Raw genomic sequence first — 52,627 nt, forward strand, 5'->3', positions numbered from 1 at the left:
AACCGTGTCGGGAGCAGCCTTCGAACTCTGTACAGGCTTACATCCAAATTGGATTATCGTACGTCCTCGAAGTAACCGATGCTAATGACCGCAAGAGATGTCAAATCATGACTAAAGTGTTTATCTCTTAAATTGATACGTCTTGTTATCTTGCGTCATTACCGTGACACGCCCGCATGGATGTCGGTAGGTAGAGAGATGATAGAGGTTGAAATGAATTCTTCCTGCAATTCAATTACCTGCCTTTCCTTTGGTACATGATTATAATAGCACCCACTGTAAGCGCTTGCAAGAAATAACCCTCGTTAATTGCTGGTCATCACTGACCCGTACTCTGCCTGGACATCTTGTAAGTTATGCGTACGCAACCAGTCGTTCACATTAATTGAAAACGGATGATCACTATCACCATTTCCACCGGTATACGAACCCGTCATCACTCCTACACCACCATCACCAGACAACGTATACGTCGCCCCAATACCATTCACGCCAATGCCAACAACCACCCGGCCCTTACCTGAGCCAACGCCGTCGACCACACCAGTTGTAATATTGTGGACATCCGATGGCGTATAACCGGCTTCGGTTGTAATGACTTGGGCCAAAATTGATGCCCGATCATTCTGGGTTAGGTCTGTCGCCACAACTCCTGGTGTCCCAGTCAGCTCACTCGATGACGACTCAGACGTTGCCGTGGCTGACGATGTCGCAGAACTTGCTGATGACGTGGTTGTCGAGCTAGCTGTTACCGAACTGGTTTGTGACGAAACACTACTTGTAATAGACGATGACGATGTCGCCGCCTTGTCAGTACGAGCATTATCAATCACTGCGGCAACACCAACACCCAATAACAACGCTAATAATAATAACGCTACAACTAACAGTACCTTTACTGGACTTTTCTTGTATGGCGTATTTGAACGACGCAGCCTATTTGTTTCCTTATCCCGATTAGACATTGTTTTCACCTCATTTTTTGGTTAGTAATTTCCCACCGCGTATCTTAATCCTATTTTACTAACAATAGCCGTCTTGAGGTTGGCCCAACTCTGAATTATCCAGTCCAAAATTATGTACATTAATTAACGATCAACTTAATAATCATTGTCTGAACTTTATCTTCATTCGTTATGAGTTCCAAAACTGCATCAACGTTACCTTCAGGTGCAAAATCATCCGTAAAATCACCATGGAATGTCACATCGGCTACCACATGATTATCTACTAAATCATTAATCTTGTTCACACTTGTTTGCACACTAAAGTCAATGAAATATTGCTTAAAGTAGCTTTTGATATCCGATTTACCAGTTCTCATTTGTCCTGAGGCAACGTCCGAAACCGTGGCATCTAACGCAAACAAATCGGTATACTTTTCGTCAAAAGCATTTAAATCACTAACAATTTGAGTTAACAATGTACGTGCTGTCATAATCATACCTTTCTTCTGTATTTGAAATAATGAACAACAAACAAAAAGACAGCATCGCGAACTTAATCGTAATGCTGTCTTTTAACAGTCTAATCAACTGTCTTCAAATCTTAGTTAAGTAACAAATTACTTAGCAATGATTTGCTTGTACTCTTCACGAGTAACAACTGATACTTGGCGACGGTCACGGCCCAAACGACCGAACTTTACGACACCATCAGTCAAAGCGTACAACGTGTCATCGTTTCCACGACCAACGTTTACACCTGGGTAGATGTGCGTACCGCGTTGACGGTAAATGATTGATCCAGCCTTGATGTCTTGACCATCAGCGCGCTTCGTTCCTAGACGACGACCTGCTGAGTCACGACCGTTGGCAGAAGATCCGCCTCCCTTGTGGTGGGCAAGCATCGTCAAGTTGTTCAAATTCAATTGCATGATTTAAATCCTCTTCTTTCCGATGTCTTAGGCAATAGAGTCAATGACAACCTTAGTGTATGGTTGACGGTGACCTTGCTTCTTGTGTGAGTGCTTCTTTGGCTTGTACTTGAAAGTAACAACCTTCTTTTCCTTACCTTGCTTCTCAACAGTACCTGATACAGTAACACCATCAACGTATGGTGCACCGATCTTGCCGTCAGCGAAGACAACCTTGTCAAAGACAACCTTGTCACCCTCTGCGGCGTCCATCTTCTCGACGTAGATTACGTCACCGGCAGAAACCTTGTATTGCTTTCCACCGTTCTCAATGATTGCATATGCTGCCATGAGTCTGTAGACCTCCATATATATTATTTCTAAAAAAACTTAGACTCACCGAGTCCGCGTGTTCCGAGGAACAACTTAATACAGACCACGAGTGGTTGCAGTTTGTGGGATCCACAAACACAACGTAAGTTATTATAAACCAATGGGAAAACAAAAACAATAAAATCCCCCACAATTGGTGAGGGATTTTAACGAAAACATAAGTGCAGCTGGTGGACATTGTTTTAAAAATACACGTGCATCATTCCAGAAAAATAATATAAAAATTGGCTAGTATTATATTTTATATTCCCGGTGATTTTCTACCGTTTTTCTAACAAGTGCTACAAACGGTGCTACAAAGTGCTACGGTTTCTTATTTTTGTCATTTCATATATAATTAGGTTTAAATTAACAAAGATAAGAGGAACCTAACATGACAGAAACCACCCACTGGATTGAACGACTGAACAGTTTCTTGAAATCAGAAACAGAAGATGAACGCATTTTATATGTAGGAAAGTTTAACGAACTTGTGGCTAACGGATTTAATTCGAAGCAAGCTTACATTAATTTGCACCGAGAAATTGTTGAACCCTTGCTAGAAGAGAATGAACTAGTTTGGGAAGATTACACCGAGGCAACTGCTAAGGCAATGTTCCGGCCAACCCTATTTGATGTTAAGACTTGGATCGAACTAGCAACTAAAATTGGTCCTTCTGCTGCAACTGGAAATTGGCATGCGGTTGAGCATGATTGGTCATGGGACTTACATGATGTAGAAGAATTCGTCTAAATACTATCAAAAACACGCTCTGACAGCTTCGTACGATTCTTCATTGGGCCATTCATACTAGTCAGATAAAGTTTGGACCGTAAAAAAGCGCTCGTACTAATACGAACGCTTAAGTATGGTTATAATTAAGCTTTAGCTTAATAAATGAAAAAAGAAAAATTTATAAGTCGCGCTATCGGCTTCTTAAAAATCTTTTACGGCTGGTTAAACCGCATTCATTAGTTTAATATATACAACCCATAATTACTAGCATATTTGTGTCAAACAAAAAAGCCCGCCTAGATCAAGTGCAATTGCACCTGTCCAGACGGGCTTTTTATATTTGTGACCGACAATATTGTCGGTCACAAAACTGGTTAAATTCGACCAGTTTACTTATTCAATTGTTCAACCAATTTATTCAGGCTCTTTGGCGTTGCGCTCTTAACATAGTAGGTTCCATCAGTTCCGAAATCCCATGTGTAACCCTTCCAAGTTCCTTTTCCTTGAACAAGCTTACCGTCACCGTCAGACCAGTAGTACATCCCCCATGAGTTCGTCCAGTTTGACTTGATTAGCTTACCGTTAGCAAATGACCAGTAAGAACCCATGTGCTTCTTGATGCCGTTGGCCTTGTGCTTGAACGACTTGTCTGTGTACCAAACACCCTTCTTTGACCACACTGTAGCACCGTCACCAGGGTTCTTCTTGATTACCGCTTGATCCGCAGTAAAGAAGTTGTCGTACAACTGATTTACATCAAACACACCAAGTGACATGCGGAATGTAGCCTTTGAATCAAACTGCCAACCGTGCTCTGTAGCATACCAGTTTTGAGTTGACGTTGGCGTGAATGGGTATGAAGCAATCCATGACTTTTCACCATATGGCGTCACCTCAAGATGAGACCCCATTGTGTAAGCAGTAGTACGGAACCCACCCTTAATCTGAACCTCATTTTCAAACGCCGTTACAACCGCTTGCATATTTGCACCCATCGCCATTTGGGCCGGTTCCTCGACATCGGCAACCAAAACCGCTCCGACTGGCAAGCCGTCAGCTTGTGCCATAGCGACAGCATAATCAGCCTCTGCGATAGCACCCTCAATAGTTGTTGCATGCAGGTAGTGATACCCGTTAATGTACAGTCCGGCTGCTTGAGCAGCTTGAATATTACCAGCAGCCGTCCAGTCGTGGTAGGTTGTTCCCTCAGAGATTTTTGTCACAACGGCCTTGACACCATATGCGTCTCGCATATCAATAAATTCTGGCGTTGTCATTTGTCCGTTGTGATTTGATACGTCAACCATATCGTAACGAGGCGAATCTGCATGCACAGTAACTCCCGTAACGGCAAAATCTCCAAAGAAAACGGCTACCATTACGGCAGCCGTTTTAAATAGCTTATTAAATTGTTTCATCTTCATTTCCTCCAGTATTGAACGGGTGAGAGTCCACCGTGCGATATAACTTTTCAAAAATCTCATCTCGTGCCCAGTCATAGCACTTATCTGGCAAAATATGCCCACTTAACCACCAGTTGGCAACCATAGATAGCAACCCGTCGTATGCAATCGCAACAAACGAGGCAATAGCTAACCACGAGAACAAAAAGCGCGTTGAGTCCACCGGTATATTTGCGAAAGGCATAAACATATTGAAATACGTAATAAACAACCCAAACAAATAACCTGCTAATTCAAACGTGAATGGTAACAGTGATCCAAACAGTTTCTTAGCAAGCCTCCTTACCAGCGTCCAACCACTTAGCACTTTTTTGCCCCGATGCCGCCGCCAACCAATTCCCATATGCCAATCAAGATAAGCAAAAATCACCAGTACGAACGACAAGTTAAACCCGTTCACATACGGTGACACTTGCTTACTAAAGGCCCCTAGTGTAACTAAAAGCCCTGAAATAATTGGCAGATACTTCTTTACTTTTTCTAACATTTTCACATTTCTACTCACTAACTATTATTTGCGATCATATTTGCCGGTAGCGCTGCATTTGAAATATACGTGATACTTCCGTCCATCCATGCACCCTTCGCAATCTTAGGGCCACGATAACTAATCTTTGTAGTTCCGTCATCCCAAATAGACAAGACTCCAGCCTGTCCCAAAGAAATAGCTGGCCCCTTATATCCTGTCGTTTCACCACCTGCCCAATATGGTTGAGCATAAATCTTTGCATTGGTAGATGAACCAAATGAGAATAGCGTTTCTTCTGAAGTAATGTCCTCACTTACATTTCCAGATACATTCACAAATGCAAGCGGCCCAATCTTGATAAATCGGAACGTCAAACCTTTTCCAGAATATTCATACGCTTGAATATCCGGTCGTAATGACACCACACTGTTCCCGTTTAATGCAGTAAGAATTTGGTTAATCTTAGTTGTTCCGGGCATAGTACCCGTGAAGTTCTTGTCACCGCCGACAGTCTCATTGCCACTTTTATGAACTGAGTCTGCGTCGTAAGATTTACCGTTGATCAGAATATCGCCACCTGACGAAAATTCAATCACATTGTGTCCTGAATACGTCCCATTTTGATAATTGTTTGCATGCGTGATAATGAAAACCGAACCGTCACCAACTAATGCAGCACTCTCAGTGGTAGAGTCCAAGAAACTTAAATCTCCCTTAGCTTTACCATTCGTATAAATATCCTTTTGAATAGCACCAGCACCTTCACCGCCACCAAAGAGCGCAAGTTGATTCGTTCCAAAATATCCAATATTTTCACCCATTGTCCCGGTACTTCCGAGACGGATAAGCTGCTGGTTTCCGTCAGGTGATCCCGTGGTACCAAACCAAAGGCCGGGCGCATCCTGGCTTATCACTGGACCCGCTGTAAACGTTTTTGTACCCTCAATAGTTTCGGCCCCCGATTTATGAACTACCCCCGGTAAAGTTAGCGGCAAGCTCACGTTTCCAGACCCGTCAATCGAAACATTTCCAGTTCCTTCACCAGAAAGTGACAAATTAAACGTCTTTTTCAACTTGTCGGCAGTTGAAGCGTTACCCACTAACCCTCCAGACGCAACAATCGGTTCACTAAACGAGTTCTTTCCCGTCCAATTATTGGAACCAGTATTCAGGTTGATTTCAGACCATGCCAGCCAATCACCACCGCTCATTCCTGAGAAAAAGTAACGACCATTGCTATCTACCATAGAACGCATACCGTATTGACCGCTCGGTTGTACGAACACGTCTAAAGTGAACCAGTTAGATGACCCACTAGGCTTGTTCAACACGGTTGATCCTGCCGTTGCCCCGGTAAAATATCGGCCAGATGTCTTAATCAGCGACAAATCATCACTGGCTTGTAATTCTTGACCAGAAACATAATCAGCAGTATTAGAGTGTCCGCTGATACTACCAAGAATAATCTGAGAGAACGACTTCACTCCGTCAATTAACTCATTACCAGACTTGTGTACAGCTTTTGAGTCGTACAACCCGTTTTGTTGATCTACGTAATCTTTTGTTTTCTTTATGTCACTCATTTGAGCGATAGCATTATCATCGATAGTCAACTCGAACCCTACATCACTGTTGTTTACAGCGATGTTGATGTCATAAACGATGGACCCTTGTGCGTTACCACCAGCTGGAATAAAGTCCGGAACGGATGCCGTAACAACCGCCAACAGAACTTCATTGTTTGAACTATCGTTAATGTAAACCCCGATTGCCCGGATGTAGGTATCTGTGGTAATTCGAGAACTATCAAATACACCAGTCACCGTAAAAACGTTTGCTGATTTTTTAATCGCAGACGGCAAAACAACCAATGCTTCATTAGTTAGTTTGTTTAGCCCTGATACGTCTTTATTTGTATAATCAGTACTTGAAATCGATATTTTTGATACCTTATTCAAAGTCTTGTGCTGAAATAAATCTGCCGCAGCGGATAGACCGGCATTTGTAAATTTCGCAGCATTTAATTTAGCCATTCTACATATCCTCCACATTCATAGTTGCAACTGGCGACTTAAACCAACTTGCACTTTCAATAACCATTCCGAGGCCAATTTCACTTTCACTAGCAGAACGAAATGATATTTCTTCAAGCCGGACACCAGCCGGCAAAACTGCTTCTATCCAATCGATAACTAACTGACGTTGATTTTCATCGGGTGTTAGCGCAGTAGGCATATTCAACACCTTTACGCTCATTGGTTCTTGACCATTCCGAACGTCAAAGGCACTCGCATCAAGCCCACTTGTATTTGATAGCACATGTATTAAATCGTTCACCGTGCCGACGCGCAGCCCCATTTCAATATGCGACTTAATTAAAAAGCGATAAAACTCATCGTCAATTGTCGTACGGGTTACACCGTACTCATTTCCAACCACTTCTAGAGCTTTACCGCTTGCTTCATCAATACTGTGCCAACTTAAAATTCTTAATGTACTTTTCTGGATAGTATCAAGCTCATATCCAAATAAATCTAAAATTTTATACCAATTACTTTCTGGGTTTCTGGGGTATGAGATTGGCAACAATGCCACTAATTCGTCTGTAATTGCCGTCATACCGTTACCTCAACTTCTTCAGGTACGATGTACTCAAATTCTGCTGGATCCAAACTATTACCCTGAATTTCAGCATTGTTCTCCAAAACAGTTAACACAACATTTTTAATGCCCGTAACTTCAAACGCTGCTCCAATTAAACGAGACGTGTACAACGTCTCGCCAATTCTCAGCGTCGACATGTAATCAGTAATTGCGGTCTTAACGTCTTGAACACCTGTGATAGAAAAATCATCCGTTGTCTCTAGCTTCACAACAACCTTCACCTTGCGTTCGGTTGGCCGGTCAAACTTAATTGTTTGTGTTCGTGTTCCACCAAGCACTGGAACTTCCACGGACACTTTTCCATTGGTTGATACACCGGCAACAATCGCATTAAAAATAGCATTGGCAATTTCGCTATCCTCACCACCTTGAACATAAAAGTGAACTGATTTAGGTAGATTACCAAAACTGTCTACTTCAATCGTATTGTTTACAATCACCTGTGCCATTTGTACAGCCGGAACATTCTGAACCGCAGTCAAAATGCTGTTAACCGTACCATTCGCAGATTTTTTGTAGTTATCTAATAGTCGTTTCCTCAAAGTGGCATCAGACTCTGCCTCCGTGCCTCCGGTTGCCGCTTCTGTATTAGTTACCGATAAAACACCGTCAACAGCCTCAATCATCGTCGTAATCGTGCCAGAGGGAACATTAGCAGCCGATACCTTTTCAACTGAAACCGCACTGATCGTTGCAACTCCAGGTATATCATCTTCACTTACCGTGGCAGTATCAGTCGCCACAAGTGTCTTTTCTTGAACAGCCATAAATTGGATGCCGTCTTTAGTAGCAAATCTTGTTAACTCTGGAACCACCGCCCCAGCCTTTCCAGTAACTTGCAACGTTGTATAGGCATTTCTGGCTGGGTTACGGATAAGACCGATGTTCGCAGCTAAACGATCAAGAGACACGCCAACCGCCTGAGAAACATAACCAGAAAACCAAACAGATTCCTGCAATTCTTCCTCTTTCGCAAGGCCGTATGCCATGACCCGTAATAATGAGCCAATTTTGCTGTCAGGCCCAGTCGCTATATTCGGTGAAATGGTGTTTTGCGCCTGTTGAATTAAATCTTGAAGTATCGTGTCATAAGTTCTACGTGTGAACCCATCATTATCAAGCATTTAAACTCACCTCCGTCGTATTTACCTCATCACTGTTCACAACCGTTAAATCAAAAGAAACAGAAAGCTCACGGGTCTCTCTATTTTGAGAAAAGCCAAAATTATCAACGCTATCAATTTGGTTATTCCACGTCTTTAACGAGTCAGAAATATCTTTCTGGATATAACTCGTGTTAAGAGTCCTTGTAATCAAGTTGCTTCGCGTCATACCGAACTCAGGAACCAGAGTAAACTCACCAGTCCTTGTAGTTAATATGATTGCTGCTGATTGCTTCAGTTGCTCCGTGCCCGAAACCGTCATTAGATCATTGATTAGAACCAAATCACCATTTTCATCCATTTGAAAATCAATCATTGTGCTAACCTCCCAATAATCACGGCATCGTTAATGCTATGTCTCTTCTTAGACTTAACTTTAAATATCTGACCCTTTCCAGGGTAATCACCAAGAGAAACGTCAAGATATAACAAAAGGACAACGTCCCCAACTTGTAAGTTAGAAACGTCGTCCAATTTAAATGCATTAAAAATTGTTGCCGGCTTTTTATCCCCTGTCTGCCCCAGAATTTGAACGTCAGCCGTTTTGTTGCTATTGCTTCTAATTACCCGTCCAAGCGCTGAAACGTTTACAGAGGCTGCCGCATTTAATGTCATAGCCCCTAACAAGTTAGACCAGTCATTTGTTGGTGAACCATTCTTAGTCGCCATTAAATCACCTCTCCTGTTGTTCTAAAGTTTTCTCCGTCAAAGCTATGTTCACCATTTCTAAAGTGATAGATTGCACCTCCACCATATTTCGAGTTAAGTTTTATAGCTTGACCGACATTGATCCGATGATTTAATAACACCTCAACGCTGTATCCTCGCGTCTTATCATCCGGTGACCAATCTAGCGGTTGAGGATACCCAATCAAACCGTGTTCAGAGTCATATATCAAAGCATTTGAACCTGAGTTTTTAACGTCATTAATAACTAAACGACCACGCTTATAGAACAGCTTGCTGCCACCAGCCTCAGCTAACTCACTCAGAGAGTCAATTGGCGACCCGTCGGCACTATAACCGTCCTTGTATACCTTTTCTTTTTTAAGAACTTTCTCGCTTAAAGGTATGCCCGCTTTCTCTGAAATACGAGATATTGCATCGCTTGCTGTAATACCGGCACCCAAAGATAGCTCAATATCTTTCGCGCTCTCGTAATCTTGCCCCTCCAAAAATGAAAAGCTTGATTTAATATCCCCGTCAGAGTCGCTAGTCCGTGGATAAACATAGTTAATTTTGCCTTCAGAAATAACACCAATATCATTCCCATATCCAGCCTCTAAAACAACGTGCGTCCCAACTCTAATGAAATTAACGCTATTATCGCTCAAATTAAACATGTCAATTTGAACAACAGACGGCGTTGAGTCGTCACTAAAAGGTGAATTGAACTGGATCATTATTGAATTTTGCCTATCTGTTGGGTCATATTTCCAAGTTGATTTTCTATTGCCATTAGTAATGGAAACTCGCACTTTTCCTAGCCATTGATCTACATCCGACTTTATCACCTGACTTACTGGCGGTTTCGGCTTCACTTTATCGGCCACAGTAGGCTGATGAGCTGCTATGAAGTCAGCTATCTTATCACCAAGCTTCACATAGGTTTCAGCAGTCGGGTGCAGCACATGATCTCCCAGATAATCATATCGATTATTTGGTGTTACAACTGGAGAGCCACGCCAATCAATAACTTTTGCTCCAAATCGATTGTATACGTCGGCTTCAACGTTCATTAAATCGTTTTGAGAGTAGCCATTATATAAATCGTTCAAATTCATCGTTTTCATAAAACTTTGAATAGGCAAAATTCCAAATATCGTAATATTGGCATTTTTCGATTTAATGTAATTCAGCCCAGATTCCATTGCTTGTCTTACTTGATCTAGTGAAGCGTTGTAGTAATTAAAATCATTTGCTCCAAAAAATATCGTTACAGCATCGTAGGTTGAAAAGTCGACAGACTTTGCTTGTTGAACAAAATTATGTTCCCCATTTAGCCCGCTCATCGTTGAACCACCGACAGCAATATTTCTGACACTTCCACCTAATCGTTTTTGAACCTGTTCAGTCCATGACGGAACGCTTGAAACACCGCTCCACCCCTGAGTGATACTATCTCCCAGGGCAATTATTTTATTGAAAGCCATAATCAACCTCCATCTGGCCCTACATCATCGATAAACAGTTGAACCGTATCGCCAAATGTTTCAAAGGTAATATCTTCATTTGGATCAGCTTCATTCATCGGGACAACCGTTACAGACGGTATTCTACTATCCGTAAAGTCTGACCAAAGTGGCTGATTTGCGACAAGTCGTTCTCCAAGAACAATAGGTTCTCCCGCAGCCGTCTTTAGGTCAACCGTGAAAATATCTTCCGAAATCAAGTAATCAATTCCCAGAATGTAGGTTAAATTTCCAAATGGAAACTCGAACATTTCAGGTAATCCATTCTTGTTTACGGGTATATAAGACCGTTTTGTCATACTACTGTACCCTCGCTCTAACTCCGATAGGTATAAATCTATCAGGCCAACCGTTCCAGCCTCTAAGCGTATCTAATGGCGTACCATACTGCATCATCCAACCCCAATAGGTATCACCAGGCCGTACTATCACAAACACTCCAGGTGGTGTTGGTGGCGGAGGTGGGCTCACTGGCTTCTTTACAGCAATTGCAACCTGTGAAGGCCGTTTTGTAATTTGCACACGAGTCCATGTAAACGTTGCTTGCATAGCATTTGCATTACTATCAAATTTAAAATCTAAATTCGATATTACAATGCTGTTCATGTAACGCCGGCCGTACCACTTTAACAGTGTGCCCTTCATCTGCCATTCATACATTTTTTCCATATAATTTTGGCCGTCAGGGTTTGAACCACCGTCACCAAACAGATACCCGGTAATTGAACCCGTGTCCGAACTTAAACTAACGTGATCAGACACCGCCGAACCATCTTCAACTGGGTTTTGCGCAACATTTGTTTCTTTTGTCATACCTTCTTCAGTGGCAAAAAACCAAATAGCTGCTCCCCCGTTTTGAGGCTCCATTTTGGATCCAACCTTTTGCTGATTATAATTACTCAAAATTTCACCTCCTGATTAAGCTAATTCAAGGCCCAATGCACTTCCGAGTTGATGTGCGAGGGCTGACATGTGGGTATTAAGTAGCTGCATTACAATCTTTTCAACTTCACCGCTATTCACTCCGCCATTGAAGGTGAAACTCATATTCGGGTTAATTGAAATGACCGTGCTTTGTTTTGGACTTGCTTCCGTCTTTGGTACGGCGTTTCCAGCAGTATTTGTTAGCGTTTTAAACGCTTCCTTTGCTCCAGACGTTCCCTTTGCGTATGCATGACCAAACTTTTTACGAGTTGTCGCAGCATCTAAAACATGCGTCCCTACCGGCAATGGCACTGTGATATTACGCTTGTTAGGGAACAAACCTACAAGACCGTTAGGCAACATAAACGCCTCACGGAACGTTGACCCCTTTGCGTCATTAACAAGGGCAAGACCGCCAGTGTGTCCGCCGTGTGGTGTACCACCTGCATAACGAGGCACAACTGAGCTAAACGCCTGCTTAGCTCCAGGTGTTCCGTTAGCCAACTTATCGGCACCCTTACCCTTTAAATCAACCGTCAAAGTAATTGTTTTCGACTTCAATTTGTCGATAGCACTTTGAAGCGAACTGATTTTAGAGGCAACACTAGATGCCGTTGATCCAACCTTTTCAAGCGCGGATGAAATCGCACTAGATTTTGATGTAGCAGTTGAAGCCATTTTAGAGAACACGCTTGTCATTGTTGCGGCAGCTTTGGTCAAACCTGACTTAATAGCTGACTCCCACTTTGAGGCGCTAGACTTAATCGTGCTCTCAACTCGACTCATACCGCTTTTAGCTTGTGAATTTAATTGATTAAACCCTGCTGCAGCTGACTTAAATCTAAACGCATCCTTCGCTGAGTTTTGAATTTTATGAGCGCCAGATTTTACAGCACTCGCCACTCGGTTCATTCCGCTTTTTGCCGTACTTACAAGTTGATTAAAACCTGACTTTGAACTCTTGAATTTAAAGATGTTTCGGCCAGCGTTTTGAACTTTCTTCGCACCTGACTTAACTGTGCGGGCAACTCGTGCCATGCCACTTTTAGCAGTTGAATTCAATTTGTTAAAACCTGACTTCGACGACTTAAACTTGAAAGCGTCTTTACCTGATCGTTGAACCTTCTTTGAACCAGACTTCACCGTTTTTGTTACCTTGTTCATTCCGCTTTTTGCGGTACGGTTAAGTTTGTTAAAGCCTGACTTTGAACTCTTGAATTTAAACGCATCATTACCGGCTTTCTGAGTTTTCTTGCTACCAGACTTAACAGTCTTTGTAACCTTACTCATTCCAGATTTTGCGTCACGGTTAATCTTGTTGAACCCCGACTTAGATGACTTAAATTTAAAGGCATTCTTAAAAGCATTTTGAACTTTCTTTGCGCCTGATTTAGTGGCACTTGAAGCTTTACTCATACCCGATTTAACGGCATTAGAAACACCCTTAAATACGTTTGAACCAACTTTTCCAGCCTTTGACAAACCAGATTTCATCGATTTACCGATGTGTGAAGCTCCAGAGGAAACGGCTTTACCAGCTTTTGATAGGCCCGATTTTGCACCGTCATAAACTCCACCAAACCATTTACCAGCACCCTTTGCGGCACCAGTAACAGCTTTACCCATGCTAGAAACAGTCTTGCCGATATTTCCAGCGTTTTTACCGATAAATGACCCAGCTTTCCCGCCTAGCCACGAACCAGCTGCACCACCAGCAATAGTACCCAATGGTCCCAAAAATGAACCCAACGCGGCACCGGCAACACCACCAACACCTGATCCAATAGCTGAACCAACTGCTTTATTGCGGGCCTTACCTGGCTTTTGCTGCATAGCAGAGTAAACGTCCATCGCTGTCATTCCAAGACTTAGAACTCCTCCAGCCCGGCCAACAGCACCACGAACAAATCTTCCTGCGCCACTCTCCGCAACGGCAGAAAGTGCGCCGCGGCCCGCTGAGAACAAACCTTTTGCTCCACGACCAACAGCACCAATACCCCTGGCAAGACCTGAACCACCAAGCGAGGCCAAACGACCAACTCCACCTAGTCCTCTCATTAGTCCGCTTCCAGCACCAGCGATACCACGCATTAAGCCACCACCGCCACCTCTTGCAACACGTCCTATGCCACCAAACAATCGACTCATACGAGTTCCTTGCTTTGCATATCGTGCACTTCGGCTCCAGTTTCGTTCTTCTGCGGCAACACGACCTGCGTATTCAGTATTGCCATATCGTTCAGCGATTCCGTTCGCTTGTCGTAAAACACGTTGATATTTAGATGAATGCGTTCCGTAACGTGCGCCAGTTCGTTCTAACTTAGTAGCAGCCTTATCCTCAAAGCGTTCCATTCTTGAACGAGCTTTATTTGCTTGTTTGGATCCATATCCATATTTTTCAACAGCTCGCTCATATTTACTTGCTGCTTTGTTATATTTCCTATTTTTGCGGGTTAGTCGGTCTTTGCCCTTTCCGTTTTTACCTTCATCACCATAATCGTCGTTATAGTCGTCTCCAGCGCCGTTTTTACCACCCTTGTTCTTTCCCCCAAGTGCTGCGGTTAATCGGTTAAGGGCGCCAGTATTTGCGCTCAGAGCACCATTATTTCCTTTGGCTCCAGAGAATAGGCTCTTAATACCTGGAATTTTATCTAATTTGGTTAGACGCCCAACAAAATTTAAAATACCTTGTAATGGTTTCCCAATTAAAGGCAATTTTGTAAAGCCCTTGATAGATAGACCAATAGCCGTCATTGCTCCCGCAAATTTTGCTGCGTCTTTGACCCAATCAGATACCTTGTTGCCTGTACCTTTTGGAAGCATATCAAGGGCACTTTTGGCAATGTCTTTAAACTTATCAATGCCATTCTTTACGTTGTTAATAACAGACTTTAGCCCTCCGATGAAGCCCTCTCCAAACGCCTTAACAAAAGGCGACACAGCTTTAATACCTTGTCCCAAAGCATTAGCAACTCCTGTCAATTTGCTTGCGAACTTATCCGCGTTGCTCATCAAGTCTTTACTAGTGAATGTCTTTGAGATTTTCCCTAGTATGTCAGAAAAGCCTCCGCCCTTAGCAATTTGCTCTCCTGATTTTTTCATTACCTCAGAAAGCCAATTTAATGTACCTTCTCTAGCAGAACGCATAGCCCCTGGTAATGTTGAGTTAAACCGTTCTGAAGCTTTACCAACACCACGAGAGTTACCATACGCATCCAAACCTCGATATGCGGTTGCAGCATCAACAGCTGACCAGTCGTAACCCGTTCCAGTTTTATTAAGTCCAAGATCATGTCCGGTCTCTTTTTTGTATTCTTTACGGATAGCACGCGTTATTTTACCGTCAAGCAAATTAAATGATCGTGCACTTTGACCGGTCATTTTACCCAAATCACCGATATTTCCGACTGCCATTTTCATCATTTCCATTTCACGGTCACTTAATGCGTTCGCGTCCTGAATATTGAAAATACCTTTTAGCAATCGTTGCGTACCAGATACATTACCTGAATATCGAGAACCCGCATCGGATGAATAGATTTGCTTAGCAAAACCATTCGCCATTTCGTAACTATTACCAGCTTGTAAAGCAGTAACCATTGTTGCGTCATTCGCTGCCTCAGAGGCTCTTGTTAGAGCTTTGCCAGATGTACCGTGAGCGTCGGATATTGAAGTTGCCCACATCGCTTGTCCAGACTCACGTTCCTTTAAACGTTCATAACCGCCACCAATTAGTTCTTTACCACCGTCAACAACGGACTGAACCGCCCCAGCGGCAAGCAGTCCAACAGAAAATGCGGCAGCAGTCTCTTTCAATGTTTCTTTAAGTTTGCTTGCTTTCTTTTCTGTTTGTTCAAGTTGCGTGTTGAATTTTGATACGCCACCACCAGAACCTCCAGAAAAAGCTCCTGCCGTGGCTGATTTCAAACTTGATAACTTCGACTTCAACCTATCAAGCATCGAAACTTCACGGTTAATGCTTTCAGTTGCTCGATTAACACCAGTAGCGACACCTTCTCCAATCGTTTTTCCGGCTGCTCCCGTTTCCTTCAAGCTGCTTCGTAACCTTGTTGAGGCGCCATTCACTTTTGACATCGCAGCATCGGCACGACTCATGCCTGCTTCGATACCTGATCCTGTCGTTCGTCCAACGTTTGAAAGCTCTTTTAGTTTTGCTGCGGATGAACCAGCAGTTTCGCTCAGCTTACGTAAACCGGCTGCCCCTTTTTCAAGTCCAGCGGGGTTAATTCGCATTTGCTTCTCTACTTGTTCCGCTTTATGTATAAGCTGGCTGGTGGCCTCGTCAGCTTGTTTTAATGCAGAATTATTCACATTCCACGTAAGTCCAATTGTTAAATCACGTACGTCACCAGCCATAACTTTATTCCTCCGGTTCTAATTCAGGGTGCTGCATTTTATACAGTTCATTCGCCTTGTAGTTCAAATACTCAATTTCGTCTAACGTCATTAGATTTATTTCTTCCTTTGTTGCCAAACCCATGAGTACCGGGAACTCCAACTTGAAGTCCTGCTCGAACCTATGTTCAAAATCTCTCTCGTTACTCTTATGAGTTAAAAGGCTTGCTAAGAAATTCATCGGCGTTGCTAAACACCGCCTCAAATTCATCTCCATGATCGTCAAAGTAATCGATACCTTGCTTAGCCACTACATCTGGATATACAACAGTGCTCTTGATCAATGCGTTAACATACTCGGCATTAAATGCTGGCGGAACGTTATCCCCCAATTGAAATGCAAGTGTCACCGTCTTCATCGCCTGCTTAATTCCAGGGTGTCGCAAAATAAACTTCTTCCCGTTCGCTTCAAATTCACGGTATTGCCCGTTCAATGATCCTGTCTCACCACGTTCAGCAGCTAGGCGGTGGTATTGGTCGTACAACGGATCAGTGACCTCCGTTTGTGGGACAACTGGCACTTGTGGAGCCGTTTGAGCTCCTGGAAGTTCACCAATAGTTGCTGGTTGCGTCGTTGCGTCTTGTACTGGTTCAGTCATGATATTTCTCCTTTTGTTCGATGCTTAGATGAATTGAATTTTTACAAGTTCTTGTTTGTAATATCCAAAACAGGTGCCAAAATTTGCCAAGTTCGGTCGTTTCCACTGTTACCAAAAGTAATATCTGGAACCTTTTGAACTTGTGCCGTCGCTGCTGAAATAACTTCCTTGTTGTGGTAGATAGAAATTGAGAAAGGCTTTCCAGATGCTACCAATTCAGTCAACTTTGCGTTCCAAATTGACGTTTCAGATAATGAAATCGTAACAGTACCTGAACGGTCATTGTTTCGCACCAACGACCCAACACCCTTTGGATCCACTACTAATGATTGACGGTCATTTCGCCATTGAACTTGCACCATTGAATTATCGGCAAAGGCACCAACCTCTTCCTTTCCAACGAAAACGTGCACGTCATTTGGGTCATAGTAGGCCGTATATTGTTGCTTCTTAGTCATTTCTTACCTCCCTTATAGTTGGATAGTTCCACGGATGTTAATCGTGTTAACAGCACCAGATGGACGATACTCATATGACAAACCGTTGTAAGCGCGGTTTTGAATATCCCCGGCAGCTAACTCGTTACGACCCAAAGCGGTTACTGAGTAATCAGGGGCTTGTGTCTCATCGTTAATGTCAATGATCCCGTTCGTGTATGCAGTTTGCATAACGTTGTCGACAACCGATTGCATTAATGCGATACCGGCTGCGTCATAAGTAACCTTGTCCGTGTTAGTCAACAAATCTTGCAATTCTGACCGTACTTCTGAGGCTACCCAGTCCATTCCCATAATCACATCGATATAATCACCCGCTGCCGTTCGTCCAGAGGTAGTTTGTGCCACGTTATTTGCCTTCAAGACGTACAACATGGCATTTCCACGGTCAAACTTCGATACTTGAACGCCTGTCCAGTTGTCTGGCGTCAAACCGGGTACAACTAAATCATGAAAGTTCAATGATCCGACTGTTCGGCCACCATAAGTACCAATCAAGTTAGCCGCAAACGCTTCAGCATCGGTCGCTGTATCTGTCTCAGATTGCTTAACAATCAAAATCGTTCGCGTATTTTCAGCATATTGTTCATTGCTAAACGTGCTTCCGTCGTCAGACTTAGCGTAATTAAGCTCAACAAACATCATTCGATATTGCTCTGCTTCAATAAGATTAGACAACAACAAAATGTCTTGCCCCGCCGTTTCAGCATCGCCACCAAACAAAGCAAAATACCAAGGCTTTCCTGAATAAAGCTCGTAGGCTGCTGCCATATCCTTATACGTAATTACTGAGAAAACCCCAGGGTGTCCTTGTTGTCCGAAAAATGCAGCCGCATTCTTATAAACAAGCGTTGTCTTAGCAAAATCGGCCAAAACATCATCAATAGTCTTGTATTCCTTATATGAGTTGTCCGTACCGGGAACCCAAACCGCAGGAACACCAAAACCAAGCGTTTGTGTTGGTTGATTTACCGTCATCGTAACGGTTACGTCACTAACTGCCATTACTATTCCTCACTTTCCTTTTGTCCGGCATTTGTATTTGCCACATCTACCTTTTCAACACCGTCATAATCAAAATCAGGTATCCCAACTGGCAAAATTGCGACTTGAACATCAATACCGGCAACATACACATATTCTTCTCGCGCAATCTCACGAGGGCGCTCATAAACATTAAGAACGCGTTCTACGAAAACACCTTGATCTGCTAAAGCATCTTGAACTTTTTGTTGTTCCAAAGCCGTCTTAACAAACAAGGCGTAGTCCAACGTTTCATTCTCGTGATAACCGTTAATACCAAACGAAACCTCAACAGAAAACCCCGCATCCGAACCAGCTTGTAAGCCGTGTTCAATGCGAGGATTCGTTAGTTTATAGGTGATAAATGGATAGTCAGGTTGATTTTTAAAATCGTCCTGTCTAGCCAGTTTCATTTGTAAATTCTTATCAAAAAATTCAGCAAATGCCTTTGGTATAACCGCATAGCTACTTCCAATATTCGTCATTATCATCAATATCCTTTCTTTGTAGACTATCCGCAGCTTGCAGACCGTACACATAGAAATTTGAGAATGTTGTGGCATCGTAATCGTCCACACTGGTAATTCGCCACCTTGTTTCGTTGAACATTAAAAATTCACCCAGCGGAACCGTAGTAGTCGTATACCAAACCGCACGATCAATGCCGTCCCAACCTCCAGCATCTTGAATGAACTGTGATAAAGCTGGCGACGCCAGACTTGCCTTATTCTTTGGCAAAATTGGGTCATAACTCTGTTCACCAGTCTTAATAACGGTCACTGGTACCGTCATTTGGAACTCATTCAAGATTTCTTTGGCGTCAATAAAGAATGCCATTAATCAACCCTCCAAGTAACCGCAGCACGCATTGCCCCAGTATCAATAAGTGGGTTAGATGAACCTTTTTTCTTAATCGTGGACGGTGCATTTGCTGGAGACCGTAAATCAGTAATTTTCCGCTTAATATCACGAGTCATTCTAGCCCCCAGCTGTGAATAGGCTTGATAAGCCGTTAAACTGCCAGTTGCTACTTTCATCGTTAAACGTTTAGCAAAATTTGACCAATCTCCAACCTTTTCAGAGTACGTTGAACGAACAAACGAACGCTCTGGCACGTGACCATTTCGCGTTCCAAATTCATTGATATTGGCAATCTCAACCAGCGTAATTTTTCCATTACCACCGCCTGAACCACCAAAAATACCAACTCTCACTCGCAAATGATTTAACTGTTCAAGCTCCCACATAATCTGAGGTATCTTGTTGTTATCGCTTACCGTAACCATTAATTGACCACCACCAGTCCAATTCCATAGTTTCGCCCAAACTTCTTAACAAACAACAACCACTCATCGTAATAAGGGTCATTCCCGGAACTGCTACCAAATGATACTGATCCTGGTGTTGTTTGCTTCGACAAATCACCTGCTTTTACGCTCACGCCTTCGCCAAGTGACATGCTAGTAACTCCGCCATACAAATACCCCCACATTAAGTGGGCCGTATACAATTTGGCACCAAATTCTTGCTTATCATTCGGCAAACCAGCTTCTTTCACCACTTGCCACGCATTTTCCGATAATTCGGTAGCCGCATCGTCCGGTATCTCACCAAAACCTTTGCTTAAAAGCTTAGCCTTAGTTGCAACTGAACTTGCGTCAAACTCATAGGCCATATTTAACCCTCGCTATCGTCTCCACCCTTTAATTCAGCGATTCGCTCATCGATAGCAGCGATTGCTCCTGAACGGTTCTTGCCCCCGGCCTCATCAGCACGCATTTGTTCCAATACATCGATGCCGGTTGTTTCAGCAACTAGACCCTTTAGCTTATCAACAGTCATATCCGTTAGGCCCTCATCAAGTTCCTCGAACTCCAATTGGTTCATAACAACTTGTAAAGCTGGGTTTCCAGCAGCCTTTGCCTTAACCAGATCAACTTGTTCCTTAGTTAGGTTATTTACTCCAGGAACAATAATTGTGTCACCAAAAACTCGTGAATAGTCACCAGTATTGTTTACTAACATAGCCGTTACCTCGTTTCAAAAATTAAATATTGTCAATTCGCAAAAACTGCGTTGGTTGCTTAATCAACAAACCACCAGTACGTTCTTCAAGACCAAGCTTCGTGTACATCGCATAGGTCTCTTGAGGCAGCATCGTAATATCAAGGGCCAACAAAACCTTTGATACATCCTTTGACGCGTTGAAAATCAACATTGAGTCTGTTCCACCGTCTCCGGCGCCCTTCAAAGCATCCGTTGAAACGATTGAACCAAACCAACCGTAATCGTTAATAATTTGCATTAGTGTACGCGCATCGTACTCTCCGTATCGCGTACCAACCAAATACTCGTATTGAACCGCTGGCAACACCAAAGTCAAACTTGCTCCGGTAAAACCAACTTGTGTCACAAGCTTTGTGCGGGCGTCTCGCAGTTGATCCAAGATTTCATCTGGTGTAGACGTCTTCAACGTCTTATTAAATGCTGTGGTCAAGATACCTGGCGTATTAGTAGCACCAGTAATACCATAATCGTCATTTCCCCGGAAAATTAGCTTATCTTCAAATTCAGAGATAGCTCGACGGGCTGCCCCAATCTTGTCTGTCTCAACACTACGACCTGCCATAGATGCAGCACGCAACTCTTGACGTGTGTATTCAGCTCCAGCACCAATTGAGTGCAACGTTCGGTAGTCACGCTTGAAATCAGTATCAACCATTGGCAAATTTGTATCACCGTTGGCGATAATCTTAGCAGCACCCATACGAGTCATGTATGTGTAACCATACGTCTCGGCGCCAGGGTTAATACCCGTTTCAACGGGGAACAAGCGACGCCCAATCAATTCACCTTCTGGCACAGTTAGGACTTCTTGCTCTAGCTCCAACAATTCTCGGCGTTCAAAAGCACCAGTATTCAAATTCATGTCAGTTCCTCCAATTACAAGTTAATGTGCAATACGGCAGTCTTGCCGGCGGTTCCCGCAGTACGGAACACGCCAACTGTTGTAGTCGCTTCCGTTCCGGCAGCCTTAAACTTACCGTCAGCGTCAACTACGGCAGCTTGTCCCTTTTCAACATCGGCAGAAACAGCAACCACGATGGATCCAGTAGTTAATACTGAGACAGCCTCGTCCTTTTGGAACGTTCCACCGGCTTGTTCAGTTCCAAAGCCACCAAAATCATTCATCTTGCCTTCAAAAGCACGCGCGATACCAATCACCTTATCGGCCGTGCCAGCCGTCTTAACAGCTTCACCGTCCGTTGTGTAGGCCAGTGGCGCCCCGTATTGAATTTCTTCAGCTGCGGGTTCCGTAAATACTTGTTGAATAGACGTATCTGCAATGTGACCAAGTCCTAGGTTTGGTTCACGATACAAAGTTCCTTGTGGTACAGGCATAGTAATTTCCTCCTACTTCTTCAAATTAGTACGTGCTTCTCGCAACTTCTTGAGATTATCTTCCAAGTCATCGTTATCAGAAACATTACCAGCGTGAGCAATATCAATGTTGCCATTCTTCTTTGGCTTAGTAGCCATTGCGACTCCATAAGCACCCTCTACATAATCGTCAGAGGCGCTGTCAGCAACATCAACACCATTAACGGCCTTGATAACTTGAACCTTAATGTCACGGTCTGTACCCGCAAAATCGGCCTTGTCACCCAAGATAGTCTTAGCGGTTGCTTCCAATTCAACACGCGCCTTTACCTTTTCCGTCAAAGTAGCTTCAAAATCGGCAGCATCTGCAACCAACTTTTCAGTCTTAGCCTTCAAAGCGTCTCGCTCACCCGTCAATGTTTCAATTTGCTTGTTCAAGCCCGTAATAGTATCAAGTGCTTCATCGTTAGTCAGTTCACTAGACTTCTTTAACCCAGCAACAATGGTGTCAATTTCGGCCTGCGCCCCGTCATTAGTCAAATCAATCTCTTGACCATTTACCTTAATCTTCATCTCTGAATTTCCTCCAATCTTTTTGCCAGGCTTAGTTTGGAACGAGTCCAACATGTAACTAACTGGCGTATCTGCGCTATCAACATTCAGTGCTACCGATGATCCTGCGCGTCCTTTGTCAACAATGGCCACATGGTTAATAACAATGTCGCGCTGTACTCTGTCATACGTTTCACCGTTATATGTTCCCTGTTCAGGCGAAATGTCCGTGGCAAACCCGATGCTCAGCTCTCGTTTGCCGTTTTGAATATCCCTGATAGTGTCGCTATCGGTAATCGTCATAGAAACAGCCAATTTATTATCGACAATGGCAGCATCATTCATCGTCATTCCGACTCCGTACTGCTTAATATTTTCAGACGTTACCGCTTCACTAGGATGATCATTGGTAATAGGTTTACCGTTAGCAGAATTAATCGTGGCTCCACTGAACAAATCATCCGGCAGCTTCGCTTGTTGGCTATAACCGTCACTAGTCATATACGGGAAAACACCAGGCCGTGCAATCGGCACAGCCTTAACGAACAAAAAGCCTTCATCCGTCAATGCCGTGTCTTTAATCGGCGCCCTGATCGTGTCAATTACCTTCATCGCAGCCTCCCTAACCAACAGTCAAAACACGTCCAGCCGTCAAAGTAAACCCAAGTGGCTCATTCATAAGTCGCAACTTTCCAACACTTAGTCCGAAACGAGTAGCTACAATTGCGATATTATCGCCTTGCTTAACCGTGTACTCAGTAATCGGCTTCACTGCTGCAGGTTCATCCTTTAGCGGTGGTTCCTCAATAGTCTCGGTATTATCTTCCGGTTCGGTTGAAGCGGTCTCAGCCGTCTTGTCAGCGTCGTCAGTCGCAGCATCTGTTTGGTCGCTAGTATCTGCGGTTGGCACCTTGTTGGCTAAATCTACCAGGTCTTGCTTAGTTGCATTGCTGGCATAAGTAATACCGTGTTCATCTAGGAACTTTTTAAGTTGATCTACGGTTGTATTGTCATAAGTGAACATCTATTCATCCTCTCTTTCGCAAAAATGGGTACAAAAAAGGCGCTTAACGTCATCAGTCAAGCGCCCGTTCGGTATTAAGAAATACCTTCAAGTAATTCAGGTTTATAAACATCGTCCAATGTTTTTCCTTTATCAAACTCGTAAGAATATAAATCATCAAGTGAATTAAACGTCTTTTCAAATACCGGTTCTGCCATGTTGCCCTTAGCATTTGCCCAAAGCCACCATGTTTCAGTATCGTCTTGTGCAGCCTCCATTGAATAGAGCAAGCCTTTGTACCAAAACTGAACAACAGAACCAACTCGTAACCACATCTTGATAGATTCCAACGAATTGCCCGGCTCAGAAAGCAACTCTAATTCTTGCTCACTAAACTTCTCCGTCATTTGGCTTCCTCCATTTCTGTCTAGGCCGCCCACCTACATCCCAGTCCCAATCATGAACGTGAGGCACGACGGGATGAGCTGCCGGTTGAAAGTGGTCAGTATAATCAATATCTTTCAATGCTCGACCTTCGGCATCAAAGTACCGTTTTTGGTATGGCGCTCCATTTTGGGTCATCATAATGACTTCATTAGGTTCTGCACCTCGAGCTTTCAGACTATTATTTTCCTTTGTACGTTGTATCATACCATTCTTTGGTACATCTCGAAAGGCAGGTAACTCTTGAAGCTCTGTTTGCTGTTGGAAAAACTCATCTGGGTCTGCTTCATCTAGTTCATCTTCAAAGAGTGGGTCAGCAACACAACGGCAGTTAATTTCATCCCCTGGATAAATACCACCCCAACCATCATCCCAACTAAATATCTTGCCTTCTAGCGGTCTATGTCGTGGCCGTACTCGTTCATCGAGAGCTGTACTCCACCTGAAATAACTAATGCCTGCTTTTTTTTGCTTGTACTTCGTCATTTCACCAAACACTTTAGCCGTTTGATCTCGCGCGATTAAATTAGCTCGCTTCTTAGATACATCTGTTATATCCATAATTTCAGCAGCTAAAGAACTACCTAGAGTGCCACTCGTTAAGTGCCTCATAACCGCATCCTGTACCTTATTCAGATACTCACTACCGATAGAACTAATATATGACATGTTCTCCGCAGCTTTTGACTGTAAAAACTTTAACTCATCATCTGTAATCTCGATATTTTGAACTCGGCTATGCGCTTTTAATTGCTCATCAACAATGTTATTAGCTATTCGTTCAGAGCCTTTAATCATCTGCTCAACCATTCGTTTTGCTAGGTCTCCGCCGTAAATCAGCGCAGCCTGCTTAACAAACTCGTCTAACTGTTGTTTGAACGTCTCAACATCGCTAGGATCTTGCGGGTTGAATAAATCACCTTGCGCATAAATATCATCAACTTGTAGATAGGGAACCTTGTGATTATCCAGGAACTTTAAAACGCCCTCGTGAATTAAATCAACAAGGGCGTTTAGCTGTTTCTTGTAAGCTTCTTCGACTCGCATCGGAAAATGAGTTGGTGGTGTTTTAACTTTCATACTTAATCACCGTCTGCCTTTTTCCATAGCTTCTTTAACCACCCCACTTCGTTTGGCGAAAAATCGGCGCTGTCACCAATATTCCCCTTGCTACCTCCAGATGTACCTAACGCTCCAAAACGACTCTCACGGACTTCCTCCGGGCTCTCTACACCCTTATCAATATATATAGCGTCCGTTTGAGCTCGACTGTATGCGATTTGCGTCTCAGTCGTCGTATCCAACTGGTAAAGTGGCTTAAATTCAACGCTCCAATCAATCTCGTCTGGGTTAATTTGTCCTCCTGGTTCATTCTTAGCCCAGAGTAACAAGCGGATAAGTCGTTCAAGATGAGGCCGTAGCTCATTCTCTTGTAGCGTCTTAATGCGAGAGTAGTAATTCATTAAATCATACTGCGCTCCCGTTAGTGTTCCGCTTTCTTGTCCCATGATGACCGACTTAGGCATACGTGCTGCGGCAGCAACCCGTTCCCACGAGTAATCAAGCAACTCGTGAATGCCAGAAACCACCTTACTCTCATTGCCTAAATCTTCTTCATTTGTCAAGATTGCCAAAGCGTCCGTCTTAAACTGGTGATTAGCTACTGATCCAATCGCTAATTTATCATCAACGGACATATTCGCAGCGTCTGGCGACTTATAGACCTTGAAAACAAAATCATTCAGCATTTTTTGAATGCTATCAATCGCTACCGATGCGGTACTCAACTCCGGGATCATGCCTTCAAACAATGACCGGCCCCATTGTTCTTGCTCCAGCATTAAGCCGTTAGCAAATAAGAACCGTGACTTATCAATGTCCTGGCTTTTAAGCGATAGACGCATAACCTTGTTGTAATCAGGGCTAGTCACATCGTCGTTATAAATAACACTTGCCATTAACTTCCGACTAAACGGGGTTAAGTATGTGACCTCATTCAGATTCGTTTCATCAACCTCATCAGCTGGGGCAACGTCACCATTCTCATCAAGTCCGATAAATACCGCACCTGATCCATACAGCCGTTGATACTTAAACATCTCTGTTAGTACGTCCTGAACGTTTAAATCACGCAGTCGTTCGTTAAGGTCGTTAGCCAGCTGTTCATCTTCCATTCGGATAGTCCAGCCGTTACGGGTTAAATCTTCCGCCGGTAAGTCAATAATGTTCCGGGCTATCGAGTTGGTTAAGTACAATTCTTCAGCATCGATAGTTGCCATAACTGCCGAAACTCCTCCAGCTTCAAGTGGTACGTCAATACCAGGTCGGGGCATGTACCCAAAACCTAACGCTGCGTTATCCATTACTAACTTTTGACTATTCAACACGTCTTTCAATACTGACATTTAGCTACCTACTTTCGTAATCAGTTAAGCCCAAAGCGGTCTTTCAAGTTTCCTCGGTTTCCAATGTGAGACAAAGCTTGCGACGTACTATCGACCCAATCATCGTGTGGTGCATAAGGGAACCCAAGCAGCTCTGTAACGTAATCGCCGTATTCAGGTTTCCAGCTAGGATGCGGAACAAACACATTCCCGGCCTCAAACAAGGGCGCCACGGCATTCAAGCGTACTTCTTTACCTCCGTTAGGTGTAACCGGCACAATACCGGACAGCTTGTTTTTAAGCGTTGCTATAACGGCTGATCCATTAGCTTTATCTTCGATGTACTTTGCTCGTGCCATAGGATAACGGTCACTCATCGCGTTAATAGCTTTGATAGTTGTTGGAAAGTCCATCCGTTCGTGGTGTGTATCGATTAGATAAAACTCCGCTCCGTTTGTACCCCAAACCGTACCAGCAACATAATCACTTGTTTGAGCGTCTTTAAACGTTGCGTCCCAAGATTGTACTTGCTTATCCCAACGCTTAGGCATTATCTTAACGTCTCTGCTTAATCCTAAGTTTTGTCTTGTTGCCTCGCTATCCACGTAATAATGAATCCAATCACGTCGGATAACCGTACCTGCTTGCGGTGTTGGTCGCTGCTGATACAACGCAGCCCAAGTTCTAGAACCAACACGTAATTTTTGTTTAGTAGCCCATTCAGCATTCCAGCCCAATTGCGGTGCTAACGGTTCTCCTTCACTACGCCCCAACAAATCATCATCGTCTTCCGCTACCGCCGGCAATCTAATTTCTTCCCAAGGGTAGGACTTCTCACGCAGCAGACGGCCAACTAAATCATCCTCATGCCACCTTGTCATGATTACGATAACCGAACTACCAGGGTGTAAACGAGTTGAAAATGTTGACTGCCACTCGGACCAAATTCGTTCACGAATAACTGATGAACTAGCATCTTGTTCATTCTTAACCGGGTCATCAATAATCAACAAATCAGCACCACGTCCGGTGGCTCCACCTGTAATTGATGTACTCATCACACGACCTTTATGTCCTTCTGGGCCCCATTCTTTAACCGACCCTTGCGACCTGGAAACTTTTAATCCAAATATCTTATCAGCCATCTCACTAAACTTACGCCTATTCTTGCGCCCAAAATCCACGGACAGCTCAGCTGAATACGAAACCATCATGACTTCTTTGTCTGGATTCTTACTAATAAAATAACTAGGGAATGTTTCTGAGATGGTTGCCGACTTACCATGTCGTGGTGGCATCTCGAAAATATAGTAATGTTGCTCACCATCGATAATCTTTTGCAGCTTATCCATAATTAAATTGATATGAGGCATTATTTTGTATCCCGGATTTGATAACAAGAAATACTGCTTATAAAAACGACGAGCTAACTCGTACCTTATTTGGTCAGCTAACTCGTCTTTTGTCATTACAGCCATAACTTTCTCCTATACCAATCATTGTTTACATAATGTGCATTATCCAAAGCTGTTGATTTACCGGCGTTTGTTAACGTTTGTGAAATTATGCAGATTCACAAATCGAATTCTAAGTTGTTGTTTCGTTTCACAAGTTGAAAATCAAGAGAAATTCACAATCTATACCACTTATTCAACCAACCTATCTAATAGCGCCTTTAACGCTTCATCACTAAGTGAATTCAATGGGTTTTCTTGTGTTCCTTGTTCTTCTAAATCAATCTGATCTAACAATTTAGTCAATGCGCTTTGCTTATCAAACAGTTCCAATACAACACCATCACGGCCGATTGATACTCGCTTAATTAAACTAGTATCGACTTGCGATTTATCTCGTAACTGTACCCATGACCGATGAGACAGAATAATATTGCCTTCGCTGTCTAACTTAGGCTTTTTATTACCATCCCTGGCTATCTCTTCATAATGTCCGAACTCCAGAAAATCACCGATGTCTGAAAATGCTTGCTTTGCCAGCTGACTCAGTACGTCATTTCTGGTGACTCCAATGTCTAGCAAGCGTGCTTTACGTACTCGTTCAATTTCGCGTTTGACGCTATCATTTGCTATCAATCGAATACTGTTTGCTCGGGCTGAATTATAGTCGGATTTGTATACATTCATGTAAGACTGCGTGGCATTAAAAGTCCGCACATACTCGATAACAAAGGCTTTCTGCTTGTTCGTCAATCCGCTATCGTCTACTTCTTCAATAGCCGCTTCTATGTGTTCAGCGTGTTCCTTTTCAATAGTAACGTTACCTTTCGATTTAGTAACGTTACCTTTGCCAGTTTCATCCCAGTCATCTTGTGATTTCCACTTTCTGACCTGTCCACTGCTTACGCCCAATTCTTCAGCAATGCTTTTTAGCGTCCGGTTACGATCGCGGTCCCACAACTCTTTGGCATGAATGCGGCGTGGGTCTCGTTGCCTTGACACTAATAATCACCACCTTTTATGTATTTGCCACTAGTAATGTACTACCTGTGTTTTGATGGCCGGCTTCTTTCGTACCGACTTGATTGTAGTTTGCTTTGGCTTTGGCTTTGGCTTTGGCTTTGGCTGCTTATCATTCGTAATCTTCCCAATGATTTTCGTCTCAGCCCGCCTGTACATCGGATTTCTCATTCTTTTCTCCCAATACAACAAAACCAGCCATCAGGCAACGCCCAACAACTGGTTTCAATGCTTCATATTGACCAGCGACCACATACAAGTCCTGATCCCGGTAATAACTATCAAAGTTTATCCTTAATAGTTTTGAGTATGTACGCCAGACATAGCAGCTGACATGTCGTTTAAAACGAATACAACGGCAAACCTACGAACCGGAAGATTATCCTTTGTATTTATTTTTGCTATGTGATGCATGTGGTCAGGATTCGCACCTAACATAACCATATGGACCCGACTGGAATTTAACCAGCGCCTCTTGCTTATCAGGCAAGCGCTCTTGCACTGAGCTACAGGCCGGTCTATCACTAGCTAACCTTGTGTCTTACGTTTCTGGTCTCTAGTAATATGCGTCTACCTATTCCGCCACACATACTAATAGTGACATTCGGAATCGAACCGAACGGCGCCCAGCCAGCGCTTTACGAACAACCATTATATTGTTTGTCACTTACCTACTTTTATCGAAAGGAGTATCTCATATGTCAATCATTGACCGCTAAGACTGTCGAATGATAGGCCATGCGTTTCCTAATCATTCGACCCTAACATAATACAACGGGGCATGCGAAGCCTGTGCGACTTCAAAACGAACCAAACGCGAACCTGATGCGAAGCGAATGCGAACCAACTCAACATTCTAAATCATCTGCATAAAATACTCGGAAGTCGTGAACATCAGCGAATGCATCGGCGAAATATCGCAATGCCCGGCCAATGTACTTCTGCCCCGTCCTTGGTGTCATATTCATTAATTCAGAAATATCAATCCATTCCATATCGTCGATATAGCGATACTTGAAGAAATATTTCTCAGGCTCTGGCATTGCGTTAATTGCTTGCCTTACCTGTTCCATGTAAACCTTCGCTTGCATGTGGTTCGTGAGCTTCTCTTCAACTGAATTACCATTCTTTGGTCCGCCAGGCATGTCACTAATCACCGGAGACTTTAGATCAACGTGATTGATGCGTGCCTGGGCTTTAATGTGCTTAAATTCAGATTCAAAGAAGTCGCGAACCGCTGCTTCAGTTGCCTTCTCGTTCAGCTTTCTCAAAAGTGCCATAACCAACCTGCCCCCGTATGCTAAAATGTTATCTGCTATGAAAACATAAGCGCTGGGCTCTATTAAGTTAGTGTCTGGCGTTTTTTCTATGCCTTCGAGAAGTTGGGTACATGGTTTGTCTTAGAACTCTTTAGCTGCCAACCGTGAATGTCAGCAACGTGCATCACCAAATTCTGTGTAGCTGACGCAGCATTTGATAACCGTGAGGCTGACCAATCAGGATGTGCCTTATGAAGTCGCTCAATCTTATCGATAGATACCTTCATAACATCCGTTAGATTTGTCCGGCCGCTCCCTTGGCGCTCAATCACTACCGCCGTATTCACTGTTTTGGCAAACGAGTAATTCAAACCCATATCACACCTCCCAAACTCGCTTAATTCGACTAATTGCATCATCAATCGCTTCGTTGTAGCCACGCCAGTAATCTCGTGATTTGACGTTCTTTTCAACATCCGCCTTCATTTCCATGCTATCCACAACAATCTTGTCGTTCTTCAACTCACCGATTAATCGACGTGCTAGCACTGCATTGTACGTATCATTCTTCGTTGTCACTTGATATTCACCCCTTCACTTCTATGTTTGGCTACTGCCACCGCATTTGATTTCATCATCAGCCAAATCAACCAATCCACATCAATCAGAGGATCACGTTTCAATGGCTTTTTAATGAACCCTGCCGGCGTTAACCAACCAATCCCATGTGGCAATGCGTCCAATATCTCTGTCTTATGATTTTGAGCAAGCGCGTCTGTTGTCACCAAATAATTGAAGTGTCCAACCCATGACTTAATCGCCTTAGACTTAAAATCAGACATGCTAACCTTAATCTCGTATGCCCTTACAATCTTTTCCGTGCTAACACTGATAAAGTCCACACGACCCAAATAACCAATTTTCTTTGCTTGTGCCACTGTTACACTCTTAACCGGCTTGTCAGTTAACGTAACCTCTGTTGCACCAAATTCACCTACGACCGTCGTACTACGGCGGTTCTGAATACGGTCAAACAGCCAGTCTTCAAGAGCGATAGTGTCGGCTTTCTTCGTCATTAATCCACCACCTTGATTAGTTCTGGGTTTTCGTGAATGTTACCTTTAACTTCCAAGTCATCTTCCTCGTAGGCATACATTGGTTCGTTTTTAATCCAGAACGTTCCGTGAACAAACTGAACAACACTTGTGATGGCAGTTGTCACTTCTTCACCCAGGTATCCATATCCCTCATGCCAGAGTTCAACGATATCACCCTCGTAGATTTCTTTTAATTCCTTGTCCTTCATGCCCGTATATTGTTCGACTACATACTTATCTGGAGCCATGCTTTGCAAAGAAAGCACTTTGTTTCCATAGACAAATTTCTGACCGAATTTCCGTCCACTAAACGGTGTGTACCATGCTCTAAACTTAATTTCTCGTGCCACTATTCTTCACCACCTTCCATAAACTCATCAACAATTTCGTCAACTGGCATATCACGCCGCATTGCATTCTTTGAATTTGCAAACTTAATCAAAATCTCACGGACTTTTTCGGTGGTGTAGTATTCGTATTCTCCACTTGGATCCGCATACAGCAATGCTCGTATAGTTTGACCTCGTCGCATTTCTGGTTCACCTAGTGTGCTAAGTAACTCTACTGGTTCAAATCCTGCAATTGCCATTAATCTTCCTCACTTAAATCTTCTAAATCTTCCTTGATGCTCAAAAGTGAACACTTTGCAATATCGGCCGCCTCTTTCATAGACGCCTCATTACGATCCTTATTTTGTTGATAAATCCACAAGACATCACTAATCATGCTCTCGACGATGTCCGTCACTTCACGTAGCTTTGCGTTACTTTCCCTGTCATGATTTGTCTCGCCAAATGGTGATGTGTCATTCACCAGAGTCGCAGTAATATCTTGACTACTTAGTTCTGTGGTAATCTTCATTATTCTTCCAACTCGCTATCCGTCTTCTGACCAACGATGACTAACTCGACCTCACCGTTAAACATTTTTTTGAGAGTGTCCCGGTTAGCTCGTTCCAACAGGAATAAGTCATCAAACATTCGGTTATCAAGTGCGTACGCTAGCAACACAAAATCATTAATTTCTTTACGTGCCACATTAAGTTGATGAACGAACTCCTCGGTGACTGGGTATTGTGGCTTAGGAACATCAACAATCTTCTTCTCCATTACTTATCACCTCGATTTGACCAATAAGGCCGTTCTTCATGTTCTTCCGTAACGCGCGTTGTTACCTTGTGAGAAATGGACACGCTAAGCCCCTCAGTCAGAATGTTAAGAACCACTGACAAGATAACAGGGCTAAATACAAGCCACCATGACCAGCTAATGACGCCAGCCAACTTCAAGATAACCATTACAACTGTTGCAACCCAAAAGATATTCATTACTTTGCCTCCACGATTTCAAACATCTTGCCGTGATACTTTCCGGCCAACCGATCGTAATCAGTATCTGCATCAACGTACTCAACCGTTCCATATGGCGTGTACCAATATACTTCCCACATATCCTTCTCCTAGAACAAACTCAACTGTGTTTCGTTTGTCTGCGTATCTTCAATAATTTCTTTGTTTTGGTGCGGATCACCTTCAATGAAGTCGCTCCTGAATAACCATTGACCAACTTCTTTGTTAACCGTTTCTTTGCCGATAACTGAAATCATGTTGGGGCCGATATTCTTGATAACGTACCCATCACGTTCAATTTCGGTAAACAGTGGCTTGTTGGTCAAAATCATGAACCATCCCCGCACCGTTGTTTCAGATAAATCCATAAACCGTTCCTTCTTCCGTTGATGCTCTTTCATAATTCGCCACAGTTTGGCTCGTATGGCGTTTTCAGTTCGCAACAGATAGAAACTCATGTCACGCTTCCTAAGCCCCTGATTGAGCAAAACAAACAGCCTATCGACGTCATCAACCGTCCATGGTTCACCTCGTTTGTCTTCCATGACTGACGCCTCACTTTGAATCAACATGCTGCCAAGAAATTTCTACCCGTTCATTACCTTTGTCGATACCCGCAAAAACGTCCGACAGGCCCGCCACGAACTTCAAACCATCTCCCGGCATAAATTCCTTATCTTGCACCGAAACCTTCTGAAATGCGTCAAAAACGAACTTGTGCATGAAAGCAATGTTGTCTAAGTCTGTTCGTTTGTCCTTCAAGTACCATTCGAAACTGAATTGAGCTGGATACTCAATCTCAAGCCCATTTGTAATGGCTTCAACGACGATCGGTTGAATTTTGTATTGGATAGCTGCTTTGTGCCGATTAAGAATTGGCCGACCACGAGTTAACCCGCTAATTTCAACGTACTTATTCAGCGTCAACGACGACATCCGAACTGGAGACGACTTCTTATCACGCCATGGAATTTCGAATGCTGACATTGGAATTACTAAACGATTATTCATTCTGAGCTTCACCACTCTTCCACCAGGCGTCTGCAATCGCTACAGATGACACGCTAGCCAGTTCAGAATTACCAAATGAACCGCGAGCCCAATTGAAGGCATTCTCAACTGATGATGTCAGTAATCGTTCAACCGACTCACTTTGAACACGTTCCAACCATGGGTGATAGCCATTCTTCATCAATGCGTACATATACATTGCTGCCTCTGAACGTGTTGCAAACACCTCAACCTGAGTAACCTTCTCAGTTCGGAACCAACGCCGCTTCGCCGTGTTGTACTTAACAATCCACATATCTCTTACCACTCCTCTCGTTCAACCAACGGAACAACCCGCATAATTTCGTACGCGTCACCACTGTAATAAGTTCGCAACAACCGCAAGTTGTCACCAGATGTCACCGGCTTATGAAACCGATTGCCCACGTTCTTATTGAATACGACGTACTTTGGCATCTTCTTGCCCATTTGCTACACCTCTTTTGACGATTATTTTTTCAATTCATTCAAATCTGCATCTAGTGCAATCGCAACCTTAATTAACCGTTCCAATCCGAGTGCCTTGTTATTTCCATTCATAACCGCATACAACGTGCTGGTGGCAATGCCGGTTTCCTTCGCAAGCCAATAAACTGACTTGTTCTGTTGTTTTAGTTGCTGATTTATCCAACTGCTTAGTCTCATTCGACCCCCTCCGACTGTGTTCCATAAACGTGCTATAATCATTTTGTTAGCAATTAGTCCGATTGATTGCTAACGCCTTGTTTTAGACATCTAGTCAGTTAAAACTGACTGACCTCACTTAAGGAGAATTTTTATGAACTTTACCGATTTACAAAACACAAGTTACGCATTATCAATAATTTCCGAAGACATGAACAATCCAACATACCGACCTATTGTTGAATATAACGGGAAATTGTTAGTGGCAAATTTTCTTAAAAATGACTTTGATTTTTTCCCAAAAGAATTGAAATACAATAGTCGATTTAAAGAAGAGACTGTGCGTTTCGCAGATTTTGAAGAAGGAACTGATTATCAAGTAATCGATCTACGGAAAAAATATTTCCAAACATTTTTAGATTCGTTTACCAAACGCTCATCAGTTCCAAATGATGAACATTTAATCAACGCTATCATTTCTCTCGTAAACGACACCGATAAGAGTTTAAAACCACTTAACACTTTCAATATTGCTTATAATGTTAAGTTCCTTGAGTCAGGTCTAACTTTTGACTCATATCGTTTTCCAGATGATGCCGCCTTTAACTTGGTTGCTTTGCAAGAGGATTAAACACTTGTTCTTTGGTGTATTCAAGATTGGTCGAAACTCTTGAATGCGATTTAACGTATCATTCAGCTCAGAATCTTGTTTCTGAGCTTTTTTTGCCAACTCTTGCCACTCATCAAAATTTTCAATGGCCAACGTAATAATAGTTTGATTTTCCACATCTTCTTTACCTCGTTTGCCCACCCATACCCGCGGAACTAATCCGCACTACTCTTGTGTTACTTAGCGCTTAGTACGCTTCTTCTAGCCAAATTTCAGATGCTTTCAACTCAAACGCTTCTTTGAGTTCAAGCAACTTGTTTCCAGCTTCTTTCAATGTGTAGCTACCCCAATAGCGTTGATCATCAAACACTGTGGCAACGACACGAAACTTCTTGTCACCCATTACCAAATCTCCTTCTGCTGCTTGTCACCATACTTATCAGAGGCGTAGTTACGCTTCTTCTCGTTATCAATTACGGCACTCATTGTCAGCAAATGTTTTGCTAGGCGATTTTTCAAAATACCGTCTGTGTACTTGAATGAGTTTTGGTTGCTTTCACGAGTGACCTTAATTGCATCAGCTACAACTTCTGCATCCATACCGTCGTTAGTGACATATTCTTGCAGTTGTTGCCGTTGTAACGGCCCATAAACAAAGTCCAAACCGTTATCAGTAATCGATTGACTGATGACAGACATAGCTGTTACAGCGCTATTACTATAGTTATCGTCTGTCTTGTCGGTCCAACGTTCACTCTTTTGTTCACTATCTTTCTTTGTATTACTGTTACTTTGTATAGTGTTTCTTTGTAGATGCGGATTCACCGTTACCGGTAATTCCGTCACCGGTTTAACCGCTACCGGTAAATCCGTTTGCGGTGAACGCATAGTTACATCAGAAGCAGTGTAGGTAACTTCACCGAACTTCCCCTTTGTTCCACGTTCTTGTTGACGTACTACATACCCTTGATCAATCAATTCATTTAACGCTGCAAACACTGCATCTTTGCCGTCTTTGAAGTGCGAAACTAATTCAGTGCGGTGGATAACCCAATCCTGTGGCAAACTCATTAAGTACGCCAATAACCCTTTGGCCCGCATACTCATGTCTTCTCGCTGTATTGGGTGCCTCTGCATCATCATGAAGTTATCAGCACTACCCTTTTTAATGATTGGCATTGCTTAAGCCTCCCTGTAATCATCAATACCTTGAAAGATGATGATTTTGTCCTTGTCTTTAGGAATGAGCCGGCTAGTAAGGCTTTCGTCATACTTAGCATTCAGCTCAGTCAAATTGTCATTAGTTGTGATGATTGTTGTCTTGCCGATACGAGCATTTACAATGCCATACAAGATTTCCGTCATTTTGTCAGTAGCGCCGCCAGACCCCGATTCTTTTCCAAAGTCGTCCATCACTAAGACGTCAACTTCCTTCATTCCGCGAATGATCATGTTGTAGTCTTGCTTGGCACGCTCATCATTGATTGACATCAACATCAACGACCGCAAATTCACTACATTAACAAACAAACCTGACTTAACTTTCATCAACTCATTCAGCATTGCTACTGACAAAGCTGTCTTACCCGTTCCAGCTCGTCCAACCAACACATAGTTGCCTGATGTTTGTTCAAGTTTCTTCGCAGCAATGACTGCCTTTTTACCAATATCGTGATGCTCTTGCGTTGGCGCTTTCCAATCCTTGAATTCAAAGAACTTCACATCTTCTGAAACGAATAACGACATTGGATAATACCGGCGTGTCTCAGTCTTACGAAAACGTGCAATCTTATCAGCAAGAACACCACTAACTTCTGGGATATCCTCAGCCGTTGAGGCCGCACCTTTACGGAAGTTTTCCAAAAATTGTTGCTTGTCAAACTTCGTATCTGACTTAGATGCAATCAATTCAGCGAACCTGACGGCTGTATCTTCCGTCAGGTCGAATGTTCCACCCATGTTTTACTCCTTTCCGGGCCTCTCACCCCATTTGGCTGATTAAGTCAGCGTCCTTATTCACTACAGCGTCACTACATTTTCTGGATCAACTCGGAAGTTGGTTCGATATAGTCGGCTATAGGTGTTAACGTTTTCCGGTTCAACCTCACCATTAATCAGTTGAACAATTCGTGGTTGATGTGTCCTGACTTCTTCTAGACCCGCATCAAGCGTTTCCTGTGAAATCTGATAAACATCAGCCAGTGGCTCATCTTCCTTGCTGACGGCCACAATGTAGACCTCAAACTCTCGTCCAGTCATTTGGCGCAACATCTCTTGATAAGCGGCCATTTGTAGGTGATAACCACGTCCGATAAAGAAGTTTTCGTATTCGCCATAGTACTCTGACCATTCACCACCGATTAAGCCGTGGTACTCTTTCAACGACTTAACTGTCTTGAAGTCAACGAAATACCCTTCTTCAAAATTGACTGCATCCAGCTTCCCACGCCACTTAACACCATCAATAACACCTTCGATAACTGACTCTTTGTCAGGTGCGCCATCTACAAGCGCCATGATGTTTTCATCAGCTTCGATACGGTCAATCATTGCCTGAGCGAGCTTGTATTCCGTTTTTAGCTGTCCCTTCGAAGCACCACGAGTAGAAATGATTTCAGGGTGTTCTTCCTTGAATTGTTGGTGTGCCTCAGCAGACTCAAAGTATGAATGCAAGTAGTTACCTACTAACAAAGCCGTCTTATTTGGGATAATTTCATATTCACCACGCATTTGAGCCAATGCTTCAGCTTCACCAGCAAACAAGAAATTCTTGAACGTTGAAGCATGCATATGAACGAATGCATCACGTGGATCATAGTAGTCATATTCTTCTGTCATAATTACTCCTCCGGTTGGAACAAGTCAGCCGTGCTGAATTCCGTTTGTGTGGTTTCTTCCGGAACCCAATCAGGTTGTTCATCTGGCATATCTAGCTCTTCATCATCTGTTGTTGGACGATTTGTCATGTTGAATTCATACTCAGCAGCCATGTTCAACAACGTTTGCTTGTTAGCCTTTGGTGGATATGGGATATTACGTTCCTCTAGCCATGCCTTAATTTCTGGAACTGTGTGAGCGTTTGTCACACTACCTTCTGGAGCAACAACTTCGTCTGTCCCTCCTGGCTCTGATGTATCTGCTGGCTCTTGTGGGGCTTCCACTGCCTTTTCTGGCTCTTCTGCATGAGTTTGTTCATGAGCTTTTTCAAAGCTCTTCACGGGGTCTTTTTTCGCCATACGAGCAAATGCACCCTTTGGCTTTTCCTGAACTTCAGGTGTCACATCTCGTGGATCAGGCACAAATTCATTTGCAGTGGTTCCGTTAATTGCATTTACCAATGCGCTTTCATCATCAGTCGTGTTAATAATGTTCTTCGCAGCACGATTGATTACTGTTCGCTTTGCCATTTCTTCCGGGAACTTCTTGTGCACATTCAATTGACGTGATTGACCCCAAGAAGCATCAATTTGTTTCTTAGTCATGACTTCGTATTGCTTTGTACCATCAGTCTTAGTGATTACTGCATACGCACCAACAATTGGGTTATCCAGCTTCATGAAATCCGTGTGGTGTTCTTTGACAATCAGCTCGCCGTCTTCGTTGTAATCGACTTGGAAATCTTCACCTTCGTGGACAATGAACGCGGCAATATTTGCAATTTCAGGCAATCGCTTTAGAACTTGTTGAGTACCGAAGTATGATCGCTGCATTTGCAACTGACGACCATATGCAATGAAGTACACTTGCGTCTTTGCTGGGCTCAATCCTTGAACAACCATGTCGAACAGTGACTTTTTGATTGAATCTGGTGTCACGTTTTCAATTCCCTTGATTGTTGGCAACATTGCCACAGCTTCTTGCAATGCGTTAGCTACGTGGTAGTTTTCAGGAACCTTGAAACCTTGTGTTTCAACCAATCCCTTGAAATCATTTGCAACGGATGAAGCAATCAACTGTTGTGTCTGTGTCGTCGTTACATTGAAGTTTTGTTCTGTCATTTCTTATTCCTCCGTATTTACACGATTCCCGTTCAGTTCGAAATATCGAACCATCTTTGCCTTATCATTTGGGACAAATTCTGAATCAATCATCCAGCCTTCATCTCCTCGTTGAACTTCGTCACCTTCGAAATCTTCGCCCCAAGGTTCAGCGTCATTCAACGGTTCTAACAAATCATTTGGCATAAACGTTCCTCCCATGTGATAAAATTGAAGGGTAATTGAACGTTCGAAATTCATTACCCAAGCCATTAGCGATTGCAGTCGTTAATGGCTTTTTTGATACATAAAACATTTGAGCCACCTTTCTGTCCGTCGCTCAACTCGGATGTCGAAACGAAATCACTTATGAAAACATTTCGTTACAGTAACTCAACATCCTAGTTGAACGACGGACACGGTTATTCAGTTACTTACGAGAAACTCTTACGTCACCCTTAATCAAGGCCCGACCAGCGAAATATACTCGTGGGCCCCATGACTTAAGCCAAACACGTTGAATGAAACGTTCACCCAACTCATACAAGGCCAACATCATGAATGCTCCAATTGCAGCTGCAACCATCCAAATCATGACCAAGATAGATCCGTCATTCATTGTTAATCCTCCATATACTTATTTTTTGCCTGTGCATTTGTGTAAGCCTCAATGTGCTTAACATCTCGTGGTCGCACTGGAAACCATTTATCAATAAAATCAACCAACCATGCGGTAACTGCTGCGATTGCTGCAATTCCGGCTAATGCATATCCAATTGCCATTCCGTTCACCTCACCACCTCGTCAGCATGTTCTTCGATATACAACGCAATCTTGTAACCGTGATACAACAACTGGCTCTTACCTTTTTTAATGGTTAGGCCGGGCTCAGCTTCAATCCTTGTCCGCCAGTATGTGTTGAAATCTGCCATGCTAATCGCACCTAGATAATCTTCTAAGGTTGGTTGATTATCAGGAGTGCTCTTCGTACGGTACATTTGAACAAATTGATGACCATGCATGATGTTGCGCTCAGCCATTTGAACAGCCTGCTCGAATACTTGAGCACCCAATTGCATCAACATGTCATTCGGCAATTGAAGAGTTACTTGTTCTGCCATTGTTCTCACCTCACTTTCTTGGCATTGCCAATACCGATTGCCATGTCGCCTCATCAAGTGTTCCGTGGTCATGCTTGTACAACATCCATTCAAAGAATTTAGGCCCAATCTTTTCTGTGTCTGAACCATTCGCAACTGCTGCTAATCTCACTTGATCTTGAAATGCAAAAGGATCATTAGGTTCAACCGTTACACCGAACATTTCGAGATATGCATATAGCTGTAACAAGAGTTCACGATTTAACTCATTTGACTCTTTAGATAACGCAAGCCCTTTGTTGTACTCATCAACAAGTGAGTTATGTTTGTCTACAAGCGAATGATTTTCAGCGTTTAGTTCATTAATCACACGACCACTAAGCTTGTGCTCAATCACTACCGCCACTATTGCAATCACAATCACTACCGTCGTCGTCATGTTTATGCCTCCAAAAGTGTTTGCTCATTCGCACCGTTGATTGCAAACATCAATACTTCATCAGGTTGCCAGTTTTGAACGATACGCATAGCTTCATCAAACTTCGCAATCGGCAAATCACCATACGATTCAATGTCGTAACGATTCTTAACGACACGTTCGAGTTGCTTATACACTGCACTTCGTACTGTCTTAGCTTGATAAGCAGCCCCGTAATAGCCACCCATCACTTCTGCTACACGCTTGTTGCGAGCTTTAGTAAAACGACGGCGCATTGAGCTAGGCAATCCCATTTGGTTTTTCAGTTCAGCTAAATCACTTTCAGTTGAAGATTGACGCTCCTCAATTTGTGCGATTTGCTTTTCTTGTTGAACCAACTTGTTGGCACTTGCAGCTACAATTTCCATTTCGGTCATTGATTGTGCTTGGTAACCACCAGTCTTTCGAATGCTTGGCAAGACTTCTTCAGTCACCCAATTTTGAAAACGTTCAGCGGTTTCGTTATTTGCCTTGATTGCTAACTTGTAGAATTGTGGTTCTGTGATGTAATCACCTTTCCCCACAAGTGGAGAATTGTCATCTTTCCGCACATGTGCGGAAACGTTATTTAGGTAGTTATTTACGCGCTTCCATTGAACATAAATGACCCCGTTCTTTTCTTGCGTGATTCCCATACCAATTGCTGCACTTTCTGCATCGAACCTAACTTGTCCGTTTTCCTCTTTAATCTTCAACCCGTTGAAGATTTGTACTTCATTTGCCATAATTGGCCTCCTTTGTTTTTTGATATTATTAACATGAGGATTAACCTCAAAATCTGACGAAAGGTTTATAAACATGAAACTTGACATTGATTATCTTCGTGATGTGATGATTGCTATTGAAGAAGCGCCTTTTCCAGTAACTGCGCAATTCTCTTTAGCAGGGCTTATTGAACATTCTCCAAAACTCAAATCTCACTCCATGGAAGAAACTTACTTCGTTGTAATTCAATTGAAGGAGGCGGGATTTGTTCACGCTGATATTGATCCTCAAATTTACGGGACTATGATCGGACAGCTAAAATTCCAAGGAAATGAATTCCTGAACAACATTCGCTATGATGACATTTGGTCAAAAGTAAAATCATCAGTAGCTGAAGTTGGCGGAACTGCTTCTATAGGCGTTCTGTCTTCCCTAGCACAAGCCGCGATGACCAAGTATTTTGGTCTGGGTTAGTTGGCCAAACCAAGAACTCTGTGCCTTCATATAAGGCGTAGAGTTCTTTTTCTTTAAGCGCCGGTGCATCCTTAACAAGGTTGTCGTGATAACTGCCCCAAATAAATGGAACATGATCCAAACGTTCAACAGGAATTCGACGCTGCTCATCATCATAAAAATACAAAATCACGTCTTTCATATTGGTCTCCTAACTCATTTGCTTGCGACGTTCGCGAAGAACTCCACCAACAAATTGCTCCGCCCCATTCAACACGTTGTTGATTGTTGCGCTACCGGCAACACCTTTCTTCACGTTGACCCAAGTTGTCTTAGATACGCCCAGGTGCTCATAAACTTCCTTTTCAGTCATTTGAGCAGCGTATACTTCACCAATCAGTCGTCCAACGCGATCAAGGTATGATTGGTTGATTGTGATTGCCACCATAATTTGTGCTCCTTTCACGTTTTGGTGTACTTTTGTTCTTTTCTTTTGTTTACACCCACTCTACGGAGTGGTAATATATACAAGTAAATAAGCGCACGAAAGACGCAGTAAACACCTATGTTTTTGAGCGCTTCGTTCTTGCTAGAACACGTCTTTTGTACACCGCTTTTTGTAAAGAACTTTTGTACATGATTATATTACCACTCTGAAAAGTGGAAAACAACCCCAAGACATATCTAAAGTGTGATTTAAAACATAGAAAGTAGAGAAACATTGATATGACGCTGTTTGAACGAGTAAAAGAAGTTTCAAAAAAGCACGGATTTAGCAGTTTACAGACATTATCTGAAGCAGCTGGCCTGTCGCCCAACGTAATATACGGCTGGAAAACTAAAAAGCCTTCCGCTGCGTCACTCCAAGCTGTAGCTGATCAATTAAATGTGAGTGTTGACTACTTATTGGGTAATACTGATGAGATGTACCCTAGAGCTAATGACGACACTCCTGAACACATCAACTTAGACGAAGCACTCCGAAAACAAGGTGTTGTCATGGAATTCCAAGGTAAGGAACTTTCCGACAAGGCCAAAAGAAAAATCCTCGACATCTTGAAAATTGTAGATGGTGACGAGGATTAGTGCTTATGGATTTTTTAGAATTAGAAGAACGAATTGACGCACAAATTAATGCTGCTGGTATCGGAATGATTTACGAGGAACTTGAGCCATACGATCCTGACATTGTATTCATTAGAGATGGTAAACAACCCCTGATGGTCATCAATGAATTATCAGATACTGAAATACCAGTCGTTGCTCGTAAAGCTCACGAGCTATCACACGTTCTAGATGGCGACGGGTCAGCAAGAAGCTACACCTTCAGTATCGGGTTTAAAAATAATGCTGAGCGAATCGCTAACCGCGGTATGGTTTGGCGACTGGCCAAAATCATCTTCGAGGACATCCCCTTAGAAAGTCGTAATTATTACGACTTTATGGAGTGGTTTCACCTTCCTAGTAGTTTTGAGTCAATTGTCGAAGAAGCAGTTAGGCACACATAAATTCAACGGTTATTTTTCATATATAGAGAGGATTAGAAAATGACGCTAACAATGCAAGATATAAAGCATGTTGATTCCAAACATCCAGAGTTGAAAAGGAAACTAATTTTAGAAATTGAACAAATGCATCCATCAATAGATTCAGATTTACTAGATGCAACTATTACAGGATTTTTATTATTCGATAATTCCAACGGCGCTGATCAAGTACTAACAAGCTGGATTCTTTATGTTAAGGCACTCCCTGACACTGAGAGTATCCCAACTAAGTCATTAACTGCAAGCCAACTCCGTAACAAGAGTGAAGTTATTATGGACTACAATACGTGGCTATCATCTGGATCAAATTTTACACCTGAAATTATGAAAATGATGAACGAGGAAACTATCAAAATTGCAAAACAATTTGTCCGTACTGATAACTCTACTACTCTTTACGAGCTAATAAAGAATTGGGAAGTAAAAACGTTCAACACGTACACTGCGGATAAAAAAACACGGGTTATTGAGTTTGTTAAACAGTATAAATAAGTAAATTACAAAGAATACGTGCAAACGTGAATCACGTTAAAAGCTAAGGAGTAGGTTTATATGAATAAACTAGTTAAATATGGGGCTTCTGTTTTTGCGTCAACTATTATTGGTTCTTCAATAGTTGAACCAACACTAATGTCAACGGGCAACGACACTAGTGTATACGCAAAAAGTAAAAAGAAAATGACATATAAGGCATATGCAAAATATCTACAAAATTATCTTGCTGATTCAAAGGTTCGATGGTCGCCAAAGCTTGAGGCTATGGCAATTCTTCCTACTAAAGATAACGCTGATTTAATGTCAGAATACGCTGATACTTATATGACTGACGGCGAATTAGATTCTGATGAACTATCAAATTGGAATGATTATACTGCTCTTATTCGTAAGCAAGCCAAAAAGGCAAAAACTATGACCAAAAGCGCAGAACCAATTGAAATTATCATTTTAAATCCTGAAAACAATGAAATGGCATTGTATGACTACGATGCATACAACGATGAAACCAACATCGACGCCTTTAATGGCATCGGGAACGATTACACTGATTAATCCCTTTATGTTTGAGTTCATTCCCGCTTCTGCGGGATACATATCAACGTCCAGACAGGATTGACGTAAAAAGCTTGAGGAGAATTGGTTAAATGGTAAGTGCTGTTAAATTAAGCAATATCGCTGCGAAGAAAGTCAGTCTTGGTTATTCTGACGATACTAGTCGACTTGCATACGTTCAAGTAAGCAACAAGATGGAATACCTCATTGGCGGCTGGAACGCTTTGCTCAACAAAATTTATATCATCAGCTTTGAAGATGACGGTCTTTTATTCATGGGAGTTGGTCTAACAAACCAATTCACTGATAATGACAAGTTTATTCCTATCGACCAACTAGGTGCCATTTCATACAAGAAGTCATTCATGATTAATGTTCGACGGAGAAAAGTTGATTATCAACTCTTTAGACGGTAAAACTACTGAACACATCATGTACACCATGACAGTTGGATTGTCATGGATCAAAGATGACTTGCCAAACGTCCACGCTGCAATTGATAACTACCCCACTTTAAAGGAACGCATGGATGCAAAGAATGTCCAACCTGAAATAAAGGCATCCTCAAATAGCAACTTGGCCGATCTACGTGAACTTAAGTCACTACTTGATGACGGCATCATCACACAAGATGATTTCGATCGTAAGAAGGCTGAATTACTTGGCTAATCTTTGTCCCCGCTCAGTTAGCGGGATACATACGCTGAATATTTAATCAAGAAAAGGAAGTCGCTCCGTTATGGATGATTTTAAATTATCAGATATTACGAATAAAGATTTAGTGTCTGGAGCAACGGCTTCTGCTTTGGAATTAATTCCTGGATTTGCTGCCATCAAAACGTTTCTTAACGCAACAGAGTCAAGTATACGTGAACGAAAATTACAGGAGTTGTTAACCGAACTAGATAAAAGACTCACTGAAGCTGAAGCAACTTTGAATCAAATAAAATCTAAACCAGAGGAAGCAGTCATTGTTTTTTCTACTTTGCTAAGTGACGGTCAATTACCCAAAAACTCAAAAAAGACAGAACATTATGTAACATCACTAAAAAACGTCATATTGTCCGATGAAGATTTCGATTGGGATAAAGCCGACTACTTCACCTTTGTTTTAAACAATGTTCCTGCTCCCGTGCTTGAGATGATGAAACTAAAGAGCGGGCGATTGGATTCGGATGATTGGTATGCCTTAAATGACAAAATAGCTGAATTTTCAAATGCAGCTATTCAAGTTCTTGTTTCATACGGACTGATGGAAACAACTATCGAATCAGAAACCGCTTTGCATAATCAGAAAACTAAAATCAAAGCAGATTATGCAGTGACACAACTTGGTCACGACTTCATTGAATTTGTATTTAACCTGCCAGCTGGTTGGGAAGGTTGGTAGCCTTTAATCAAAATGCATACCACCCGCTCTGCGGGATACATATGACCGTGATGTCTCTAAACTAATAATCATTTAGGAGAGGATAAAATGAGCAATAACTCTGTAAATATGAAGTTTGACCAAGCTAATAAAAACTTCAAAGAAGTTCAATCTTCAGGCGAAAAGAAATACTCTATGCTTCATCATTGGACTTTTAATAAAAGCCGGTACCTATTGGATGAAGTGCGCCGAAAAGTCAAACGAAACAAAAAAACATATAAACGCGGTGCAATCATCTATGTTGACTATGGCGTCAATATTGGCGGTGAATTTAGCGGCCCACACTTTTCAGTGGTTCTTAATAATTTTGACTCAAAGAACAATGAAAAACTGACCGTTATCCCCCTCACATCTAAAGAGCACGCAAACACAATTGAGCTAACAAACACCATCCAGGAAACTAGTATGGAATTTCTGAGCCAAGCACTCTACGACATATTAAAGGTACCAATTGCCGAAAAGGTGGTATTGGATACTTTGTTAAATAAGTTAGATCCAGATCATGAAATTACAAATCCAACCGAGCTTGTAGAATCTATAACAGATATCAAAAGCAATACAGAGCCAGAAACACCTGCGAATGCCAGTAACGGAATTCCATTACCAGACGGCTGGCCAAATCGAATGGTTCAAGAATTATCCGACTTCAAAACTTCTCTGGATTATGTCAAGACATATATAGCCCAAACAGAAGGAGTTTCAAAAAAAGAGGTCACTGGAGAAATGCTTAATTCCTATATTCACGGTGCAAAATTCGATAGTTTGATAAAAAATGCTAAGGATTTATTTGTAGTTTTTGATAAGTACAAGCAGTACAATCTTCGGACTTTCGCCCGACCAATGGATATAACGACTGTTAGCAAACGGAGAATTCGTAAGATCAACAAGTTTGATCCGATTGGAAAAATTAAAGTTTCATCGGAAACATTAAACGCAATCGAAGACGGTATAAAACAACTATATTTCAAAAAAGTTGACAATTAAAAACAAAACCTGTAATATTTAGTTATCGAAAGCGCCTAGCGCGCACCTATGAAAAAGATTTAAGGCCTTCGCGCCTACCTTTTGCGGTAACCCTTTACGGGTTACCGCTTTTTTATGTTTTAAAAAAAGCGCGCACTCCCTGTCGTTAAACGGTAAGTGCGCGCGTAGCAAATCAAAATGTCTGACAATAAACGATACGTATTTATTGTTAACAGTCAGTTATTATATCATCTACGACCCGGGTAAGTCGTTAAACTGCCCTTTACTTTTATAGAAAGGTTAGGTTTATCCTAATGGCAAGTATCTACAAGCGTGGCAATACGTGGACCGCCAACATATTCGTCATTAAAGATGGAAAACGTCGGCGTAAAACAAAGTCTGGGTTCAAAACTAAGGCTCAAGCTAAAGGCTGGGCAAATGAAATGGAGGTCGCAAAGCAAAATAACACGCTCACATTACGTTCAGATATGCTGTTCGCAGATTTTTATGATAACTGGTTCGTTACATTTAAAGCCCCTACCATAGCAAAAGCAACATCAAGGTGGTACTTATACGTAAGTAAATCAATACGAGATTATTTTCCTAAAACAAAAATCGAGGATGTGACTCGTATTAACTTTCAAAGCTTCTTGAATTCATTTGGGAAAACACACGGGGTTAACACCGCCCGTAAAATGAGAACACTAATTAAACAAGTTGCTGTAGCTGCGATTGCTGATGGTTATATTTCTAAAGACTTTACGTATCGCACTAACATCACTGGTCAGGAACCTAAGTCTGCTGACCTAAAGTTCCTCGAAGAAGATGATATGAAGGCTCTGGCCGACTACATTTCATCCAAACCACTATCCATTAGAGCAGTGACGGATATGATGATCATAACTGCTTTGCAATCAGGCGCCCGATATGCGGAAATTGCAGGACTAGAGTGGCCGGATGTCAATTTTGAAAAAGGCTTCATAAGGATTGAAACAACTTGGGATCAATTTTACAAGGAATTCAAGCCCACAAAAACAAAGTCGTCCATTCGAAACATTGATATGCCTTCTTCATACATGGACGAACTATATGATTGGCACCAGCTTCATCCAGATACAACTTTTGTCTTTCAAGGCAAGAATGATATTCCGCCAACTAGCAACGCTGCAAATAAACAGCTACGTCGCGATTTAGACGATATAGGTGCAACTAAAATTATCACGTTTCACGGTTTACGTCACACTCATGCTTCTTGGTTGTTGGCTCATGACGTTGATTTACATTATGTCTCTGAAAGGCTTGGTCATTCAAATACGACAATCACACTCAACACATATAGCCATTTGCTTAAAACACGTCGAAATTCTGAAATTGATAAGTCAATTAATCTACTTTCTAACCTCTAGTGCTACAAAAGTGCTACACAGAAAAACAACAGGCCGCAGAAACGCTGTTAAATCAACGTTTCCACGGCCTATAAACTTATATAAAAATGCAGCTGGTGGGACTCGAACCCACAACCGCTCGGGTAGAAACCGAGTGCACTATCCAGTTGTGCTACAGCTGCATATAAAATAGATGAGGCAACATTTCACTATCGCCTCATCTATTGTACGGTTAAAACGCTGGTGAATCAAGGTCAGAAGCATCCAAAACATGAGAAATTGCTATTGCGAGTTCTTCCTCAGTTAAATGCAATTCAAATAATCCCAATTTCATAAATGACCGCCAAGCGTGGGCGAAATCACTTTGGCGCTTCTGATGATAACTGTTTAACAGCATCGTCTTAATGCCCATAAATTGATGGGCTAACCGCATTTGTGGAAAACGGGCAAACTTCTCAATATCAGCGTCTTCCAACACCATCAAATGCGTCCACTGTTGCTTTAAACTAATCAACAAAAATTGACTCAAGGCCGTAGCATACAAATCAACAATCGTTGCTTCACCCGTCACAACAGCATCGTGGGGTACATCCCCATTCACCGCATCAACCCGGCGCATCAGCGTACCTAGCGTAATATCCAAATTTAAATAATCATTTAATAGGACATCTTTGGGGCTAATTGGATTTTCCCAATCATAAGCCACAACCCGATAAGCGTCACGCGCTTGCCGTAAATATAATGCAATATCCAATGCCATTATGCTTCCGGCTCCCCATCAGTCTCAGTCGTGTTCGGTTGCAACACTTCCACTTGTGGTGCCTCAGACTTAACTGGTGCAGATGCCCCGTAATTCTTCAACGCACGATTGCCTTGCAAACCGAAAACTAATTCATCGCTTTCGACAGCCAAGTAATGACGCTCCTTCAAGTACCAAGCACCAATGAAGTCGTAATCCAACAAAATATCAAGCCATGAAACAGCATCGTGACCATCGATCACTTGGAAGTGCCAACGTTGTGCCCCAATAGCCGTGGCATCATTTGCATAGAAAATACGGACTTCAACACCCTGTTCAAGTACCAGGCCGGCCCCATTTGGAATGTTTTGCAAGAAGTAGTTTGAATCTGCTGACAACACAAACAAACGATCCAACATACCAGCTGGCATTTCAGTCTGAACCAGTGGATACAAGAAATCATCCTTGGTCTCCAAGATGTTGTAATCGACCTTGTAACCAAATTCGCGTTCCATGTAACGACCGAATTCAGTCAACAATGTCGTCACTGTGCGAATGCGTGGTGCGGTCGTCTTCTTACGATAGTTTTCAACCAACAAGTTCGTAATGGCATCGGCGTTAAACAAAATTTGCTTGCGCTCTAATGACCAGTAGAACAAACGTTCATTCGTCCCAAGCTCAACGAAAAAGGCACCACCATTTGGATCGTCGTTCACAACGAACTCAAATGTTGCTGGCACTTCCAATTCAGTTGGTACCAGCGTTAGTTCTTCACGTTCAGCTGGCGTCAAAATATCGTACGCTGGGATCCCAGCGAAACTCATAAACCGATCCATCGCCAACATGTACCAATCTGCCGGACTGTATTGACGTGGCACAAGGACCCAGTCCGTATCAAGATGCGCTGCCGTTAAACGCTCGGCCAGCATGTGCACACGCGCTGGTTCTTGTGATTCAGCTAATTCACGTACTTGCGCCAACAATTGTTGAATTTGACCAATGTCATCTGTCAACAAGTCAGCATATGCGACTACGCGTTCACGAAGGTGTTCTGTCATAATTACTTACCTCCTTGTGCATCAGCCAAATACGTCACATACGTTTCGTATAATGACGCAACTGCTTCTTGGAAGTTTGCGAATGAACCAAACGTATCTGAGATGGCACGTTGTTCGTAAATCAAAATCGTATCTTCCTTTGATAGATTCAAAATTTGGGCATTGTTTGCTGCAATTAACTCTGGCACTTCTTTCGCCTTGTCGTCCGCAGCATCCAATTGGGCCAAACGTTCCTTCAACACTTCACGCTGCTCATTTTGTGAACGATTACCAAAAATACCACCACGGTCCTCGCTCGACGCCAGTTGGGCCATCAATTGGGCACGTTCAGCATCACGTTGATTTTGATCAGCCACAATTTGTTGCAACGCCTCATTAGCTCGTGTGGTATCTTCAATGACCTGCGCGTTATAACGTTGGCCAGCCTCTGATAATTCAACGGCACGTGCCAACTTTTCATATTCTTGATCATTGAAAATAAAGTTTACAGCTAATGGATCAAGAATACCGAAATGACGGCGATCCCACCAATTTCCAAAGAACAATTGGAACACACCCAATTGCGTTTCTTCGTAATAAAAGAATGGGAACTTTTCTGACAAATACTGAATCAATTGCTGTCCCAAATGGTGACTCAATTCATCCTGCATATCATCCACCAAGACTGACAAGGCACGGTTTGAGGCCGCGTTTTGCGTCTGTCGAATCTTCGTGTTGTACTTTTGGCTATCTAATAATTCATATACCCGGCGATCATCATTCGTCGCAACAGCGTTCTGAATATCCCCGATGTAGTCTAATTTTGCTTGTAGTTTTCCATTTAATACGGATTGATTTGACGGCAAGTCCGTCTTCAAGTATGGCGTGTTCTCCATCTCAACCCCTCCTCGTGTGTGGTTGTCCTAAAACTCATGTCATAACACTAACATCTTAATAGTTCTATCATACAACCTAACCTTAAAGAAAAACGCCAACCTTTCCCCGGTCGGCGTTGTTTTTTAGAACATTTAACGAAAATTTTAGTATTGCTCGAGATATGTGTCCAATTCCCATTGCGATACTTCTTGTCGGTAAGCTTGATACTCAAGACGCTTTGCATCCACAAATGTCCGTGACATGTGTGAACCCAAGGCAGCCTTGATCGTTTCATCCTCATCCAAGTCGTTCACAGCTGCTAGCAAAGTATCTGGCAAATCAGTAATGCCTGCACGCTTGCGCTCACCTTCATCCATCAAGTAGATATTACGGTCAACAGCGTGTGTTGGCTCCAATTCACGTTCAATGCCATCCAAGCCGGCTGCCAAAATAGCAGCAAAGGCCAAGTATGGATTAGCGGTTGGATCAACGGAACGCAATTCCAAACGTGTTGAGTTACCACGTGAAGCTGGGACACGAACCATTGGTGAACGGTTTGAGCCTGACCAAGCCACGTAAACTGGTGCTTCAAAGCCCGGCGTCAAACGCTTGAATGAGTTAACTGTTGGATTTGTAATAGCCGTAAAGTTGGCCGCGTGATCCAAAATACCGCCCAAGAAGTTATAAGCCGTCTTAGACAATTGCAACTCACCAGCTTCATCAAAGAAGGCATTACCTTCCTCGGTGAACAAAGACATGTTCGTGTGCATACCATTACCATTAATACCTGAAATTGGCTTAGGCATAAAGGTTGCGTACATACCGTGCTTACGCGCAATCGTCTTCACAATCAACTTAAACGTTTGAATATTGTCAGCCGCATCAAGTGCATCCGCATACTTAAAGTCAACTTCGTGTTGTCCTGGCGCAACTTCGTGGTGGGCCGCTTCAACTTCAAAGCCCATCTTCTCCATCTCCAACACGATTTCACGACGTGTATTTTCTCCAAGATCAAGTGGTGCTAGGTCAAAGTAACCACCCTTGTCATTCAAATTCATCGTTGGGTTACCATGTTCATCCAGCTTGAACAAGAAGAACTCTGGTTCCGTTCCGATATTAAATGACTTAAAGCCATCTTCCGTCATCTGCTGCAAGACACGCTTCAAATTGCTACGTGGATCACCTGCAAATGGCTCGCGGTCTGCCGTGTAAATATCAGCAATCAAGCGAGCAACCTTACCACCGTGCAAGTCAGTCGCCCATGGGAAAATCATGAACGTTGACAAGTCTGGGTATAGGTACATATCTGACTCTTCAATGCGGACAAACCCTTCAATTGAAGAACCGTCAAACATCAAATTATTGTCGAGTACCTTCTCAAGTTGTGAAACTGGTACTTCAACATTCTTGATTGTACCAAACACGTCTGAGAATTGTAGTCGCAAGAATTCTACGTTTTCTTCTGCAATCATGCGACGAATATCATCCTTGGTATATGCTTTGCGAACCATCTATATCTCCTTTTGATAACTTAGCAATTAAAACGAAATGTCAAAACTTACGCTGACCATTAAAACGTCCAATTTTCAGCAGCTCATCCGCCAACATGTGTCGTAGATTTTCTTCATTTGGTTCAGGCTTTTCAGCTGACTTGCGTTGCTTCTTCGCATCAACCTCATGAATTTCAGACACTGAATACCCAGCATCCAAATAATCTGCGATTTCAATTAACCGGTCTACATCATTTAATGAAAAACGACGTTGTTTACCAGCCCCCCGTTGCGGCGTGATTAAACCCTGCTGATCATAATAACGAATTTGTCGATCAGATAAGTCAGTCAGTTCACGTACGACGCTCATCGGCAATACCGCCAAATCGCGACGAAGTTCTCGTCCACCCATACGTTCTGACCCCCTATGCTTAGCATGTTACCACCGATTATATGTGAAATTTTTAATCATGTCAGCTATTCTGACATGAACCGTTTTACCGCTTCTTTAATGTCAGTTATTTCAGACGGTTTCTGAACTAAGTCAAACCAATGAATGTCCGTAAACTGATTATTGAACCACGTCATCTGCCGTTTTGCGTACCGGCGTGATGCCTGTTTCAACGTTTCCGTTGCTTGTTCTAATGATTCGTCACCAGCTAAATAGCCAAACAGTTCCTTGTAACCAATCGCCTTTCGAGCTGTGCTATCTGCTGGTAAAGCCATCGCAATTTCTGCTTCTGGCAAAATTCCTTGCGTCATCATGGCGTCGACACGTTGATTAATGCGTTCATATATC

At 42.6% G+C, this 52,627-nt stretch carries 79 protein-coding genes, 2 tRNA genes and 1 other annotated feature (1 of these 82 cut by a window edge); of the genes, 12 read left to right on the top strand and 69 right to left on the bottom strand.

The window, feature by feature from the left end:
• Nucleotides 1-305: 305 nt before the first annotated feature.
• From ACJ28U_RS04115 to rplU, 4 genes are all read right to left on the bottom strand, one after another.
• Entirely contained in the window at nt 306-965 is a 660-nt protein-coding gene (locus ACJ28U_RS04115) for a hypothetical protein (protein WP_407618469.1), read from the bottom strand.
• A gap of 119 nt (nt 966-1,084) precedes the next feature.
• Nucleotides 1,085-1,438, bottom strand: coding sequence for a hypothetical protein (locus tag ACJ28U_RS04120; protein WP_407618470.1), 354 nt, complete (start codon nt 1,436-1,438; stop codon nt 1,085-1,087).
• Between the two features lie 126 nt (nt 1,439-1,564).
• Nucleotides 1,565-1,876, bottom strand: a complete 312-nt coding sequence (gene rpmA, locus ACJ28U_RS04125; RefSeq protein ID WP_003609238.1) for a 50S ribosomal protein L27 — start codon at nt 1,874-1,876, stop codon at nt 1,565-1,567.
• 27 nt (nt 1,877-1,903) lie between these two features.
• Entirely contained in the window at nt 1,904-2,206 is a 303-nt protein-coding gene (rplU, locus tag ACJ28U_RS04130; RefSeq protein WP_010372385.1) for a 50S ribosomal protein L21, read from the bottom strand.
• Between the two features lie 31 nt (nt 2,207-2,237).
• Nucleotides 2,238-2,313, bottom strand: a sequence feature (ribosomal protein L21 leader region).
• A 308-nt stretch (nt 2,314-2,621) separates the two neighbouring features.
• Between rplU and ACJ28U_RS04135 the strand changes: the two genes are divergently transcribed.
• Entirely contained in the window at nt 2,622-2,981 is a 360-nt protein-coding gene (locus ACJ28U_RS04135; RefSeq protein ID WP_407618471.1) for a hypothetical protein, read from the top strand.
• A 371-nt stretch (nt 2,982-3,352) separates the two neighbouring features.
• Here the strand turns inward: ACJ28U_RS04135 and ACJ28U_RS04140 are convergent, their stop codons facing one another.
• The 45 genes from ACJ28U_RS04140 to ACJ28U_RS04360 form a co-directional block, all read right to left on the bottom strand.
• Nucleotides 3,353-4,381, bottom strand: a complete 1,029-nt coding sequence (locus ACJ28U_RS04140; protein WP_407618472.1) for a GH25 family lysozyme — start codon at nt 4,379-4,381, stop codon at nt 3,353-3,355.
• The gene (locus ACJ28U_RS04145) at nt 4,368-4,913 is read right to left on the bottom strand and encodes a hypothetical protein (RefSeq protein WP_407618473.1); all 546 of its coding nucleotides are present in this window, start codon (nt 4,911-4,913) and stop codon (nt 4,368-4,370) included. The genes ACJ28U_RS04140 and ACJ28U_RS04145 overlap by 14 nt, the downstream gene beginning before the upstream one ends.
• A gap of 17 nt (nt 4,914-4,930) precedes the next feature.
• Nucleotides 4,931-6,928 carry a pyocin knob domain-containing protein gene (locus ACJ28U_RS04150; RefSeq protein WP_407618474.1) on the bottom strand — a complete coding sequence of 666 codons (1,998 nt, stop codon included), beginning with the start codon at nt 6,926-6,928 and terminating at the stop codon, nt 4,931-4,933.
• A gap of 1 nt (nt 6,929) precedes the next feature.
• Complete coding sequence (locus ACJ28U_RS04155; protein ID WP_407618475.1) at nt 6,930-7,514, bottom strand: hypothetical protein; 585 nt, start codon at nt 7,512-7,514, stop codon at nt 6,930-6,932.
• Entirely contained in the window at nt 7,511-8,683 is a 1,173-nt protein-coding gene (locus ACJ28U_RS04160) for a baseplate J/gp47 family protein (RefSeq protein ID WP_407618476.1), read from the bottom strand. Before ACJ28U_RS04160 ends, ACJ28U_RS04155 begins: the two co-directional genes overlap by 4 nt.
• Nucleotides 8,676-9,038 (bottom strand): GPW/gp25 family protein, encoded by a 363-nt coding sequence (locus ACJ28U_RS04165; protein WP_407618477.1) that lies wholly within the window; start codon nt 9,036-9,038, stop codon nt 8,676-8,678. Before ACJ28U_RS04165 ends, ACJ28U_RS04160 begins: the two co-directional genes overlap by 8 nt.
• The gene (locus ACJ28U_RS04170; protein ID WP_407618478.1) at nt 9,035-9,391 is read right to left on the bottom strand and encodes a hypothetical protein; all 357 of its coding nucleotides are present in this window, start codon (nt 9,389-9,391) and stop codon (nt 9,035-9,037) included. Before ACJ28U_RS04170 ends, ACJ28U_RS04165 begins: the two co-directional genes overlap by 4 nt.
• Nucleotides 9,391-10,875 (bottom strand): SGNH/GDSL hydrolase family protein, encoded by a 1,485-nt coding sequence (locus tag ACJ28U_RS04175; RefSeq protein WP_407618479.1) that lies wholly within the window; start codon nt 10,873-10,875, stop codon nt 9,391-9,393. Before ACJ28U_RS04175 ends, ACJ28U_RS04170 begins: the two co-directional genes overlap by 1 nt.
• 2 nt (nt 10,876-10,877) lie before the next feature.
• Nucleotides 10,878-11,213: a phage baseplate plug protein gene (locus tag ACJ28U_RS04180; RefSeq protein ID WP_407618480.1), complete on the bottom strand. Its 336-nt coding sequence runs from the start codon at nt 11,211-11,213 to the stop codon at nt 10,878-10,880.
• 1 nt (nt 11,214) lies between these two features.
• Entirely contained in the window at nt 11,215-11,817 is a 603-nt protein-coding gene (locus ACJ28U_RS04185) for a LysM peptidoglycan-binding domain-containing protein (protein ID WP_407618481.1), read from the bottom strand.
• A gap of 15 nt (nt 11,818-11,832) precedes the next feature.
• A complete protein-coding gene (locus tag ACJ28U_RS04190) occupies nt 11,833-16,215 on the bottom strand; it encodes a hypothetical protein (RefSeq protein WP_407618482.1) in 4,383 nt (1,460 codons plus the stop codon).
• Between the two features lie 188 nt (nt 16,216-16,403).
• Nucleotides 16,404-16,853: a hypothetical protein gene (locus ACJ28U_RS04195; protein ID WP_407618483.1), complete on the bottom strand. Its 450-nt coding sequence runs from the start codon at nt 16,851-16,853 to the stop codon at nt 16,404-16,406.
• A gap of 41 nt (nt 16,854-16,894) precedes the next feature.
• Entirely contained in the window at nt 16,895-17,311 is a 417-nt protein-coding gene (locus tag ACJ28U_RS04200; RefSeq protein WP_407618484.1) for a phage structural protein, read from the bottom strand.
• A 12-nt stretch (nt 17,312-17,323) separates the two neighbouring features.
• Nucleotides 17,324-18,355: a DUF3383 family protein gene (locus ACJ28U_RS04205; protein WP_407618485.1), complete on the bottom strand. Its 1,032-nt coding sequence runs from the start codon at nt 18,353-18,355 to the stop codon at nt 17,324-17,326.
• Nucleotides 18,356-18,357: 2 nt separating this feature from the next.
• Nucleotides 18,358-18,858, bottom strand: coding sequence for an LIC_12616 family protein (locus ACJ28U_RS04210; protein WP_407618486.1), 501 nt, complete (start codon nt 18,856-18,858; stop codon nt 18,358-18,360).
• Nucleotides 18,839-19,210 carry a hypothetical protein gene (locus ACJ28U_RS04215; RefSeq protein ID WP_407618487.1) on the bottom strand — a complete coding sequence of 124 codons (372 nt, stop codon included), beginning with the start codon at nt 19,208-19,210 and terminating at the stop codon, nt 18,839-18,841. The genes ACJ28U_RS04210 and ACJ28U_RS04215 overlap by 20 nt, the downstream gene beginning before the upstream one ends.
• Nucleotides 19,210-19,659, bottom strand: coding sequence for a hypothetical protein (locus ACJ28U_RS04220; protein ID WP_407618488.1), 450 nt, complete (start codon nt 19,657-19,659; stop codon nt 19,210-19,212). Before ACJ28U_RS04220 ends, ACJ28U_RS04215 begins: the two co-directional genes overlap by 1 nt.
• Complete coding sequence (locus tag ACJ28U_RS04225) at nt 19,659-20,048, bottom strand: DUF4054 domain-containing protein (RefSeq protein ID WP_407618489.1); 390 nt, start codon at nt 20,046-20,048, stop codon at nt 19,659-19,661. Before ACJ28U_RS04225 ends, ACJ28U_RS04220 begins: the two co-directional genes overlap by 1 nt.
• Before the next feature lie 2 nt (nt 20,049-20,050).
• Nucleotides 20,051-20,398, bottom strand: coding sequence for a hypothetical protein (locus ACJ28U_RS04230; RefSeq protein WP_407618490.1), 348 nt, complete (start codon nt 20,396-20,398; stop codon nt 20,051-20,053).
• A 22-nt stretch (nt 20,399-20,420) separates the two neighbouring features.
• Nucleotides 20,421-21,302 carry an encapsulin gene (locus ACJ28U_RS04235; protein WP_407618491.1) on the bottom strand — a complete coding sequence of 294 codons (882 nt, stop codon included), beginning with the start codon at nt 21,300-21,302 and terminating at the stop codon, nt 20,421-20,423.
• A 14-nt stretch (nt 21,303-21,316) separates the two neighbouring features.
• Nucleotides 21,317-21,775 (bottom strand): hypothetical protein, encoded by a 459-nt coding sequence (locus tag ACJ28U_RS04240; protein ID WP_407618492.1) that lies wholly within the window; start codon nt 21,773-21,775, stop codon nt 21,317-21,319.
• 12 nt (nt 21,776-21,787) lie between these two features.
• Nucleotides 21,788-22,918 carry a DUF2213 domain-containing protein gene (locus tag ACJ28U_RS04245; RefSeq protein ID WP_407618493.1) on the bottom strand — a complete coding sequence of 377 codons (1,131 nt, stop codon included), beginning with the start codon at nt 22,916-22,918 and terminating at the stop codon, nt 21,788-21,790.
• A 10-nt stretch (nt 22,919-22,928) separates the two neighbouring features.
• Entirely contained in the window at nt 22,929-23,330 is a 402-nt protein-coding gene (locus tag ACJ28U_RS04250) for a HeH/LEM domain-containing protein (RefSeq protein WP_407618494.1), read from the bottom strand.
• 74 nt (nt 23,331-23,404) lie between these two features.
• Nucleotides 23,405-23,716 (bottom strand): hypothetical protein, encoded by a 312-nt coding sequence (locus ACJ28U_RS04255; protein WP_407618495.1) that lies wholly within the window; start codon nt 23,714-23,716, stop codon nt 23,405-23,407.
• Nucleotides 23,700-24,833, bottom strand: coding sequence for a phage minor head protein (locus ACJ28U_RS04260; protein WP_407618496.1), 1,134 nt, complete (start codon nt 24,831-24,833; stop codon nt 23,700-23,702). The genes ACJ28U_RS04255 and ACJ28U_RS04260 overlap by 17 nt, the downstream gene beginning before the upstream one ends.
• Nucleotides 24,834-24,835: 2 nt before the next feature.
• On the bottom strand, nt 24,836-26,158 hold the full coding sequence (locus ACJ28U_RS04265) for an anti-CBASS protein Acb1 family protein (RefSeq protein ID WP_407618497.1): 1,323 nt from the start codon (nt 26,156-26,158) through the stop codon (nt 24,836-24,838).
• A gap of 20 nt (nt 26,159-26,178) precedes the next feature.
• Entirely contained in the window at nt 26,179-27,615 is a 1,437-nt protein-coding gene (gene terL / locus ACJ28U_RS04270; protein WP_407618498.1) for a phage terminase large subunit, read from the bottom strand.
• Nucleotides 27,616-27,783: 168 nt separating this feature from the next.
• A complete protein-coding gene (locus tag ACJ28U_RS04275; RefSeq protein ID WP_407618499.1) occupies nt 27,784-28,593 on the bottom strand; it encodes a terminase small subunit in 810 nt (269 codons plus the stop codon).
• A gap of 30 nt (nt 28,594-28,623) precedes the next feature.
• Nucleotides 28,624-28,782 (bottom strand): hypothetical protein, encoded by a 159-nt coding sequence (locus ACJ28U_RS04280; RefSeq protein ID WP_407618500.1) that lies wholly within the window; start codon nt 28,780-28,782, stop codon nt 28,624-28,626.
• Between the two features lie 274 nt (nt 28,783-29,056).
• Nucleotides 29,057-29,126: transfer RNA gene (locus ACJ28U_RS04285), tRNA-Ile, on the bottom strand.
• 333 nt (nt 29,127-29,459) lie between these two features.
• On the bottom strand, nt 29,460-29,891 hold the full coding sequence (locus ACJ28U_RS04290; protein WP_118122540.1) for an ArpU family phage packaging/lysis transcriptional regulator: 432 nt from the start codon (nt 29,889-29,891) through the stop codon (nt 29,460-29,462).
• Nucleotides 29,892-29,977: 86 nt separating this feature from the next.
• A complete protein-coding gene (locus ACJ28U_RS04295) occupies nt 29,978-30,247 on the bottom strand; it encodes a hypothetical protein (RefSeq protein WP_407618501.1) in 270 nt (89 codons plus the stop codon).
• 1 nt (nt 30,248) lies between these two features.
• Complete coding sequence (locus tag ACJ28U_RS04300) at nt 30,249-30,449, bottom strand: hypothetical protein (protein WP_407618502.1); 201 nt, start codon at nt 30,447-30,449, stop codon at nt 30,249-30,251.
• A complete protein-coding gene (locus tag ACJ28U_RS04305; protein ID WP_407618503.1) occupies nt 30,446-30,946 on the bottom strand; it encodes a hypothetical protein in 501 nt (166 codons plus the stop codon). Before ACJ28U_RS04305 ends, ACJ28U_RS04300 begins: the two co-directional genes overlap by 4 nt.
• Nucleotides 30,946-31,317: a YopX family protein gene (locus ACJ28U_RS04310; RefSeq protein WP_407618504.1), complete on the bottom strand. Its 372-nt coding sequence runs from the start codon at nt 31,315-31,317 to the stop codon at nt 30,946-30,948. Before ACJ28U_RS04310 ends, ACJ28U_RS04305 begins: the two co-directional genes overlap by 1 nt.
• A complete protein-coding gene (locus ACJ28U_RS04315; RefSeq protein WP_407618505.1) occupies nt 31,317-31,556 on the bottom strand; it encodes a hypothetical protein in 240 nt (79 codons plus the stop codon). Before ACJ28U_RS04315 ends, ACJ28U_RS04310 begins: the two co-directional genes overlap by 1 nt.
• Nucleotides 31,556-31,828, bottom strand: coding sequence for a hypothetical protein (locus ACJ28U_RS04320; RefSeq protein WP_407618506.1), 273 nt, complete (start codon nt 31,826-31,828; stop codon nt 31,556-31,558). The genes ACJ28U_RS04315 and ACJ28U_RS04320 overlap by 1 nt, the downstream gene beginning before the upstream one ends.
• Nucleotides 31,828-32,076 (bottom strand): hypothetical protein, encoded by a 249-nt coding sequence (locus ACJ28U_RS04325; protein WP_407618507.1) that lies wholly within the window; start codon nt 32,074-32,076, stop codon nt 31,828-31,830. The genes ACJ28U_RS04320 and ACJ28U_RS04325 overlap by 1 nt, the downstream gene beginning before the upstream one ends.
• Nucleotides 32,076-32,294 carry a hypothetical protein gene (locus ACJ28U_RS04330; RefSeq protein WP_407618508.1) on the bottom strand — a complete coding sequence of 73 codons (219 nt, stop codon included), beginning with the start codon at nt 32,292-32,294 and terminating at the stop codon, nt 32,076-32,078. The genes ACJ28U_RS04325 and ACJ28U_RS04330 overlap by 1 nt, the downstream gene beginning before the upstream one ends.
• Nucleotides 32,294-32,416 (bottom strand): hypothetical protein, encoded by a 123-nt coding sequence (locus tag ACJ28U_RS04335; protein WP_407618509.1) that lies wholly within the window; start codon nt 32,414-32,416, stop codon nt 32,294-32,296. Before ACJ28U_RS04335 ends, ACJ28U_RS04330 begins: the two co-directional genes overlap by 1 nt.
• Nucleotides 32,417-32,425: 9 nt before the next feature.
• Nucleotides 32,426-32,860 (bottom strand): hypothetical protein, encoded by a 435-nt coding sequence (locus ACJ28U_RS04340; RefSeq protein WP_407618510.1) that lies wholly within the window; start codon nt 32,858-32,860, stop codon nt 32,426-32,428.
• 10 nt (nt 32,861-32,870) lie between these two features.
• Nucleotides 32,871-33,326: a hypothetical protein gene (locus tag ACJ28U_RS04345; protein WP_145465290.1), complete on the bottom strand. Its 456-nt coding sequence runs from the start codon at nt 33,324-33,326 to the stop codon at nt 32,871-32,873.
• Entirely contained in the window at nt 33,319-33,621 is a 303-nt protein-coding gene (locus ACJ28U_RS04350; protein WP_240166768.1) for a hypothetical protein, read from the bottom strand. Before ACJ28U_RS04350 ends, ACJ28U_RS04345 begins: the two co-directional genes overlap by 8 nt.
• Nucleotides 33,622-33,626: 5 nt before the next feature.
• Complete coding sequence (locus tag ACJ28U_RS04355) at nt 33,627-33,794, bottom strand: hypothetical protein (protein ID WP_186434539.1); 168 nt, start codon at nt 33,792-33,794, stop codon at nt 33,627-33,629.
• A 21-nt stretch (nt 33,795-33,815) separates the two neighbouring features.
• Nucleotides 33,816-34,010 (bottom strand): helix-turn-helix domain-containing protein, encoded by a 195-nt coding sequence (locus ACJ28U_RS04360; RefSeq protein ID WP_407618511.1) that lies wholly within the window; start codon nt 34,008-34,010, stop codon nt 33,816-33,818.
• Nucleotides 34,011-34,143: 133 nt separating this feature from the next.
• Here ACJ28U_RS04360 and ACJ28U_RS04365 point away from each other — a divergent pair, with 133 nt between their 5' ends.
• Complete coding sequence (locus ACJ28U_RS04365; RefSeq protein ID WP_407618512.1) at nt 34,144-34,620, top strand: hypothetical protein; 477 nt, start codon at nt 34,144-34,146, stop codon at nt 34,618-34,620.
• Nucleotides 34,621-34,846: 226 nt separating this feature from the next.
• Here ACJ28U_RS04365 and ACJ28U_RS04370 read toward each other — a convergent pair whose 3' ends face one another.
• The 11 genes from ACJ28U_RS04370 to ACJ28U_RS04420 form a co-directional block, all read right to left on the bottom strand.
• Entirely contained in the window at nt 34,847-35,002 is a 156-nt protein-coding gene (locus ACJ28U_RS04370) for a hypothetical protein (RefSeq protein ID WP_407618513.1), read from the bottom strand.
• On the bottom strand, nt 35,002-35,778 hold the full coding sequence (locus tag ACJ28U_RS04375) for a DnaD domain protein (RefSeq protein ID WP_407618514.1): 777 nt from the start codon (nt 35,776-35,778) through the stop codon (nt 35,002-35,004). Before ACJ28U_RS04375 ends, ACJ28U_RS04370 begins: the two co-directional genes overlap by 1 nt.
• 3 nt (nt 35,779-35,781) lie before the next feature.
• The gene (locus ACJ28U_RS04380) at nt 35,782-36,558 is read right to left on the bottom strand and encodes an ATP-binding protein (protein WP_407618515.1); all 777 of its coding nucleotides are present in this window, start codon (nt 36,556-36,558) and stop codon (nt 35,782-35,784) included.
• A 60-nt stretch (nt 36,559-36,618) separates the two neighbouring features.
• Entirely contained in the window at nt 36,619-37,437 is an 819-nt protein-coding gene (locus ACJ28U_RS04385) for a PD-(D/E)XK nuclease-like domain-containing protein (RefSeq protein WP_407618516.1), read from the bottom strand.
• A 2-nt stretch (nt 37,438-37,439) separates the two neighbouring features.
• On the bottom strand, nt 37,440-38,597 hold the full coding sequence (locus tag ACJ28U_RS04390) for a recombinase RecT (RefSeq protein WP_407618517.1): 1,158 nt from the start codon (nt 38,595-38,597) through the stop codon (nt 37,440-37,442).
• A 3-nt stretch (nt 38,598-38,600) separates the two neighbouring features.
• Complete coding sequence (locus tag ACJ28U_RS04395) at nt 38,601-38,783, bottom strand: hypothetical protein (RefSeq protein WP_195556178.1); 183 nt, start codon at nt 38,781-38,783, stop codon at nt 38,601-38,603.
• Nucleotides 38,784-39,006: 223 nt separating this feature from the next.
• The gene (locus tag ACJ28U_RS04400; protein WP_407618518.1) at nt 39,007-39,195 is read right to left on the bottom strand and encodes a hypothetical protein; all 189 of its coding nucleotides are present in this window, start codon (nt 39,193-39,195) and stop codon (nt 39,007-39,009) included.
• A 2-nt stretch (nt 39,196-39,197) separates the two neighbouring features.
• Entirely contained in the window at nt 39,198-39,359 is a 162-nt protein-coding gene (locus ACJ28U_RS04405) for a hypothetical protein (RefSeq protein ID WP_407618519.1), read from the bottom strand.
• 5 nt (nt 39,360-39,364) lie between these two features.
• Complete coding sequence (locus ACJ28U_RS04410) at nt 39,365-39,697, bottom strand: hypothetical protein (protein ID WP_407618520.1); 333 nt, start codon at nt 39,695-39,697, stop codon at nt 39,365-39,367.
• Between the two features lie 10 nt (nt 39,698-39,707).
• Entirely contained in the window at nt 39,708-40,115 is a 408-nt protein-coding gene (locus ACJ28U_RS04415) for a hypothetical protein (protein ID WP_407618521.1), read from the bottom strand.
• Nucleotides 40,116-40,117: 2 nt separating this feature from the next.
• Nucleotides 40,118-40,879, bottom strand: a complete 762-nt coding sequence (locus ACJ28U_RS04420) for an ORF6C domain-containing protein (protein WP_407618522.1) — start codon at nt 40,877-40,879, stop codon at nt 40,118-40,120.
• Between the two features lie 73 nt (nt 40,880-40,952).
• Between ACJ28U_RS04420 and ACJ28U_RS04425 the strand changes: the two genes are divergently transcribed.
• A complete protein-coding gene (locus tag ACJ28U_RS04425; protein WP_407618523.1) occupies nt 40,953-41,333 on the top strand; it encodes a DUF2513 domain-containing protein in 381 nt (126 codons plus the stop codon).
• Here ACJ28U_RS04425 and ACJ28U_RS04430 read toward each other — a convergent pair.
• Entirely contained in the window at nt 41,272-41,514 is a 243-nt protein-coding gene (locus tag ACJ28U_RS04430) for a hypothetical protein (RefSeq protein ID WP_407618524.1), read from the bottom strand. The two genes, ACJ28U_RS04425 and ACJ28U_RS04430, sit on opposite strands and share 62 nt — an antisense overlap.
• 9 nt (nt 41,515-41,523) lie before the next feature.
• Nucleotides 41,524-41,760 carry a hypothetical protein gene (locus ACJ28U_RS04435; RefSeq protein ID WP_407618525.1) on the bottom strand — a complete coding sequence of 79 codons (237 nt, stop codon included), beginning with the start codon at nt 41,758-41,760 and terminating at the stop codon, nt 41,524-41,526.
• Nucleotides 41,761-42,038: 278 nt separating this feature from the next.
• On the opposite strand from ACJ28U_RS04435, the gene ACJ28U_RS04440 reads away from it, so the two are divergent.
• The 9 genes from ACJ28U_RS04440 (at nt 42,039) to ACJ28U_RS04480 (ending at nt 47,707) form a co-directional block, all read left to right on the top strand.
• The gene (locus ACJ28U_RS04440) at nt 42,039-42,398 is read left to right on the top strand and encodes a helix-turn-helix domain-containing protein (RefSeq protein ID WP_407618526.1); all 360 of its coding nucleotides are present in this window, start codon (nt 42,039-42,041) and stop codon (nt 42,396-42,398) included.
• Nucleotides 42,399-42,403: 5 nt separating this feature from the next.
• Nucleotides 42,404-42,820: a hypothetical protein gene (locus ACJ28U_RS04445; protein ID WP_407618527.1), complete on the top strand. Its 417-nt coding sequence runs from the start codon at nt 42,404-42,406 to the stop codon at nt 42,818-42,820.
• A 39-nt stretch (nt 42,821-42,859) separates the two neighbouring features.
• The gene (locus ACJ28U_RS04450; RefSeq protein ID WP_407618528.1) at nt 42,860-43,351 is read left to right on the top strand and encodes a hypothetical protein; all 492 of its coding nucleotides are present in this window, start codon (nt 42,860-42,862) and stop codon (nt 43,349-43,351) included.
• Between the two features lie 60 nt (nt 43,352-43,411).
• Nucleotides 43,412-43,909, top strand: a complete 498-nt coding sequence (locus ACJ28U_RS04455; protein WP_407618529.1) for a hypothetical protein — start codon at nt 43,412-43,414, stop codon at nt 43,907-43,909.
• Between the two features lie 92 nt (nt 43,910-44,001).
• A complete protein-coding gene (locus tag ACJ28U_RS04460) occupies nt 44,002-44,325 on the top strand; it encodes a hypothetical protein (RefSeq protein WP_407618530.1) in 324 nt (107 codons plus the stop codon).
• Nucleotides 44,326-44,350: 25 nt separating this feature from the next.
• On the top strand, nt 44,351-44,578 hold the full coding sequence (locus ACJ28U_RS04465; protein ID WP_407618531.1) for an SHOCT domain-containing protein: 228 nt from the start codon (nt 44,351-44,353) through the stop codon (nt 44,576-44,578).
• Between the two features lie 70 nt (nt 44,579-44,648).
• Nucleotides 44,649-45,299: a hypothetical protein gene (locus tag ACJ28U_RS04470; RefSeq protein WP_407618532.1), complete on the top strand. Its 651-nt coding sequence runs from the start codon at nt 44,649-44,651 to the stop codon at nt 45,297-45,299.
• A gap of 87 nt (nt 45,300-45,386) precedes the next feature.
• Nucleotides 45,387-46,322, top strand: coding sequence for a type II toxin-antitoxin system PemK/MazF family toxin (locus tag ACJ28U_RS04475; RefSeq protein ID WP_407618533.1), 936 nt, complete (start codon nt 45,387-45,389; stop codon nt 46,320-46,322).
• Between the two features lie 293 nt (nt 46,323-46,615).
• The gene (locus ACJ28U_RS04480) at nt 46,616-47,707 is read left to right on the top strand and encodes a site-specific integrase (protein WP_407618534.1); all 1,092 of its coding nucleotides are present in this window, start codon (nt 46,616-46,618) and stop codon (nt 47,705-47,707) included.
• 87 nt (nt 47,708-47,794) lie between these two features.
• Here ACJ28U_RS04480 and ACJ28U_RS04485 read toward each other — a convergent pair.
• From ACJ28U_RS04485 to miaA, 7 genes are all read right to left on the bottom strand, one after another.
• Nucleotides 47,795-47,868 (bottom strand) — tRNA-Arg (locus ACJ28U_RS04485).
• A gap of 50 nt (nt 47,869-47,918) precedes the next feature.
• Nucleotides 47,919-48,446, bottom strand: coding sequence for a dUTPase (locus ACJ28U_RS04490; RefSeq protein WP_106444717.1), 528 nt, complete (start codon nt 48,444-48,446; stop codon nt 47,919-47,921).
• Nucleotides 48,446-49,483 carry a hypothetical protein gene (locus ACJ28U_RS04495; RefSeq protein ID WP_407618535.1) on the bottom strand — a complete coding sequence of 346 codons (1,038 nt, stop codon included), beginning with the start codon at nt 49,481-49,483 and terminating at the stop codon, nt 48,446-48,448. Before ACJ28U_RS04495 ends, ACJ28U_RS04490 begins: the two co-directional genes overlap by 1 nt.
• Before the next feature lie 2 nt (nt 49,484-49,485).
• A complete protein-coding gene (locus tag ACJ28U_RS04500) occupies nt 49,486-50,358 on the bottom strand; it encodes a hypothetical protein (RefSeq protein WP_010372378.1) in 873 nt (290 codons plus the stop codon).
• 144 nt (nt 50,359-50,502) lie between these two features.
• Nucleotides 50,503-51,849, bottom strand: coding sequence for a type I glutamate--ammonia ligase (gene glnA / locus ACJ28U_RS04505; RefSeq protein ID WP_099088445.1), 1,347 nt, complete (start codon nt 51,847-51,849; stop codon nt 50,503-50,505).
• A gap of 40 nt (nt 51,850-51,889) precedes the next feature.
• On the bottom strand, nt 51,890-52,240 hold the full coding sequence (locus ACJ28U_RS04510; RefSeq protein ID WP_010372371.1) for a MerR family transcriptional regulator: 351 nt from the start codon (nt 52,238-52,240) through the stop codon (nt 51,890-51,892).
• A gap of 65 nt (nt 52,241-52,305) precedes the next feature.
• On the bottom strand, nt 52,306-52,627 hold the 3' end of the coding sequence (miaA, locus tag ACJ28U_RS04515; RefSeq protein WP_407618536.1) for a tRNA (adenosine(37)-N6)-dimethylallyltransferase MiaA. 602 nt of this gene lie beyond the right edge of the window; 322 of the gene's 924 nt are visible here — the last part of the coding sequence; its start codon lies beyond the right edge, outside the window — the gene reads right to left on this strand; it ends in the stop codon at nt 52,306-52,308.

The sequence above is a fragment of the Weissella sp. MSCH1 genome, assembly GCF_045799135.1.
Lineage (GTDB): Bacteria > Bacillota > Bacilli > Lactobacillales > Lactobacillaceae > Weissella.

Coding starts and splice junctions, on each gene's coding strand:
- ACJ28U_RS04115 (WP_407618469.1), bottom strand. CDS start 965: ATGTCTAATCGGGATAAGGAAACAAATAGGCTGCGTCGTTCAAATACG.
- ACJ28U_RS04120 (WP_407618470.1), bottom strand. CDS start 1,438: ATGACAGCACGTACATTGTTAACTCAAATTGTTAGTGATTTAAATGCT.
- rpmA (WP_003609238.1), bottom strand. CDS start 1,876: ATGCAATTGAATTTGAACAACTTGACGATGCTTGCCCACCACAAGGGA.
- rplU (WP_010372385.1), bottom strand. CDS start 2,206: ATGGCAGCATATGCAATCATTGAGAACGGTGGAAAGCAATACAAGGTT.
- ACJ28U_RS04135 (WP_407618471.1), top strand. CDS start 2,622: ATGACAGAAACCACCCACTGGATTGAACGACTGAACAGTTTCTTGAAA.
- ACJ28U_RS04140 (WP_407618472.1), bottom strand. CDS start 4,381: ATGAAACAATTTAATAAGCTATTTAAAACGGCTGCCGTAATGGTAGCC.
- ACJ28U_RS04145 (WP_407618473.1), bottom strand. CDS start 4,913: ATGTTAGAAAAAGTAAAGAAGTATCTGCCAATTATTTCAGGGCTTTTA.
- ACJ28U_RS04150 (WP_407618474.1), bottom strand. CDS start 6,928: ATGGCTAAATTAAATGCTGCGAAATTTACAAATGCCGGTCTATCCGCT.
- ACJ28U_RS04155 (WP_407618475.1), bottom strand. CDS start 7,514: ATGACGGCAATTACAGACGAATTAGTGGCATTGTTGCCAATCTCATAC.
- ACJ28U_RS04160 (WP_407618476.1), bottom strand. CDS start 8,683: ATGCTTGATAATGATGGGTTCACACGTAGAACTTATGACACGATACTT.
- ACJ28U_RS04165 (WP_407618477.1), bottom strand. CDS start 9,038: ATGATTGATTTTCAAATGGATGAAAATGGTGATTTGGTTCTAATCAAT.
- ACJ28U_RS04170 (WP_407618478.1), bottom strand. CDS start 9,391: ATGGCGACTAAGAATGGTTCACCAACAAATGACTGGTCTAACTTGTTA.
- ACJ28U_RS04175 (WP_407618479.1), bottom strand. CDS start 10,875: ATGGCTTTCAATAAAATAATTGCCCTGGGAGATAGTATCACTCAGGGG.
- ACJ28U_RS04180 (WP_407618480.1), bottom strand. CDS start 11,213: ATGACAAAACGGTCTTATATACCCGTAAACAAGAATGGATTACCTGAA.
- ACJ28U_RS04190 (WP_407618482.1), bottom strand. CDS start 16,215: ATGGCTGGTGACGTACGTGATTTAACAATTGGACTTACGTGGAATGTG.
- ACJ28U_RS04195 (WP_407618483.1), bottom strand. CDS start 16,853: ATGACTGAACCAGTACAAGACGCAACGACGCAACCAGCAACTATTGGT.
- ACJ28U_RS04200 (WP_407618484.1), bottom strand. CDS start 17,311: ATGACTAAGAAGCAACAATATACGGCCTACTATGACCCAAATGACGTG.
- ACJ28U_RS04205 (WP_407618485.1), bottom strand. CDS start 18,355: ATGGCAGTTAGTGACGTAACCGTTACGATGACGGTAAATCAACCAACA.
- ACJ28U_RS04210 (WP_407618486.1), bottom strand. CDS start 18,858: ATGACGAATATTGGAAGTAGCTATGCGGTTATACCAAAGGCATTTGCT.
- ACJ28U_RS04215 (WP_407618487.1), bottom strand. CDS start 19,210: ATGGCATTCTTTATTGACGCCAAAGAAATCTTGAATGAGTTCCAAATG.
- ACJ28U_RS04220 (WP_407618488.1), bottom strand. CDS start 19,659: ATGGTTACGGTAAGCGATAACAACAAGATACCTCAGATTATGTGGGAG.
- ACJ28U_RS04225 (WP_407618489.1), bottom strand. CDS start 20,048: ATGGCCTATGAGTTTGACGCAAGTTCAGTTGCAACTAAGGCTAAGCTT.
- ACJ28U_RS04230 (WP_407618490.1), bottom strand. CDS start 20,398: ATGTTAGTAAACAATACTGGTGACTATTCACGAGTTTTTGGTGACACA.
- ACJ28U_RS04235 (WP_407618491.1), bottom strand. CDS start 21,302: ATGAATTTGAATACTGGTGCTTTTGAACGCCGAGAATTGTTGGAGCTA.
- ACJ28U_RS04240 (WP_407618492.1), bottom strand. CDS start 21,775: ATGCCTGTACCACAAGGAACTTTGTATCGTGAACCAAACCTAGGACTT.
- ACJ28U_RS04245 (WP_407618493.1), bottom strand. CDS start 22,918: ATGAAGGTAATTGACACGATCAGGGCGCCGATTAAAGACACGGCATTG.
- ACJ28U_RS04250 (WP_407618494.1), bottom strand. CDS start 23,330: ATGTTCACTTATGACAATACAACCGTAGATCAACTTAAAAAGTTCCTA.
- ACJ28U_RS04255 (WP_407618495.1), bottom strand. CDS start 23,716: ATGACGGAGAAGTTTAGTGAGCAAGAATTAGAGTTGCTTTCTGAGCCG.
- ACJ28U_RS04260 (WP_407618496.1), bottom strand. CDS start 24,833: ATGAAAGTTAAAACACCACCAACTCATTTTCCGATGCGAGTCGAAGAA.
- ACJ28U_RS04265 (WP_407618497.1), bottom strand. CDS start 26,158: ATGTCAGTATTGAAAGACGTGTTGAATAGTCAAAAGTTAGTAATGGAT.
- terL (WP_407618498.1), bottom strand. CDS start 27,615: ATGGCTGTAATGACAAAAGACGAGTTAGCTGACCAAATAAGGTACGAG.
- ACJ28U_RS04280 (WP_407618500.1), bottom strand. CDS start 28,782: ATGAGAAATCCGATGTACAGGCGGGCTGAGACGAAAATCATTGGGAAG.
- ACJ28U_RS04290 (WP_118122540.1), bottom strand. CDS start 29,891: ATGGCACTTTTGAGAAAGCTGAACGAGAAGGCAACTGAAGCAGCGGTT.
- ACJ28U_RS04295 (WP_407618501.1), bottom strand. CDS start 30,247: ATGGGTTTGAATTACTCGTTTGCCAAAACAGTGAATACGGCGGTAGTG.
- ACJ28U_RS04305 (WP_407618503.1), bottom strand. CDS start 30,946: ATGACGAAGAAAGCCGACACTATCGCTCTTGAAGACTGGCTGTTTGAC.
- ACJ28U_RS04315 (WP_407618505.1), bottom strand. CDS start 31,556: ATGGCAATTGCAGGATTTGAACCAGTAGAGTTACTTAGCACACTAGGT.
- ACJ28U_RS04320 (WP_407618506.1), bottom strand. CDS start 31,828: ATGAAGATTACCACAGAACTAAGTAGTCAAGATATTACTGCGACTCTG.
- ACJ28U_RS04325 (WP_407618507.1), bottom strand. CDS start 32,076: ATGGAGAAGAAGATTGTTGATGTTCCTAAGCCACAATACCCAGTCACC.
- ACJ28U_RS04330 (WP_407618508.1), bottom strand. CDS start 32,294: ATGAATATCTTTTGGGTTGCAACAGTTGTAATGGTTATCTTGAAGTTG.
- ACJ28U_RS04335 (WP_407618509.1), bottom strand. CDS start 32,416: ATGTGGGAAGTATATTGGTACACGCCATATGGAACGGTTGAGTACGTT.
- ACJ28U_RS04340 (WP_407618510.1), bottom strand. CDS start 32,860: ATGGAAGACAAACGAGGTGAACCATGGACGGTTGATGACGTCGATAGG.
- ACJ28U_RS04345 (WP_145465290.1), bottom strand. CDS start 33,326: ATGAATAATCGTTTAGTAATTCCAATGTCAGCATTCGAAATTCCATGG.
- ACJ28U_RS04350 (WP_240166768.1), bottom strand. CDS start 33,621: ATGTGGATTGTTAAGTACAACACGGCGAAGCGGCGTTGGTTCCGAACT.
- ACJ28U_RS04355 (WP_186434539.1), bottom strand. CDS start 33,794: ATGGGCAAGAAGATGCCAAAGTACGTCGTATTCAATAAGAACGTGGGC.
- ACJ28U_RS04360 (WP_407618511.1), bottom strand. CDS start 34,010: ATGAGACTAAGCAGTTGGATAAATCAGCAACTAAAACAACAGAACAAG.
- ACJ28U_RS04365 (WP_407618512.1), top strand. CDS start 34,144: ATGAACTTTACCGATTTACAAAACACAAGTTACGCATTATCAATAATT.
- ACJ28U_RS04370 (WP_407618513.1), bottom strand. CDS start 35,002: ATGGGTGACAAGAAGTTTCGTGTCGTTGCCACAGTGTTTGATGATCAA.
- ACJ28U_RS04375 (WP_407618514.1), bottom strand. CDS start 35,778: ATGCCAATCATTAAAAAGGGTAGTGCTGATAACTTCATGATGATGCAG.
- ACJ28U_RS04380 (WP_407618515.1), bottom strand. CDS start 36,558: ATGGGTGGAACATTCGACCTGACGGAAGATACAGCCGTCAGGTTCGCT.
- ACJ28U_RS04385 (WP_407618516.1), bottom strand. CDS start 37,437: ATGACAGAAGAATATGACTACTATGATCCACGTGATGCATTCGTTCAT.
- ACJ28U_RS04390 (WP_407618517.1), bottom strand. CDS start 38,597: ATGACAGAACAAAACTTCAATGTAACGACGACACAGACACAACAGTTG.
- ACJ28U_RS04395 (WP_195556178.1), bottom strand. CDS start 38,783: ATGCCAAATGATTTGTTAGAACCGTTGAATGACGCTGAACCTTGGGGC.
- ACJ28U_RS04400 (WP_407618518.1), bottom strand. CDS start 39,195: ATGAATGACGGATCTATCTTGGTCATGATTTGGATGGTTGCAGCTGCA.
- ACJ28U_RS04405 (WP_407618519.1), bottom strand. CDS start 39,359: ATGGCAATTGGATATGCATTAGCCGGAATTGCAGCAATCGCAGCAGTT.
- ACJ28U_RS04410 (WP_407618520.1), bottom strand. CDS start 39,697: ATGGCAGAACAAGTAACTCTTCAATTGCCGAATGACATGTTGATGCAA.
- ACJ28U_RS04415 (WP_407618521.1), bottom strand. CDS start 40,115: ATGACGACGACGGTAGTGATTGTGATTGCAATAGTGGCGGTAGTGATT.
- ACJ28U_RS04420 (WP_407618522.1), bottom strand. CDS start 40,879: ATGGCAAATGAAGTACAAATCTTCAACGGGTTGAAGATTAAAGAGGAA.
- ACJ28U_RS04425 (WP_407618523.1), top strand. CDS start 40,953: ATGAAACTTGACATTGATTATCTTCGTGATGTGATGATTGCTATTGAA.
- ACJ28U_RS04430 (WP_407618524.1), bottom strand. CDS start 41,514: ATGAAAGACGTGATTTTGTATTTTTATGATGATGAGCAGCGTCGAATT.
- ACJ28U_RS04435 (WP_407618525.1), bottom strand. CDS start 41,760: ATGGTGGCAATCACAATCAACCAATCATACCTTGATCGCGTTGGACGA.
- ACJ28U_RS04440 (WP_407618526.1), top strand. CDS start 42,039: ATGACGCTGTTTGAACGAGTAAAAGAAGTTTCAAAAAAGCACGGATTT.
- ACJ28U_RS04445 (WP_407618527.1), top strand. CDS start 42,404: ATGGATTTTTTAGAATTAGAAGAACGAATTGACGCACAAATTAATGCT.
- ACJ28U_RS04450 (WP_407618528.1), top strand. CDS start 42,860: ATGACGCTAACAATGCAAGATATAAAGCATGTTGATTCCAAACATCCA.
- ACJ28U_RS04455 (WP_407618529.1), top strand. CDS start 43,412: ATGAATAAACTAGTTAAATATGGGGCTTCTGTTTTTGCGTCAACTATT.
- ACJ28U_RS04460 (WP_407618530.1), top strand. CDS start 44,002: ATGGTAAGTGCTGTTAAATTAAGCAATATCGCTGCGAAGAAAGTCAGT.
- ACJ28U_RS04465 (WP_407618531.1), top strand. CDS start 44,351: ATGACAGTTGGATTGTCATGGATCAAAGATGACTTGCCAAACGTCCAC.
- ACJ28U_RS04470 (WP_407618532.1), top strand. CDS start 44,649: ATGGATGATTTTAAATTATCAGATATTACGAATAAAGATTTAGTGTCT.
- ACJ28U_RS04475 (WP_407618533.1), top strand. CDS start 45,387: ATGAGCAATAACTCTGTAAATATGAAGTTTGACCAAGCTAATAAAAAC.
- ACJ28U_RS04480 (WP_407618534.1), top strand. CDS start 46,616: ATGGCAAGTATCTACAAGCGTGGCAATACGTGGACCGCCAACATATTC.
- ACJ28U_RS04490 (WP_106444717.1), bottom strand. CDS start 48,446: ATGGCATTGGATATTGCATTATATTTACGGCAAGCGCGTGACGCTTAT.
- ACJ28U_RS04495 (WP_407618535.1), bottom strand. CDS start 49,483: ATGACAGAACACCTTCGTGAACGCGTAGTCGCATATGCTGACTTGTTG.
- ACJ28U_RS04500 (WP_010372378.1), bottom strand. CDS start 50,358: ATGGAGAACACGCCATACTTGAAGACGGACTTGCCGTCAAATCAATCC.
- glnA (WP_099088445.1), bottom strand. CDS start 51,849: ATGGTTCGCAAAGCATATACCAAGGATGATATTCGTCGCATGATTGCA.
- ACJ28U_RS04510 (WP_010372371.1), bottom strand. CDS start 52,240: ATGGGTGGACGAGAACTTCGTCGCGATTTGGCGGTATTGCCGATGAGC.